Source organism: Pseudoalteromonas sp. SWN166, assembly GCF_015864485.1.
Classification (GTDB): Bacteria; Pseudomonadota; Gammaproteobacteria; order Enterobacterales; family Alteromonadaceae; genus Pseudoalteromonas.
In genome coordinates this window covers 1-42,565 of record NZ_JADYXB010000034.1, presented here as the reverse complement: position 1 = coordinate 42,565, position 42,565 = coordinate 1, and the positions used below count along the sequence as shown (strand labels likewise).

General features: G+C 40.2%; 33 protein-coding genes. 6 read left to right on the top strand and 27 right to left on the bottom strand.

Annotation, left to right across the window (positions count from 1 at the left end):
- Positions 1-153: 153 nt before the first annotated feature.
- From I6F49_RS16360 to I6F49_RS16305, 12 genes are all read right to left on the bottom strand, one after another.
- On the bottom strand, positions 154-1,122 hold the full coding sequence (locus I6F49_RS16360; RefSeq protein WP_197181333.1) for a PstS family phosphate ABC transporter substrate-binding protein: 969 nt from the start codon (positions 1,120-1,122) through the stop codon (positions 154-156).
- A gap of 106 nt (positions 1,123-1,228) precedes the next feature.
- A complete protein-coding gene (gene phoR, locus I6F49_RS16355) occupies positions 1,229-2,545 on the bottom strand; it encodes a phosphate regulon sensor histidine kinase PhoR (protein ID WP_197181332.1) in 1,317 nt (438 codons plus the stop codon).
- A 65-nt stretch (positions 2,546-2,610) separates the two neighbouring features.
- Entirely contained in the window at positions 2,611-3,300 is a 690-nt protein-coding gene (gene phoB, locus I6F49_RS16350; RefSeq protein ID WP_006791869.1) for a phosphate regulon transcriptional regulator PhoB, read from the bottom strand.
- 722 nt (positions 3,301-4,022) lie between these two features.
- Positions 4,023-5,087: a class II fructose-bisphosphate aldolase gene (fba, locus tag I6F49_RS16345; protein WP_197181331.1), complete on the bottom strand. Its 1,065-nt coding sequence runs from the start codon at positions 5,085-5,087 to the stop codon at positions 4,023-4,025.
- Positions 5,088-5,288: 201 nt separating this feature from the next.
- Complete coding sequence (locus I6F49_RS16340; RefSeq protein WP_197176255.1) at positions 5,289-6,464, bottom strand: phosphoglycerate kinase; 1,176 nt, start codon at positions 6,462-6,464, stop codon at positions 5,289-5,291.
- A gap of 64 nt (positions 6,465-6,528) precedes the next feature.
- A complete protein-coding gene (gene epd, locus I6F49_RS16335; protein WP_197176256.1) occupies positions 6,529-7,545 on the bottom strand; it encodes an erythrose-4-phosphate dehydrogenase in 1,017 nt (338 codons plus the stop codon).
- 192 nt (positions 7,546-7,737) lie between these two features.
- Complete coding sequence (locus I6F49_RS16330; protein ID WP_197181330.1) at positions 7,738-8,400, bottom strand: peroxiredoxin-like family protein; 663 nt, start codon at positions 8,398-8,400, stop codon at positions 7,738-7,740.
- A gap of 79 nt (positions 8,401-8,479) precedes the next feature.
- Complete coding sequence (locus tag I6F49_RS16325; protein ID WP_197181329.1) at positions 8,480-9,229, bottom strand: SIMPL domain-containing protein; 750 nt, start codon at positions 9,227-9,229, stop codon at positions 8,480-8,482.
- Positions 9,230-9,673: 444 nt separating this feature from the next.
- Positions 9,674-10,297 (bottom strand): 3'-5' exonuclease, encoded by a 624-nt coding sequence (locus tag I6F49_RS16320; protein WP_197142050.1) that lies wholly within the window; start codon positions 10,295-10,297, stop codon positions 9,674-9,676.
- 15 nt (positions 10,298-10,312) lie between these two features.
- On the bottom strand, positions 10,313-12,151 hold the full coding sequence (locus I6F49_RS16315) for a putative nucleotidyltransferase substrate binding domain-containing protein (RefSeq protein WP_166419253.1): 1,839 nt from the start codon (positions 12,149-12,151) through the stop codon (positions 10,313-10,315).
- Between the two features lie 125 nt (positions 12,152-12,276).
- A complete protein-coding gene (locus I6F49_RS16310) occupies positions 12,277-14,001 on the bottom strand; it encodes a sodium:solute symporter family protein (protein ID WP_007587184.1) in 1,725 nt (574 codons plus the stop codon).
- Positions 14,002-14,011: 10 nt separating this feature from the next.
- Positions 14,012-14,275, bottom strand: coding sequence for a DUF4212 domain-containing protein (locus tag I6F49_RS16305; RefSeq protein WP_007377498.1), 264 nt, complete (start codon positions 14,273-14,275; stop codon positions 14,012-14,014).
- Positions 14,276-14,687: 412 nt separating this feature from the next.
- Between I6F49_RS16305 and I6F49_RS16300 the strand changes: the two genes are divergently transcribed.
- Positions 14,688-18,128 (top strand): PAS domain-containing hybrid sensor histidine kinase/response regulator, encoded by a 3,441-nt coding sequence (locus tag I6F49_RS16300; RefSeq protein WP_166419254.1) that lies wholly within the window; start codon positions 14,688-14,690, stop codon positions 18,126-18,128.
- 103 nt (positions 18,129-18,231) lie between these two features.
- On the opposite strand, the gene I6F49_RS16295 is transcribed toward I6F49_RS16300, so the two are convergent.
- From I6F49_RS16295 to I6F49_RS16280, 4 genes are all read right to left on the bottom strand, one after another.
- Positions 18,232-20,877 carry a DUF2339 domain-containing protein gene (locus I6F49_RS16295; RefSeq protein ID WP_197181328.1) on the bottom strand — a complete coding sequence of 882 codons (2,646 nt, stop codon included), beginning with the start codon at positions 20,875-20,877 and terminating at the stop codon, positions 18,232-18,234.
- A gap of 127 nt (positions 20,878-21,004) precedes the next feature.
- Complete coding sequence (locus tag I6F49_RS16290; RefSeq protein ID WP_197181327.1) at positions 21,005-22,366, bottom strand: hypothetical protein; 1,362 nt, start codon at positions 22,364-22,366, stop codon at positions 21,005-21,007.
- Positions 22,367-22,530: 164 nt separating this feature from the next.
- The gene (locus I6F49_RS16285) at positions 22,531-23,436 is read right to left on the bottom strand and encodes a GGDEF domain-containing protein (RefSeq protein ID WP_197176269.1); all 906 of its coding nucleotides are present in this window, start codon (positions 23,434-23,436) and stop codon (positions 22,531-22,533) included.
- Between the two features lie 97 nt (positions 23,437-23,533).
- Complete coding sequence (locus I6F49_RS16280; RefSeq protein ID WP_197176270.1) at positions 23,534-24,118, bottom strand: YqaA family protein; 585 nt, start codon at positions 24,116-24,118, stop codon at positions 23,534-23,536.
- Positions 24,119-24,313: 195 nt separating this feature from the next.
- Here I6F49_RS16280 and I6F49_RS16275 point away from each other — a divergent pair, with 195 nt between their 5' ends.
- Positions 24,314-25,549, top strand: coding sequence for a TMEM143 family protein (locus I6F49_RS16275; protein ID WP_197181326.1), 1,236 nt, complete (start codon positions 24,314-24,316; stop codon positions 25,547-25,549).
- 86 nt (positions 25,550-25,635) lie between these two features.
- Here I6F49_RS16275 and I6F49_RS16270 read toward each other — a convergent pair whose 3' ends face one another.
- From I6F49_RS16270 to I6F49_RS16250, 5 genes are all read right to left on the bottom strand, one after another.
- Entirely contained in the window at positions 25,636-28,782 is a 3,147-nt protein-coding gene (locus I6F49_RS16270) for an efflux RND transporter permease subunit (RefSeq protein ID WP_197176272.1), read from the bottom strand.
- A gap of 8 nt (positions 28,783-28,790) precedes the next feature.
- Positions 28,791-30,038, bottom strand: coding sequence for an efflux RND transporter periplasmic adaptor subunit (locus I6F49_RS16265; RefSeq protein ID WP_165740915.1), 1,248 nt, complete (start codon positions 30,036-30,038; stop codon positions 28,791-28,793).
- Positions 30,035-31,288 carry a TolC family protein gene (locus I6F49_RS16260; protein WP_166419260.1) on the bottom strand — a complete coding sequence of 418 codons (1,254 nt, stop codon included), beginning with the start codon at positions 31,286-31,288 and terminating at the stop codon, positions 30,035-30,037. Before I6F49_RS16260 ends, I6F49_RS16265 begins: the two co-directional genes overlap by 4 nt.
- A gap of 149 nt (positions 31,289-31,437) precedes the next feature.
- Entirely contained in the window at positions 31,438-31,758 is a 321-nt protein-coding gene (locus I6F49_RS16255; RefSeq protein WP_008135125.1) for a hypothetical protein, read from the bottom strand.
- Positions 31,759-31,838: 80 nt separating this feature from the next.
- Positions 31,839-32,657, bottom strand: coding sequence for an AraC family transcriptional regulator (locus I6F49_RS16250; protein ID WP_197181335.1), 819 nt, complete (start codon positions 32,655-32,657; stop codon positions 31,839-31,841).
- 112 nt (positions 32,658-32,769) lie between these two features.
- Here I6F49_RS16250 and I6F49_RS16245 point away from each other — a divergent pair, with 112 nt between their 5' ends.
- Positions 32,770-35,874 (top strand): beta-galactosidase, encoded by a 3,105-nt coding sequence (locus I6F49_RS16245; RefSeq protein ID WP_197181325.1) that lies wholly within the window; start codon positions 32,770-32,772, stop codon positions 35,872-35,874.
- 56 nt (positions 35,875-35,930) lie between these two features.
- Here I6F49_RS16245 and I6F49_RS16240 read toward each other — a convergent pair whose 3' ends face one another.
- Complete coding sequence (locus I6F49_RS16240; RefSeq protein ID WP_165727290.1) at positions 35,931-36,377, bottom strand: DoxX family protein; 447 nt, start codon at positions 36,375-36,377, stop codon at positions 35,931-35,933.
- Positions 36,378-36,575: 198 nt separating this feature from the next.
- Positions 36,576-37,721, bottom strand: coding sequence for an iron-containing alcohol dehydrogenase (locus tag I6F49_RS16235; RefSeq protein WP_197181324.1), 1,146 nt, complete (start codon positions 37,719-37,721; stop codon positions 36,576-36,578).
- A gap of 184 nt (positions 37,722-37,905) precedes the next feature.
- On the opposite strand from I6F49_RS16235, the gene I6F49_RS16230 reads away from it, so the two are divergent.
- Positions 37,906-38,790, top strand: a complete 885-nt coding sequence (locus tag I6F49_RS16230; RefSeq protein WP_197181323.1) for an AraC family transcriptional regulator — start codon at positions 37,906-37,908, stop codon at positions 38,788-38,790.
- 24 nt (positions 38,791-38,814) lie between these two features.
- Here I6F49_RS16230 and I6F49_RS16225 read toward each other — a convergent pair whose 3' ends face one another.
- Both I6F49_RS16225 and I6F49_RS16220 read right to left on the bottom strand, forming a co-directional pair.
- Positions 38,815-39,633, bottom strand: coding sequence for a hypothetical protein (locus I6F49_RS16225; protein ID WP_197181322.1), 819 nt, complete (start codon positions 39,631-39,633; stop codon positions 38,815-38,817).
- Positions 39,634-39,827: 194 nt separating this feature from the next.
- Entirely contained in the window at positions 39,828-40,247 is a 420-nt protein-coding gene (locus I6F49_RS16220) for a VOC family protein (RefSeq protein WP_197181321.1), read from the bottom strand.
- Positions 40,248-40,457: 210 nt separating this feature from the next.
- Between I6F49_RS16220 and I6F49_RS16215 the strand changes: the two genes are divergently transcribed.
- Both I6F49_RS16215 and I6F49_RS16210 read left to right on the top strand, forming a co-directional pair.
- Positions 40,458-40,826 carry a hypothetical protein gene (locus I6F49_RS16215; protein ID WP_197181320.1) on the top strand — a complete coding sequence of 123 codons (369 nt, stop codon included), beginning with the start codon at positions 40,458-40,460 and terminating at the stop codon, positions 40,824-40,826.
- A complete protein-coding gene (locus I6F49_RS16210) occupies positions 40,823-41,203 on the top strand; it encodes a hypothetical protein (protein WP_010554619.1) in 381 nt (126 codons plus the stop codon). Before I6F49_RS16215 ends, I6F49_RS16210 begins: the two co-directional genes overlap by 4 nt.
- A 1-nt stretch (position 41,204) precedes the next feature.
- Here I6F49_RS16210 and I6F49_RS16205 read toward each other — a convergent pair whose 3' ends face one another.
- Both I6F49_RS16205 and I6F49_RS16200 read right to left on the bottom strand, forming a co-directional pair.
- A complete protein-coding gene (locus I6F49_RS16205) occupies positions 41,205-42,026 on the bottom strand; it encodes a sterol desaturase family protein (RefSeq protein WP_197181319.1) in 822 nt (273 codons plus the stop codon).
- On the bottom strand, positions 42,023-42,478 hold the full coding sequence (locus I6F49_RS16200) for an SRPBCC family protein (RefSeq protein ID WP_197181334.1): 456 nt from the start codon (positions 42,476-42,478) through the stop codon (positions 42,023-42,025). The genes I6F49_RS16205 and I6F49_RS16200 overlap by 4 nt, the downstream gene beginning before the upstream one ends.
- Between the last annotated feature and the right edge of the window lie 87 nt (positions 42,479-42,565).

The following is a 42,565-nucleotide window of genomic DNA, read 5'->3' as shown; positions in this document are numbered from 1 at the left end:
TGGCAGAAAGCCTCATTCTAGAGCCTCGAAGGGAGCGAAGTTTTCCTCGCTCAGTCAAGCCAAGACCGCAGCGGTACGCTAGAAATAAAAAAGCCGCTCACCTTAAGTGAACGGCATTAGCTCAGTGAGCGGTTTTTTATTGCTTATGGTTTATTAGTTCAAACCAAGCTTTTTAAGTTCTGTTTCTACTAGCTTTGCAGAAAGTGGTACATAACCATCTTTCTCTACAATTTGCTGACCATCTTTTGAAAGTACCATTTTTAAGAACTGTGCTTCCATTGGAGACAATGGCTTATTTGGGTGCTTATTTACGTAAACATATAAAAAGCGAGATAACGGGTATTTACCTTGCGCAACGTTATCAAGTGTTGCATCAACAAAGTTATCGCCTTTTTTAGCTAGCGGTACAGTACGTACGCCCGATGTTTTATAACCAATGCCAGAGTAACCAATTGCATTTAATGAAGATGAAATTGACTGTACTACCGACGCTGAACCCGGTTGTTCATTTACGTTATTACGGAAATCACCTTTACACAGTGCTTTCTTTTTAAAGTAACCGTAAGTACCTGATACAGAGTTACGCCCGTATAATTGAACATCTTTAGCTGCCCAGTCACCTGTTAGGCCAACATCGCTCCAACGGTTTACTTGCTCTGGTGCACCACACTTACGAGTAGATGAAAAAATAGCATCTACTTGGTCAATACGAAGACCTTCAATTGGATTATCTTTATGTACATAAACCGCTAGTGCATCAATAGCAACGCGTACTTCAGTTGGTTTATAACCGTAGCGTCTTTCAAACGCTTCGATTTCTTTAGATTTCATTTTACGGCTCATTGGACCAAGGTTAGCAGTACCTTCGGTCAGTGCCGGTGGAGCAGTAGAAGAACCTGCCGCTTGAATTTGAATATTTACATTTGGGTAAATACGTTTGTACTCTTCAGCCCAAAACGTCATCATGTTGGCTAAAGTGTCAGAACCTACTGATGAAAAGTTACCTGAAACACCACTAATTTTTTGATACTCAGGAATATCTTGGTCTAAAGCAACTGCTTGTGCAGATACGAAAGTTGTAACAGCCACACCCATTGCGGCAACTAAATTTTTAAATTTCATGGTGGGTTCTCCAGTTTGTTCGTCCCATTTTCTAACTGCTGCCCACTCTAAAGTGAGTACATGACAGTTACATTACTCTTAAATGACACTTTTATGACTTGACTGATTAGCTTAATTTTTTAGTTAATGGAACTATCTTATCCATTGAAAATTCAAAGGAAAAACACGATCCTTTGTTTACTTCGCTGCTAATATTTAATTTACTATCGTGGCGCGTTAGTACATGTTTTGTAATCGCTAGCCCTAAACCTGAGCCACCCGTTGTTCTGCTACGGGCTTTATCAACGCGGTAAAAACGCTCGGTCAAACGATTAATATGCTCAGGCGCAATACCATCACCATTATCGGTAACACTAAAACATGCTTTATTGTTTTTGCGCTGCCAGCATACTTCTACTTTACCGCCTGGCTTTGTGTAATGAATGGCATTAAATACTAAATTAGAAAACGCACTACGCAGTTCATCCTCAGAGCCTTTAATATCAAGGGATTTATCAATATTAAAAATAAGCTCATGGCCTTTATCTTGATTAATTGAGTTTGCCTCAGTGTGAATATAACCCAATAATTGCGGTACATTTATGGCTTTATCGTTATCTTGACGCCTCGCACCTTCAATACGCGAAAGCGATAGTAATTGGCTGACTAAGCTATCCATGCGCTTGCATTGTTCAAGCATAGTATTTTGCGCTTTGTTCCACATTGCTGGGGGCGGCATCATGTCGCCATCCATCATCTCAAGATACCCTGTAACCACTGTAAGCGGTGTACGCAGCTCATGTGACACATTGGCAACAAAGTCTTTACGCATTTGCTCTAGCTGTTTTAAGCGTGTTACATCACGTACTACAACCATAAGTTGCGTGCTTGCATAAGGCATTACCCTAAACTCAAGTACTTGCTCAATACTGTGGCCGTTATCAAGCTCAAGCGCGTCGTCAAACTCGCCTTTATGCATGTATTTAGCAAACTTAGGTTCGCGAATTAAATTATCAAGGCGCTGACCATGATCGGTTGGCCACTGCAAACCAAGTACCTTAAGCGCAAGTTGATTACACCACACAATACTTAAATCGTTTTGCAATACCACAACCGCATCGGGCACCGCTTCTGCACCATCGCGAAAGCGACGAATTAAATCAGCAAGCTCATTACGTTTTTTACGATTACGGTGCTGTAGATGATAAATACCTTCAAACACTTGCTCCCATGCACCCTCACCTTCTGGTGGATTAAAGCTACGTTGATTAAGTAGCCAATCACTCAAACGATAAAGTTGATGGTAGTGCCAAATAAGGAGGGAAAATGATCCTAAAAATAAAAGTAAAAATGGCGCGCCAACCAGCACACCAATTAATAGTAAGGGTAAAAAATAGATAAACAGGCGCTTTACTAACGCCTGCTTATTAACAACTCGATACATACACTCACTTTACCTTAGAGTAGTAATACATGCGTATTTCATACATTAGCTAAGCTTTAAGCTGATCACAGCTTACTTGAAAAACGATAACCCGCGCCACGTACAGTTTGCACCAAACGGTCATGTCCAAGTGGGCCAATTGCTTTACGCAGACGACGAATGTGCACATCAACCGTGCGATCTTCTACGTAAACGTTAGTTCCCCATACATGATCAAGCAGTTGTTCACGGCTATAAACACGCTCTGGATGGGTCATAAAAAAGTGCAGTAATCTAAATTCGGTTGGCCCCATATCAAGCTCATTACCTTCTGAGGTAACGCGATGCGATATTGGGTCTAAACGTAAGCCATGTACTTCAATAGCTTCTTCTAATGAGGTTGGCGATACACGGCGAATAACCGCTTTAATACGTGCCATAAGCTCTTTAGGAGAAAACGGCTTAGTGACGTAATCGTCAGCACCTACTTCAAGGCCGCGTACTTTGTCTTCTTCTTCACCGCGAGCTGTAAGCATAATAATTGGGATTTGGCGGGTGTGTTCGTTTTGCTTAAACTTTTTAGCAATTTGAATACCGCTTCCACCTGGTAACATCCAATCAAGTAAAACCATATCTGGGTAAGGTTCAACCATAGCTGCAATAGCAGAGTCGTAATCTTCTGCTTCAATTGCTTGAAATCCATTTTGCTCTAAAACAAAAACCAACATCTCCCTGATAGGAGCTTCGTCATCTACGACTAGTACTTTACGTGACATTCCAATTTATCTCTTACGCTATCGAATTAGTTTTCATTATTATGACTAAGTATGACATTTTTATGAAAGTGTAACGTGTAAATTAAAATGGTGGTAAAAAAAACACAAATTAGTGACAAAAAACCTCATTAACGTCATATTTTTAAAACCTTTTTAATATTTAACGTAATAAAAAGAGATTTACGATAAATTTTTAAAATGTCAGATTTTTTAAATTACCTGCTTTTTTGCCCGTATTTAAATTACTACATAATAGCGAATTAGCTGGGATCATTGTTTTACTAACCCATACCTTTTTACAGATCGACGGCTTAAAAGTAACTTTAAAGCCATTTTAAAATCAACTAACCCGCCTGTGTCGCCATTAATACGTTTAAAAATAGATCTAAATTTTACTAAGCCCCAAATAAAGGATCAGATTTTTACCAAGCCGATCCACTCTCAGATCAGAGTTGTACCTAGTCAAAGCCATAAGTTGTTGATTGTTTATACAAATAAATAACGATCAAATTATTTCAAAGGCTAAAATAGCGCCAAAGTGAAGTTGGCTTAGTAAAGTAATGATCCGAAAGTGCTATGTTAGTAAATGGGTGATCCCAAAGTACGGCGTTGATAGTACAGTGATCTGATCAATAAAAGCCGTACCCGTAATATAAAAGCGCAGGCATTAAAAAAGCCAGCAACAAAGTTACTGGCTTAAATGATCAATTATAAACGATCTATTATCTAATTTTAGGGTCTAGTTCGCCGCTTAAGTATTTAAGGTGCATTTCATCAAGTGAAATTGGCTTAATTTTACTAGCCTGACCAGAAGTACCAAACGAGTTGTAGCGTGCTACACAAATCTCTGTCATGGCTTTAGTTGCTTCAGCTAAGTATTTACGTGGATCGAAGTTAGATGGGTTTAATGCCATATGACGACGAATTGCACCAGTAGATGCTAAACGTAAATCGGTATCAATATTTACCTTACGAACACCAAACTTAATGCCTTCAACAATCTGTTCAACTGGCACACCATAAGTTTCTGGAATTTCGCCACCGTACTGATTAATAATTTCTAACCACTCTTGAGGAACAGAAGACGAACCATGCATCACTAAGTGCGTATTAGGAATACGGGCATGAATCGCTTTAATGCGATCAATCGCTAAAATGTCATCTGTTGGTGGGCGAGTAAATTTATAAGCACCGTGCGAAGTACCACAGGCAATTGCAAGTGCATCAACGTGTGTTTTATTTACAAAGTCAGCCGCTTCTTCAGGATCCGTTAGCATTTGCTCAGTGGTCAATATACCTTCTGCGCCAACACCATCTTCTTCGCCAGCTTCACCTGTTTCAAGTGAACCAAGTACACCTAACTCGCCTTCAACCGATACGCCACAAGCATGCGACATAGCAACAGTTTCGCGCGTTACTTCTACATTATATTCGTAGCTCGAAGGGGTTTTACCGTCGCTCATTAACGAGCCATCCATCATTACTGATGAAAAACCAAGCTGAATTGAACGCTGACATACACCTGGCGATGTGCCGTGATCTTGGTGCATAACAACAGGGATATGTGGCCATTCTTCAACGGCTGCTAAAATCATATGACGAATAAATGGAGCACCAGCATAAGCACGTGCGCCAGCTGATCCCTGAACGATTACAGGGCTGTTTGTTTTGTCAGCCGCTTCCATTATTGCGCGCATTTGCTCTTGATTGTTAACGTTAAAAGCAGGTACGCCGTAACCATGCTCAGCGGCATGATCTAAAAGTTGTCGCATACTGATTAAAGCCATTGGGTATTCTCCAATTTATCGACAGTAGTTCCCTACCATCTAGTTTGAACGGATGTGTTAGTTTGGCGTTATAACAACGCCACGAAAAACCACTGCTTTGCAGTAATATTCCGTCTAAATTAACTATTAAATTAGGGTGAGAGGTATTTAATAGTTAATTGTCGGTAAGGGCTATTACCCCCTCACCTTACGCTACTAAAATTACTTAGCGCGCGATTCTAGCATTTCAACTGCTGGAAGTTTTTTGCCTTCTAAAAACTCTAAGAACGCACCACCACCAGTAGAAATATAAGAGACTTTATCGGCAATGCCGTATTTATCAATTGCAGCTAAGGTATCACCGCCGCCGGCAATTGAAAACGCATTTGAGTTAGCAATTGCTTGTGCAATAGCACGTGTACCATTACCAAACTGGTCAAACTCGAACACGCCAACAGGGCCATTCCATACAACAGTGCCCGCATTTGCAATAATTTTTGCAAGCTTGCTCGCTGTATCTGGACCAATATCAAAAATCATATCGTCGCTTGTTACTTCGCTTACGTCTTTAAGCGTAGCTACAGCAGATTCAGAAAACTCATTACCAACAACTACGTCAGTCGGTACAGGGATTTCACCATTATTAGCAATCGCGGCTGCACATAAACGGTTCGCTTCATCCATTAAATCAGGTTCGTAAAGCGATTTACCAACTGGGCTACCTGTTGCAGCAATAAAGGTATTAGCAATACCGCCGCCGGTAACTAATTGGTCAACAATTTTAGAAAGTGAATCTAAAACAGTTAACTTAGTAGATACTTTAGAACCACCAACAATCGCCACTAATGGACGCGCTGGGTTATCAAGTGCTTTGCCTAACGCTTCAAGTTCAGCTGATAATAACGGACCTGCACATGCCACATCTGCAAATAAGCCAACGCCATGGGTAGATGCTTGTGCACGGTGAGCCGTACCAAATGCATCCATTACATATACATCGCACAATGCTGCTAGTTGCTTAGATAACGCTTCGTCGTTTTTCTTCTCGCCTTTGTTAAAGCGCACATTTTCAAAAACAACCACTTCGTTATCAGCAATATCAACACCGTTTAGGTAGTCTTTTTCTAAACGTACAGTTTGCTCAAGGGCATCGTTTAAGTAATCAGCTACAGGTGCAAGCGAAAACTCTTCATCATATTCCCCTTCCGTAGGACGGCCAAGGTGTGACATAACCATTACTTTAGCACCCATCTCAAGCGCTAATTTAATAGTAGGTAGTGCTGCACGAATACGCGCATCTGACGTCACTTTACCTGCTTTAACTGGTACATTTAAATCTTCACGAATTAATACGCGTTTGCCGTTTAAATCTAAATCTGCCATTTTTATGACCGACATGAACATCTCCTTAGTTAACGATACTGAACCTGAAAAATACGTTTAAAATTATTATATTAATAAATTACTTATTCACTGCCATCATAGCACGCGCTGTGTCGAGCATACGATTAGCAAAACCCCATTCGTTATCACACCATACTAATAACTTTATCAGTCGTTTGTGACTAACACGTGTTTGTGTGCCATCAATAATACAAGAATGTGGGTCGTGATTAAAATCAACCGATACAAGCGGCTCTTCGGTATAACTTAAAATACCTTCTAAGCGGTCTTTTGCTTGCGCTTTAAGTGCATTATTTACTGCATTTAAATCTACATCAGTATTAACCGTTACACTTAAATCCATTGCCGTTACATTTATAGTAGGAACACGTACGGCGATGGCTTCAAAACGGCCTTTAAATTTAGGTAAAATACGGTCTATACCACGGGCGAGCTTTGTATCAACTGGAATAATTGATTGGCTTGCAGCGCGAGTACGACGTAAATCATGATGATAACCATCAATCACTTGTTGATCGTTCATCGACGCGTGAATTGTTGTAATAGCGCCCGATTCAATACTAAATGCATCATCAAGTACTTTAATAACCGGCACAACACAGTTAGTTGTACACGACCCGTTAGACACAATTGTGTGTTCGCTTTTAAGCTCATCGTCGTTAATGCCATACACAATCGTAGCATCAACATCGTTATCGGCCGGATGCGAAAACAACACCTTTTTAGCGCCTGCTGTAATATGTAACTGAGCGTGTTCACGCGAGTGATAAACACCCGTACATTCAAGTACAACGTCTACATCGAGCGTTTGCCAAGGTAATTCAATTGGGTTTTCTTCACAAAAAAGTGCAATGGTATCGCCTGCAACACTAATGGTGTCTTCACCAAGCTTTACAGGAAAAGAAAAACGACCATGGGATGTGTCGTATTTTAATAAATGAGCAATAGCTTCAGGATCAGCAAGTTCGTTAATCGCAACAATTTTTATATCGTCGCTCAAACCAGACTCGTATAACGCGCGGACAATATTTCGGCCAATACGACCAAAACCATTAATTGCAAGTTTGATTGCCATGAAATATAAAATCCACTCTTTTAGCGTGCAGATAAAGGCAATACGCCTTTTAGATGGCTGTATTGTAATCGACCTTGAGTATGATTATAAGAGGGTAGCATTAGAAACTTTAAATTAAGAGCAAAGAGCTTAGCCGTTGTAAGCTCTTTAATAGTTCTGGGCTTTTAGATTAAGCCTTGTAAATTAAGCTTTTTAAACTAGTTTTTTTAATGCATTAATTATATCTTCTGGCTCAGAGCGAGTACGGTAATCAACATCAACATAGCGCCAAGTCACTTTACCTTGTTTATCTAAAACAAAGGTGGCAGGAATAGGTAAAATACTGCCATTTCCGTTATTCAGCGACTCTAAATCTAGGCCTCGATCTACTCGCATATGCTCTAGTAAAAATGTAGGTACTTGCCATGCTACGCCGTAGCTTGCTGCAACATCCGCATTTTGATCACTCAGCACTAAAAAATCCATGTTACTTATTTCGTTTTCGCTCATTGAGTCATCGGGTACTTGCGGGCTAATAGCCACCAGCTGCGCACCTAAAGCATGAATTTCAGGTAAACGTGACTGCAGTGCTTTAAGTTGTAAATTACAGTACGGACACCAACTACCACGATAAAAAGTAATAACCACAGGGCCTTGTGCAAGTAGCTCTTCTAATAAAACTTGCTCACCTTGTTGATTCGGCAGCTCAAAGCGTGGGGCACTTTGAGCTAAATTAAGTGCATTTGCACCCTCTTGAAAGGATTTTGCTTGAGCAATACTTTCATCAACACCTTTCATAAAATCAGGATTACCTTTTCGCCCAGCGGCTACTTTTGCCTCGGTTTGTGCTTTTAATGTGTTGCTTTCATCGCTCATAGTATGGCTACCTTCAAATTAATCAAAAACTTAAAGCCAGCTTACATTATGAAAATGTATTTGAAATGAAAATTTTAATTTAATCATTTACTTCTAAATCAAACATCACATTTATTGATGAGGTGATGCTTATTATTGAATTGGTACTTATTGTTTTATCTACATACCGTTTATGTTCAAAGGGGTTTGAATTATTAGTATAGCCCGATAAAACTGAGTGCTTTGCATCGCCTTCATTATCACTGTAATTCGTTCGGTTTGAATTCGAACTAATGCTGTAAACTTTTCCAAGTTTAGTGCCAAATGCTTTAGCAAGCAGGTTCCCTTTAGCTATTGCGTCATCTACTGCAGCTTGTGTTACCTGCGCCTCTAACAACTTTGCTTTTGAAGATACACTCTCGATTGCTATAACATTATTTATTTTTACGCTTTGTGCAAATTCAATAAAACCATCTATTTTTTTAATATCATTTATTGTTACTTTAACCGTTTTTAGCGCTAAGTACTTATCGCCTGAAACAGTCCCCGCTTCTGTACCAATAATATTGTATACATTGCTTTTTAAACCAGATACAAAAACATCGTCTTGCTCAAAGCCGTATTTGTCGACTCCTTCAAGTAAGGAGTTAATCTGGGCATCAATATCTCGTTTAGCCTCAAGCAACGTATCTTTAGTGCTCGTTACTTCAAAAGAAACTTGAGCCATATCAGGTTCAACTAATACCTCCGCAGTGCCCTGTACTGCAATATGGCGGTTATCAGGCAAGCTTGAATTAGCAAAAGTGATGAGTGGAAATAAGGTTAAGAAAATAGTAGTAATGAGTTTCATGTTCGTTCCTTGAAGTGGTTAGTTAAATAGTAATGATTACGTAAGCGTACCTATAATTATACAGGTAATAATAAAAGTAAACTGTCCTTTATTGTAGGTGGGAGTTTACCTCGCGCGGCATAAAGCCGCGCCTACAGCCAACCTACGTCAACTCACCTATTTTTATCTTTTTTACCACGACTACATTATTACTTTAAATAGGGTAACCTGTAGGCGGGAGTTTATCTCTCGCGGCATAAAGCCGCGCCTACAGCCAACCTACGTCAACTCACCTATTTTTATCTTTTTTACCACGACTACATGATTACTTTAAATAGGGTAACCGCCTCTTTATTGTAGGCGGGAGTTTACCTCGCGCGGCATAAAGCCCCGCCTACAGTAACCGCCTCTTTATTGTAGGCGGGAGTTTATCTCGCGCGGCATAAAGCCCCGCCTACAGCCAACCTACGTCAACTCGGCTACTTTTAGCTCTTTACCACGGCTTATTTGATGGCACTGAGCTAGCAGTAACTCGGCGGTCGCTTGTGCGTCAGTGAGGGCATGATGACAATGATAGCTTGGTAACTCATAACGTGTGCGGCAGGCATTTAGGGTTAAATCATCTTGTTTTATTTCAGTTGAATGATGAAGTAAGCGCTTTTGTTCAATATGGAGCGTGTCGATTATGAGTTTAGGACGTATAGTTATATTGGCATTTTTAAGCGCTATTTTTAAAAATCCCCAGTCGAGCATGGCATTATGAAACACTAAAATACAGTCGCTAAAATGGCAGCTCAATTGCGTTAGTATGCTGTTTAGGCTCTGTCCTTTTGTTATAGCATCGTCGCTAATTCCATGAAAAACAGGACTTTGCTCAAGGCTTTTTACGTCTTTGTTTATAAGGTGCTGCGACTCGCTCATTTTTATACATTGGTTATCTATTATCACCCACGCTACCGACACTATTTCGTGCTGTTTTGCATCAAGGCCAGTGAGCTCTAAATCAATCACTAAATAACGCTGTTGTAAGGCATTTTTACCGAGTAATTTACGGCGTTTTAAATACCGAGTGAGCAGTTTTTTTACCATGTTAGTAACCCACCATCATAAACTGCCGCGAGCAAACTTAAACGCGGCGGCTTGCTGCGCTTGTTTAACAAGGTAAAACGCTTCTTTTAGTTGATGGCGCTCCAATGAGTTTAATTTATTAGGATTAATACAGTTGCTTGGTAGGCCCTCTTCGTTTATTTGTGTACTCAAGCGAAGCTGCGTTAAGAACCGCCAGCAGTCTTTTAGGTTGTATATATCTTCTTTGCTGATAAGTTTATGTTTTAGTAGTGCGTCCAACCGCTCTTGCGTGTTGGCGCGCCTAATACCCGCTTTTAGAGCGTACAACCGTACTATGTCATTTATAATTACGACACCGCGCTTTTTTAAATCTATGTATTTATTATTTTGATCTGTTTTTTCGGTTTTAAATTTATTAAATAAACCAATTGGCACGCTGTTACTGCTTATATCGCTTGCCATTGCGGCATAGAATAAATCATTACGTGATATACGAATTAGTTGCTCGCAAAAAGCCGTGTATAAAGTGTTAGAGCCTTCTATAAAGCGCAGATCAAAAAATATTTTACAGTTAAGCATTGCATTGGGTGTCGGACTTTTTATCCATTTAAAAAAGCGCTCGCTCCAGTCGTTTACGCTCATTCGGCACTCATCGCTGCTTGCCATAATATTACCTGGACAGCGCCTAATGCCGCATTCAACTAAGTTTTCACATACAAACTCACCCATGCTTTTAAAGTAAGCGTGTTGTTCGATGGTTAAGTCGTTAGGGAGTAATAAGCCGTTGTCTTGATCTGAATGCAGGGTTTGTTCTTCTCGTGCTTGCGAGCCAAAGCAAATAAAACTAAAGCTAGTTGGCGCTGCGCCATGCTCTTCTTGAAATAAGTGAATAAGGCGCGATGTAAGTGCATCAGTTAAACCACTGAGTAATTTACCAATGAGCGATATGTCGTCAATGTTGTACGAAAAACCACGCAGAAGTTCGGGGATTTCTTTTGCGTAGCGTTTTAAGTCGGTAATCGTATGTGCTTTGTATATGCGCCCAATAAGTTGTACGGGGTCACTTTTTTGTTGGCGCAGTAAATCGGTGCTGGTTATCATTCCTATCGGGTTATGATTTTCGTCAAGTACAGGCAAATGGTGAATGTTGTATTTAAGCATTAAATGTAGCGCCGAAAACACCCGGTTATTTTCAAATATAAACTTGGGTTTAGCGGTCATAATACTGCTTACTGCATCTTGCGGGTCTATCTCGTCGGCAAGTACTCGGTTGCGTAAATCGCGGTCGGTTACCACCCCTACTAAGTGCGCGTGCTGCGTTATCATTATTGACGATACGCCATGCTCTTTCATTTTTTTTGCGCTTTGTCTAATACTTGCATCGGGTGCAAGGGTAATAGCAGTCCGGGTCATTAACTCTGATATTTTACGTTCAGACCAACTGTCGTTTTTACTTTTATAATGCGATGACAACAAGCGGTTTGCATGAGCGCGTACAAAATATTGTTCAAACGATTTATATTCTCGGCGTAAAAAGTCAAAGTCTGTTTGGGAGAGCATATATACTATGCCCTCTTTTTGTACTTCCAACCTATTTTGAATGGCCTCGCCGGTTAACAGCGACGGAAAACCAAAATAATCACCTTGTGCAAGGCGCGTTACCACATCGCCTTTGGCATCAACTAAATCGTATAGACCAGAGCGAATTAAAAATAGTTTGGGGTTTTCACTTTGTAACCACTGCGCTTGGTTTTCGCGTGTAAGGTAAATAACATCGAGGTGATTTACAAAGTACTCGCATGCACTGCTGTTAAGGAGGCTAAAAGGCGCTTGCAAACATACATACTGGGCTATTTCTTGTTGTTCTACACTCATTGTATTCGCTCTTTAAATGGTGATGTACCAATCTAATGTACTTACTTATTAAACAAATAAAAAGCCCGACTAAAGTCGGGCTTTTGGTGCTTTATGATTTTTAAATCTAGCCTATAAATTGTAGCCTAGTGGTCGTGCGCTTCAGCCGACCCTTTAGGGTTACGAATGCTTTCAACCATTTCTTGAATTTCAACCGGTGTAGGTTTAGTAAACTTAAGAACAATTGCAGCAACTGCAAAGTTAATAATCATACCAATTAGACCAATACCTTCAGGCGAAATACCTAAGAACCAGTTTTCAGGGCTGTTAAGCTCAGGGCTAACAAACTTGAAGAAGATAATATACGCAGCGGTAAAGCCAATACCCGTTACCATGCCTGCAATTGCGCCTTCTCGGTTCATTGTTTTAGAGAATATACCCATAATAATTGCTGGGAAGAAACTCGCTGCCGCTAAGCCGAACGCAAATGCCACTACCGATGCCACAAACCCAGGCGGGTTAATACCAAAGTACGCGGAGATAACTATAGCGACCATGGCTGCCAACCTCGCTGCAAGTAACTCTTGCTTGTCGGTAATATCGGGCTTAAGGGTTCGCTTGAGTAAATCGTGCGAAACGGAGGTCGAAATAACCAGTAGTAAACCTGCTGTTGTAGACAGCGCAGCGGCAATACCACCAGCAGCTACCAGTGCGATTACCCATGCTGGTAAGTTAGCAATCTCAGGATTAGCTAATACCATAATGTCGCGGTCTACGTTTACTTCGTTAGCACTATTCGGATCGGTGATTTTACCCGCCGTGTAGAACATTTTGCCATCGCCGTTTTTATCATCAAATGTAATTAAGCCTGTGCGTTCCCAGTTTTTAATCCACCCTGGTGCTTCTGCGTAAGCTGTACCGCTACCGTCTTTACCATTAATGGTATCAACCATGTTTACTCGAGCAAAGGCTGCAACCGCAGGAGCTGTAGTATAAACAATGGCAATGAACACTAACGTCCATGCTGCAGAAATACGCGTGTCTTTTACGCGAGGTACAGTAAAAAAGCGAACAATTACATGTGGTAAACCCGCAGTACCTACCATTAACGCACCAGTAATAGCAAACACGTCAATCATGCTCTTAGAGCCTTCGGTGTATTGTGCAAAACCAAGTTCAGCGCTTAAGCCGTCTAGTTTATCAAGTACGTACACGCCATCGCTGCCAATTAACGTAGCACCAAAACCGGTTTGTGGGAAGAAGTGACCCGTCATCATCATCGAGATAAAAATAGCCGGTACAAGGTATGCAAATACAAGTACACAATACTGCGCTACTTGAGTGTAAGTAATGCCTTTCATGCCGCCAAGTACCGCATAAAAGAATACAATCACCATACCAATGTAAACACCGGTTTCTATTTCTACTTCTAAAAAGCGTGAAAATACCACGCCTACGCCACGCATTTGCCCAGCAATGTAAGTAAAACAAATGAATATGGCACATACAATTGCCACTAAACGCGCGGTGCGTGAATAGTAACGGTCGCCAATAAAGTCAGGCACAGTAAACTTGCCAAATTTACGTAAGTAAGGCGCTAAACACATGGCTAATAGTACATAACCACCTGTCCACCCCATTAAGTAAACGCTGCCATCGTAACCTGCAAACGAAATAATACCCGCCATTGAAATAAACGACGCGGCGCTCATCCAATCGGCTGCTGTTGCCATACCATTAGCAAGAGGAGGTACGCCGCCGCCCGCTACATAAAACTCTTTAGTTGAACCCGCTCGAGCCCAAATTGCAATGCCGATATAAAGCGCAAAGCTTAAACCAACAATTATAAACGTGAGTGTTTGAACATCCATTGCTTAGCTCCTATTCGTCTACGCCGTATTTTTTATCTAACGTATTCATTTTGAAAACGTACACAAAAATCAAAGCAACAAAGGTATAAATCGCGCCTTGCTGGGCGAACCAGAAGCCAAGTTTAAACCCAAAAAAACGTACTTCATTAAGTACATCAACCAGTAATATGCCAAACCCAAAAGACACGATAAACCACACTGCTAAGAGTTTAAATAACAGCGAAATGTTTTCTGCCCAATAAGCTTTTGCTTGTTCTTCATCTTTAAAAGCCATTTTTGTTTTCCCCTTTAAGCACCGCAATATCGCGGTGAGTGGTTTTTTATCTTCGCTTACCAATTTAGCAACGCTGGTTAAATATTGAATTGAGACCATAGTCGTAACAGCTTGTTAACGTTTACGTAAACTGTAGGCTGCGTTTTATTTAAAACATCAAAAACCCTTTAATTACATAAAGTTAATTATTTATGGATATTTAAAACACAGAAAATGTTACAAATTGGTTAATACTGCGACATTAGTCTAATACAATTACATATTTACATTTAAGCCTTTAAATTCATAACCTTAAAAAACAAATGCTATTTAGAAATAAAAATCTGCACGTACACTCACTAGGAGTTCTGGTATTGTGTTAATTCCTCATAGGGTTGAGGAACTATTTAAAATAATAAGGTTTAATAACAACATGACTGCCGTACTCATTATTGTTGCTTTAAGTTATATAGGTGTGCTGTTTTGGCTTGCCAACTGGGGCGATAAAACAACCCCTTTGGCAAAGCGTATTAGCCACCATCCTTTTGTATATTCACTGTCATTAGGCATTTATTGTACGTCGTGGACTTATTACGGCTCGGTAGGTACAGCGGCCACCAGCAGTTGGAGTTATTTGCCCATTTTACTTGGCCCTGCCTTGTTGTTTTTTTTCGGCCAAAGGTTTTTACGTAAACTGGTACTTGTGAGTAAAAAGCAAAACATAACCACTATTGCCGATTTTATTTCAGCTCGCTATGGCAAACGCCAAACCACGGCAATTATGGTTACAGTTATCGCCTTGCTCGCTACTATTCCCTATATTGCACTGCAATTAAAAGCGCTCAGTACCAGCTTTTTACTCCTGCAAAGTAGCACTAAAATATCGGGCGATATGCTGGCGCTTTCGGCTACATTAATTATGGCTTTGTTTGCTATATTTTTTGGTACACGCAAAGTGGATGTAACCGAATATCGTTCGGGGTTAATGCTCGCTGTTGCGTTCGAATCAATGATTAAACTAATTGCCCTTATTGCTGTTGCTGGGCTTGCGGTATTTACACTCTTTAACTTGCCCGAAACTACTGCAAATAAAGTAACCGAATCGATTTGGGATCACTGGACCAACTTTAACTTTTTTAGTTTTAACTTTATTGGTCAGTCCTTAATGGCGGCAGCCGCTATTATATGTTTACCACGTCAGTTTCATGTAACCGTGGTCGACAACCAAAACAAACGCCACTTACTTACCGCTCGCTGGGCTTTTCCGCTGTATTTACTGTTAACTGCGGCAATGATTTTACCTATTGCCACAGCCGCTATTCATCCTGAAATTGGCAGTGGTTATTCACCAGATAGCTTTGTACTTGCCCTACCTTTAATTAACGACAATGCCTTTTTAACCACCTTTGTATTTATAGGCGGTTTATCGGCCGCCACCGCAATGATAGTGGTCGCTACACTGACGCTAAGTACCATGATTTCAAACGATGTTGTGCTGCCACTTATGCTACGTCGCAAATTTAAACGTAACTTAATCACTACCAGTTATAAGTCTCGTATTTTACTTGTAAGACGCTTTGCTATTGCGGGCATTTTAATACTGGCCTACTTTTACCAGCAATGGTTTGGGCACAGTAGTGCGCTGGCGAGTATGGGTTTGGTGGCTTTTTCACTTGTTACGCAATTACTGCCTTCTATTGTGGGCGGATTATATTGGCGAAAAGGCCATGCATATGGCGTTTACGCAGGTTTAGTTGCAGGCTTTATTTGCTGGGTATTATTTTTAATGCTGCCAATACTCGATGCCGGCGCAGCACTTGATAGCGAGCTACAGCAAACACTTATAACGCGCGGAACCTTAATAGCTTTGTTTGCAAATATTGGGTGTTATATTAGTTTTTCACTAGGGGCAGAGGAGCGCCTAATTGATAAAATTCAGGCCGCTGCTTTTGTTAATCCCAAAGATCAGGCTATTTTAGCAAGACGCTTAAACAAAGATGTAAAAGCCACGGTTTACGACTTTAAAATACTACTGCAAACCTTTTTGGGGATTCAGCGCAGCCAGCAGGTATTAGCGCATTACGCTCTTGCCCATCACTTAAGCGATAATAACGCACACCCAGAACCCGAATTTATAGCTTACTGCGAACGCGCATTAACCGGCGTGCTGGGCGCATCTTCCGCACAAGCGTTAATACATACTGTATCATCGGGTAAGCGTATGGCATTTGAAGAAGTTGTAAACTTTTTTGACGAAACCACTCAAGCGCTGCAGTTTAATCAAAATCTGTTATTTACCTCACTCGAAAATTTAAGCCATGGTATATCGGTTGTCGATAAAGATTTAAAGCTGGTGGCATGGAACAAACGCTACAGCGAAATGTTTGGCTATCCTGAAGGGTTTTTAGAAGTAGGCCAACCCATAGAAGACATTATTAGATACAACGCGAACCGTGGTGAATGTGGCCCTGGAGAAATAGAGCGCCAAGTAGAAAAACGCGTGCAGCATTTAAGATATGGCAGCTCGCATCACTTTATTCGCCACCGTCGTAATGGACAAGTGTACGAAATGATTGGTAACCCGCTGCCCGATGGCGGCTTTGTTACCAGCTTTTCGGATATTACAAACCACATAAGTACGCAAAATGCGCTTGAAGAAGTAAACATGGATCTTGAAAACCGCATAGAAGCGCGTACTCAAGAAGTACAAACCATAAATAAAGACCTACAAGCCCAAATAGATAGCCGTGTACAAACCGAGCAAGCACTTACTTTAGCCAAGCGCGAAGCAGAGCAAGCCAACGACAGCAAAACACGCTTTTTAGCATTGGCGAGCCACGATATTTTACAGCCATTAAATGCAGCGCGTTTATACCTTGCCGCCATTGACGAAAAACAGCTCGACAGCACTAACCAAAATAGCTTTGAAAAATTAGGCGACAGTCTCGACTCAACCGTGCATTTGATGTCGGCACTGCTTGAAATAGCTAAGCTAGAACAAGGTGCAATGAGCCCCACCCCGCGCCACTTTTTTATTGAAGATATTTTAGCGCCGCTACAAAGCGAATACGCTATTTTATCGAGCGATAAAGGTCTTAAACTTAGTGTGCGCTCAAGCCATCAAGTAGTGCACAGCGATATAACCTACTTGCGTCGAATTATTCAAAACTTGGTCTCTAATGCAGTTAAATACACCGATAATGGCCGTGTATTAATTGCCTGTAGGAACCGAAAGCACAATTTACGAATAGAAGTATGGGATACAGGCCCAGGTATTAGCGAAGTAGAGCAAGCTAAAATATTTAACGACTTTTACCGTGTTGAGTCGGGCGATAACAAAGGCGTAGGCTTAGGCTTGGGTGTTGTAAAACGTATGGCTGACTTATTAAGTTTACCGCTCGATGTGCATTCTGAGCCTAATAAAGGTAGCCGTTTTAGCATTGAAGTACCTTATGGCGACGAGCAGTTTGTACAACAAAAAAGTACTACAAACAGCCTAATAGAAAACCGTGCAGCAATTAATATTGTTGCCGTTGACGACGACCCAGAAAACCTAGCTGCAATGGCAAGCTTACTTAAAAAGTGGCAAGCTAATTACACGCTATTTGATAATGTAAATAATGTACTGGCGCACGCTAAGCAAAACGGTGCACCCGATGTTATTTTAATGGACTATCAATTAGGTAATGACTGCGATGGCATAACGCTAATTAAAACCCTGCGCGAAATTTGGCAAAGCCAAGTACCTGCTATTTTAATAACCGCAGTGCGCGACACCGAGCTTAAGCAAGAAACTAAAGCCGCTAATATTCATTATTTAAGTAAGCCAATTAAACCAGGCAAACTAAAAGCGTTGCTTAATCACAGTACATAATAAGCCAGTAAAAAGTGATCTAGTTAAAAGCTATCAAGTAAAAGTAGCGTAAAAAAAAGCCCAGTATCTTCACTGGGCTTTACTTTATAAATTTTTCATAAAGTTAAACTGGATTTGCTCGGCTTCTAAGCTTTTGAAACAACCAACTTAGCCCAACCAACGAAAGCCCTAAACCAATAAACGAGAGTGCTTTAAGTAACCCCTCTAAATTAGCCATATCTATTAAAAACACTTTAACAATAACTGCAGCCAGTAAACCTAAGCCTACTTTTTGTATTAATAACTGATTTTTAAGGTGACCAAAAATAACAGTACCGGCCCCTAGTATTAACCAAATAACCGAGTAGCTATAAAGCTCAGCGTTGCTTGCGCCTTTTGATAAGTAAATGTAAGGCCCTTGCCAGTACTGGCGAATAAAGCTGTTTATTGCCAATAATACAAAGCCACCCGCTACAGCTAATATAAATGGCGTCGCTTTTGCATTTATTGGTTTTATAAGTTTGGCTAGCCAAAGTGTTAGTCCTGCAGGCACTAACCATAATAGTAATAACCAGTTAAATATTGGCAGCTCACCTATGTAAAGTGATTCAAATAATGGGTTATCGTCAAGCAAGGTTTTAATAGCAAAAAGTCCTGCTAATCCTGCAAGTGCAAAGCCCGCCAATTGGTATAACTTAGCTAAAGTACCGGCAAGTTTTGATCTGTGTAAATACACACACCCTAATGCAAGCCAGTTACAAGTAAGGAGTATTTGTTCGTAAAAGTTAAGTGAATCAAATTGCGGATAATGCCCTACTAACTGATAACTTGTTTCGGTGGTAATAAAAAGCGCTAAACAATGCAGTGCAGCGCCCTCTAACCATACTTTTAATTGTGATGTTTTAAAGCACCTAGCGGCGGCAAAAAATAACGCAATACATAACGGATAAACCACTATGCTCCAATGCAAGCCAAATACCGTAAGTGCATCGTAACTTGGCGTCCAAGGTGAAAACGTAAGGCGCAGTAATAACGCGGCAACTAATGCTTTAATAGGCCAATGCGGCATAGGCACGTTATGGCGTTTTATAAGTACGCTTATAAGTAATACTTGTACAGCAAGTGCAATGGTTAGGCCGCTGTCACTTAGTAGCATGGTAATTGCTAACGTAGTATTGGCATTAGCGCCTACCCAATAAGTAAAACGCTGAAAAAGCGTTGTATTATGCTGCGCGAGCTTTATTAAAATAGCCGCCACTACAAACAGTACAACAGCCCAAAGTGGATATGCAGTACTTAACGCAGAATTAGGAATAAGCGAATATAAAGTCGCTATCATTACAAATGCGCTAAACGCCCCCGTAACATGAAATGCCAAACGCTTAATCTGTTTTTTACCATAATAAAGCCCAAAACCAGTAAGTAACAATCCGAGTAATAAACCCAAACCGTATTCATTTTTGAATATAAAGAGTGCGTCATCAAATAGGTTTGGCGAAAGATGCGTGCGTTCAGCACTTATAACTAATAGCGTTGCACTTGCTAATGCTACTGCTTGCCAAATATCCCAGCGGCTATTTTTAAGGACTAAAAATAACATTAGTACAATACTTAACACGCCGATTGTTTGCCACTGCATATCAAAGTGACTGATTAACATGGTAAATATTAAGGGCGCTATAAAGGCGAGTAGTAATGCATGATCAGGAAGCACATTAATTAAACGTTTTAAACTGTGCGGGCGGAGCTCTATAACACTCAATTTTAAGCCCAATCGCGGTATAGCAATTAGCCCTATAATACTAAGTAAAGCAAACATTCCCATTAACCAAACGGTATTAGTTTTAAGTAGCGTAAAACCAACTAAATACCAGCCAATGTGCCCAGCCCATAGTAAATACCATAGCCAAATACGCTGTACTTTATGTGCAACTAACGCAGCCGACAGGCTTACAAAGCCAACATACATTAACAACGCAAACAAATTACCACTGCCAGTGCTAACCCATATTGGTACGCTGTAAGCGCCTATAATACCAAGCACGGCTAATAGCGGGCCTAGCCTAAGCGCCATCGCACTTGCACTAATTGCTATAATAGCTAACGCAAAAAATGCCACGGTAGGGCTCAGCATGTCGTAATTGCTGTAAGCTAAAAGCGTTAAAGCAAAACAGGTAATAAACCCGCCACTGGCAAGCGCTGCGGGTATGTAATTATTAAAGCCTTCAAATATAATGCGTTTATGGTGCAAATAAGCTGCAGCTGCAATTAAGCCAAGTCCAAATAAGCCGCCTAAGCTCAGCCTCATTACAGGCGATAGTAAACCCGCCTCTAGGCTATATTTAGCTAAAAATATCCCACCAAAAGCAAGTGCGATAGCGCCTATCCAGGTCATCCAGTTTTGCTCAAACCCTGCGCGTAGTTTATTAAAGAGTAATTCTATGGCTGATGCTTTAGCTGGTTTGGCTTTTTTAGGAGGCGCTGATGGCTGATTTATTACCGGTGGCGACGCGCTTTGGGGCGTTAAGTTTGGCTGTGTTTTATAAGCAATTGGCTCAGACCTTGAAAGCGCTGCCTGAGCAATAGACGCTTCGCTTTGAGGTTCACTTTGCGATATCGGTTTATGTGTTTGTAAGTGTGTTACTTTGGCCCTTAAAACAGCAACCTCTTGTTTTAATCCATTTAACTGCACTAGCGCTATTAAGCCGCAAATAGCACCGGCAACTACAACCAGTATTACTATAACGGCTAACCCAACTAAATCATCCATGGCACACTCTTATTAATTATTATGCCCTGAGTGTACCTAATTATTAATAAGTAGGTAAATTTTGTTCAATAAAAAAGCCTAAGCGCTTGTAGGCGCTTAGGCTTTACACTACTTAAAATATGTAAATTTATTCAACACTATCGGTAATAGTACGCTCTAGAGTCATTTTATAACCTGAGCTTGTTGTTTCATCATGCTCTAAAATCAATATGTAGTTACCCTCTTGTGTAAAGTCCATATCGCTTTGTTGAATAAGCACAATTTGCTGACCGTTATCTTCATATATAGCATAAACAGTGTAGACTTGGTTATCTACAACTTGCTCTTCTTGGTCATACTTATCTAGGCTATCAACTACGTTACTGGTGTCGTCTACTGTTTCGCCGTTAAGAGTAAAGTATACATCAACATCTGAAACCGACTGCCCTGCGTAGCTTTCAATTAGGTTTACAACCGATACCGTATGACTGTAGCTACTTGGTGTTAAGTTTTCTTCAACGCTCATCATGCGTAAGCCGTTATCAACGTCGTTATAAAAAATACCCACCGCGCTTTGCTCGCGCTCTAGCGTCATTAAAAAGTTATCAGCGAGTTTAGTACCTTCTTCGTCATACATAGCAACGCTATAACTATTAGGCGAAAGCTCAACGTAGTCAGTATACGAGTCACTTGCTACTGTATTTGTTGTATTTACAGTTGTACCGCGTGTAGTCGAAAAGCTAACTGGCGAGTAGTCATCAACCGTATTTATAAAGCGTAATTGCCCTAACGCAGATTGGTGTTTAAGTTCAGTTACGTAGTTATTATCGGTTACTACATCAAGCGTAATACCACTGTCTTCTGTTGCATAACTTGGGCGGATAATCGCTACATAACTTGCTTCATCGTATAAATAAACCGATGACGACTCATACATAACATCACTGCTACCAGCTTTAGTTATGTAAATAGTGTAATAACCTTCATCAATACTTTGCAGGTCTAACTCACCTAAATATTGAGCCGATGAAAAAAGTGTCGCGCTTTCAAATACGCCATCATCAGTTGCTAAATAAATATCGTAGTTAGTGTCCTCCCCTGCAATATTATAAAACCCTAAGTTAAACTCACCCGTGTCGCTTGTAATAGGTACGCTAAGCTCTGTAAATGTAGGCTCATCAAAGTTACCACTCATTACTATTAATTGAGTTTTATCGCCTTTAATAGATACTTCTTGGTCGCTAATTGTTATATAGCTGTCGTTAGCATCTAGGTACTCAAAACTTACGTCAAAAGTGCCTGTGCTGTAGTTGTGGCGAGTTGTTACATCGGCAAAATCAGCGCCTGAGCGCTCTGTTTCTTCAACAAATAGACGTGTGTATGGGCTGTTATACGAGCCATTATACATTTGAATGTAGCCTGTTGAGCTTGAGCTATCGTCAGAGCCGCAGCCCGACAAAACAGTAATTAGAGTTAAGGGTAATGCAGCTTTTAAAAGGGAGTTGGTCATTAAGGTTATTCCTTATTATTAATATCCCCATTATGACCCAAACATTCTATTTTAATTTCATGATTTACAAAGCATTACCCTCACTGACACTTACTTACGAAAACGTTAAAAAGTGTTATAAATGTGCAAACAATAAGGACGTGTTTTTATATAATTAAGAATGCTTACGAGGCAACTTCAAAACGATCTCGACCATTCTTTTTAGCTAAATATAAAGCTTGGTCGGCGCGTTTCATTACTTTATCTAAAGGCTCATTAGGCATTTGCATTGCAACACCTATACTCACTGTTAAGTGGCGAATATTTTGAACGTTAATAGTATGCGCAATGGTAATTAATTGCTGTGAAAAATCACAAGCTTGCAACATGTTGCTTATAGGTAAGTAGCCACCAAACTCCTCACCACCTAGGCGAGAAAATTTATTATTATGTACAAAAGCATTGTCATATTTGGTTGCTAATTCTTTAAGTACTAAATCACCGACATCGTGACCAAATTCGTCATTAATAGCTTTAAAGTGGTCTATATCGATAATTAAAATAACGTAAGGCGAGTGCTGAGAATTTTTAGCGTGCTGATAAAAATAGCGTCTGTTATGTACCTTCGTTAAATCGTCAATAATTAGCTCACGTGCTAATCGGTTATTAATGCTTTGTACAAAGCGCATCGTTTTAAATAAACCATAAGAAGTTAAAAGCATGCCGCTGGTTCTACATAAGTCTTCAAAATAAACACTTACCCAGTAAGGCTGAACAACTAACTCATCAAGCACATCAGCTGTCGTTCCAACGCTCCAAAGTAATAAACCAAAACTAGAAAAAATATATGCCTGTTTAGATAGCTCAGAACATTGAACCATCCAAAACAGAAATATAATGACAATTAAATTAATAAAATCGGTAGTAAAACCATACACATTGTTTTGTACATTTAAAGGAGGGAAAGTATCTAACGCGTAAGCTGTAAACGTAACGATATAGATCAATAAAGCTAAACTGAAAACTCTATTGATCAAAGGCATTTTATAAAAGTTAGAAAGTTTAACGGTGAGTTTTACTGTTTCAATCATATTAATAGCTAGGTTTTCAGTACTTCATTTAAAAACTATAGCACAATAATAAAAACCCTCGCGAAGATAAAACCCACGATAACACTCAAAGTTACGCTTAAATCAAGACACTAAGTCCCCATAATCCCAACACTAAAATAGTGATGCCAATTATAGCTTTAGTTTTATGTTTACTAATGATTCGCTCAGCTTCATTACCTGCATAATAAACAATAATAGCTAAGCCAAAGTAACGAATAGAACGCGCAATACCTGAGGCTAATAAAAACAGCCAAATAGAGTATTTCGTTGCACCCGCTGCAAGCATCGCTATTTGAAACGGAATAGGCACAATGCCAAGCGTTATAACAAACCAAAAACCTTGATCTTGCATTTGCTGTTTAACGTTTTCAAATTGCTCTGGGCTCGAAAACGTATTAATGATCCAATCACCAACCGCATCAAATAAATAGTAACCCAATGCATAGCCAAAAAGTGCACCTACAATACAACCTAAAGTCGCCATTAACGCGATAAGCCATAGCTTCTCTCTACGTGCTTGCATTAGCGGCACCAGCACTGCCTCAAGCGGAATGGGCACTATAGTTGATTCTAAAAACGACGCTACGGTAATACCGCTAAGCATATGCTTAGAGTCGATAAAGTTACGTGTTTTTTCTTTTAGCTTTTTTTGAATGGCCATAGTAAATCCTTTTCACTTATCAGTAAGAACAAGAGTATTCAATGAGCTAATAATTACATATTTAGGTTAATACACGCTGAAAACACAGTACTAAATTTATCACGCCCTACTGCATTAACAAATTAGTAATATCCATAAGAATATTTTATTATGTGCCCATGCAGTTAGATTCCCTATCACAGTAGTTATTAATTTATGCAAAGTGCGCGTTTTATTCCCTTTAGAAAGCAAGATATTGTTGATATGTGTAGCGAAGAGCTTAAAAGCAGTACACAAAAAACATCGTTTAAACAATTTTGCGATTTACTAGCAAGCCTTATTCATTACGATTATCACTCAACACTTGAGTCACTTAAAAACAACTACGCCCCTTTTGATCCCAACAGTGACACGCGATCGTTAGCGCCAGTATCGGCGGATCAAAAAGCGCAGTGCCAACATGAGTTTGCTAAAGATTTTGCTAAGGTGCTTAATGCCGCTAATTTTGAAGTGATCACCAATGAAGACTTACAAGATGCATTAAACGAAGAGTCACTATTTAAGGTGCGCCTTGAAGTTGAATTTGACGACTTTGAAGAAGTGGTTTTTTATCGCCGTGGCGAGTCGCAACTCACTGAAACCATTACCAGCTTTTGGGGCCTTCGTAAAAAACCGCTGCACTTTACTAATTACGACCGTGTTGCCGTGTTTATTCGCTTTAAAGACAGCGCTTATTTTAAAGCTAAAAATAAAACGCCAATGGGATTTGAGCCAAGCTCAACCATAGTAAAGCTGTTTCAAAATGTGCCAAAGGCCGATCTCGAAATGCTATTTCCTAATAGCGAAGTACGCATGCGCCCTATTGATAAAGCAATTATTGGCTCATCGGCTTTAGTTGGCGGTGCAGTGGTACTTATAACTAAACTTGGCGCATCAATCGTATTATTGCTTGCTCTGTTTGCTTTTTGGGGTGGTTTTAGAAGTGAAGCTGTAGAAATGACCCAACAACATTTTATTACCTTTGCTATTGGCATGGGAGTATTTGGCAGCTTTATTTTTAAAGAATGGAGTAAGTTTAAAAACCGTAAAATTAAATTTATGAAAGCGCTTAGCGATAACCTCTACTTTAAAAACCTTGATAATAACGCGGGTGTTTTTCACACGCTTATAGACGCCGCCGAAGAAGAAGACATAAAAGAAGCCTTACTTGCTTATACTTTTTTATTAAAATCAGAAAGCGGCTTAACCGCCCAAACGCTTGATGAACAAATAGAGCATTGGTTTAAAAGCAAATACCAGTGCAGTCTTGATTTTGAAATTAGCGACGCACTTGAAAAGCTGGTACGTATGCGTTTGGTAACGTGCACTAGTGATGTGTATAGCGCAATCAATTTAGAACACGCAAAAACGATATTAGATGAGCGTTGGGATAATCTTTTTCAATATAATTAATGTAGTATTTTTGCTAAATAATACCCAAATAAAAAAGCAGCTGTAAGTACAGCTGCTTTTTTTATTACATTATCAGTAGCTAGTATTTAAGCTAATTCAGCTTCTGCTTTTTTAGTAAATTTAGAATGTACTAACTTATAAAGCGCAGGCAATATTAACAGTGTCAGTAAAGTTGATGAAATAATCCCGCCAACCACTACTGTCGCGAGAGGTTTTTGCATTTCAGAACCCGTTCCCGAATTAAGCGCCATAGGTATAAAGCCTAAACTTGCCACCAGCGCCGTCATCAGTACTGGGCGCAAGCGCTGTAATGCACCGCTGTGAATTGCATCAAACAAACTTAAACCATCGCTTCGTAACTGCTTTATAAACGACAGCATAACTACGCCGTTTAATACCGCGACACCACTTAGGGCAATAAAGCCGACACCCGCTGATATTGAAAGCGGCATATCGCGCAGCAATAACGCAAGCACACCACCCGTTAATGCCAGTGGCACACCACTAAATATAATCAATGAATCACGAAGCGATCCAAAGGCGCTATACAGTAAGCCAAATATAAGCAGTAAAGTGACCGGCACAACCAACGACAATCGCTTACTTGCTGATTGTAGCTGCTCAAACGTGCCGCCGTATTCAAGCCAATAGCCACTTGGTAAGTTAAGTGATTCATTCATGCTTGCTTGCGCATCACTTACAAAGCTTGCTAAATCGCGCCCTTCCACATTGGCAGTTACCACTACGTTACGTTTACCGCTTTCGCGGTTTATTTGATTAGGCCCTTTTTCAATGCTAATTGTTGCCACTTCGCCAAGCGGTACAAACGCAAGTTCTGGGTTACTATCTTTAGGTAAAGCAACTGGCAAACGAGCAAGTGCTGATACATCGCTAGACCAACGTTTATCAAGGCGTACTAATAACGAAAAACGTTTATCGCCTTCGTAAATTAGTCCGGTTTGCACACCACCAACAGCGGCGGCAAGTGTCTGTTGAATATCGTTTACGCTTAAACCCAATAACGCCATATGGTCGCGCATTGGTGTTACCGAAAGTGTTGGCAATCCTTCCATTTGCTCCAAACGTACATCGGTAGCACCTGCAATATTACGCATTAGCCCTGTGGCTTTTTCGCCAAACTCTTTAAGTACGCTTAAGTCGTCACCATAAATACGCAGTGCCACATCGGCGCGCACGCCAGCAATTAACTCATTAAAGCGCATTTCTATTGGTTGTGTAAATTCGTAATTATTACCAGGGACATCGTTAACACGGGTACGAATTTGCTGAACCAATTCTGCTTTAGTAAGTGCTGGATTAGGCCACTCATCTTGCGGTTTGAGTATTAAAAAAGTATCGGCAACATTGGGCGGCATAGGATCGCTTGCTACATCGGCAGTACCAATTTTTGAAAATACGTTAGCAACCTCAGGCTGATCTAATATGGCTTGCTCAAGCTCTTTTTGCATTTGCACAGATTGCTCAATACCGGTGCCAGTAATGCGCAGCGCGTGCATAGCAATATCCCCCTCATCAAGTTTCGGTAAAAATTCTGCGCCCATGTTTTTAACTTTAAAACCAAGCACTAATACTAATGCAGTGGCAATACCCACCATCAGCCACGGTAATTTAAGCGATATACCAAGTAATGGCTTATACACTTTTTTAACGCCGCGCATGACTGCGTTTTCGGTTTCATCAACCTTACCGCGAACAAACACTGCAATAGCAGCGGGTACAAAGGTAACGCCAAATATAAGCGCGCCAATTAACGCCGCAACTACAGTAAATGCCATTGGCTGAAACATTTTGCCTTCAACGCCACTTAGTGCAAATAAAGGTAAGTAAACCAGCATAATAATAACAATGCCAAATACAGCCGGTGTAAATACTTCTTTGGTGGCTTCGGTCACTACATTTAAACGCTCGTTTAAGGTAAGTAGCCTGCCATGTTTATGCTGAGCTACACCGAGTTGGCGCAGGCAGTTTTCAACAACAATTACAGCGCCATCAACAATTAAACCAAAGTCGATTGCGCCTAGGCTCATTAGGTTACCCGATACGCGATTACCCACCATTCCTGTAACGGCAAACAACATACTCAACGGAATAACCATTGCCGTAATAAGCGCGCCCGTTACATTACCCAGCAGTAATAGCAAAATTACTATCACTAAAACGGCACCTTCAAATAAGTTGGTTTGCACGGTTGCTATGGTTTTATCAACAAGAGTTGTGCGGTCGTAAACCGCTTCAACAATAACGCCAGCGGGTAAGCTTTTTTGCACATCAACTAACTTATCAGCCATGGCTTTTGCCACTACGCGGCTGTTTTCGCCAATTAGCATCATGGCGGTGCCGAGCACGGTTTCTTCGCCGTTATAAGTGGCCGCGCCGGTTCTAAGCTCTTTGCCTAAAAGCACGTTAGCCACATCTTTAATGCGTACAGGCGCATCGTCGCGCTTAGCTATAACGGTATTGGCTATGTCTTCTAGTGTTTTAAGCTGCCCAGGCGAGCGTACTAAATATTGCCCGTCAAAGCGCTCAATATAGCCTGCGCCTCGGTTACTGTTATTAACCTCAAGTGCACTAATTACATCGCTAATAGTAAGCTTATAGGCAATGAGTTTTTCGGGCACTGGCGCTACTTGGTATTGGCGCTCAAAACCACCTTGGCTGTTTATTTCGGTAACGCCTTTTACTTTTAAAAGCTGCGGGCGAATAACCCAATCTTGTAAAGTACGTAAGTCTTCGGCGTTGTAGGCGGTGCCATCTTCTTTTAACGCATTAGGCGTGGCGTGCACACTATAAGTAAATATTTCGCCTAAACCACTGGCAATAGGACCCAAGTTTGGCTCTACGTTATTAGGTAAGTCGGAGCGAATACTTTGAATGCGCTCACCAATTTGCTGACGCGCCCAATAAATATCGGTGCCTTCATTAAAAATAACCGTTACTTGCGAAAGCCCATAACGCGAAAGCGAACGGGTATAATCAAGCTTAGGTATGCCCGCCATGGCGGTTTCTACCAAATAGGTAATGCGTTGCTCTACCTCTAATGGCGTAAAACCCTGCGCTTTGGTATTAATTTGCACTTGTACGTTAGTTATATCGGGTACTGCGTCTACTGCTAAATTTTGAATGTTGTATACACCAAATCCAGCAAATAAAAATGTAAGCGCAAGCACCAGCATGCGGCGTTTAACCGCAAAAGAAACTATCCAATTAATCATGGTGCCTCCTAGTGAGCGTGGCTTGCGCCGCTTTTTAAAATATCGGCTTTAATGACATAACTATTGTCTGTTACGTATTCGCTACCTGCGTTTAAGCCTGTAAGTACTTCTACCCACTCGCTATTTTTTGCACCTAAGGTAACGGGACGCACTTCAAATACATTGTTTTTACGAACAAACACACTGAATTGACCGTTAAACTCTTGAATTGCTTGTGGCTTTACACGCACGCTGGCATTTATTTTAGCCACACTTACATCGCTATTTATATGCATGCCTGGGCGCCAATGCCCGTCTGGGTTATTAAGCTCTATACGGGCGCGCGCTATGTGCCCGCCAGTCATCATTGGAGCTATAAAAAACACTTTTCCTTGCGTATTTAAATGATGATGTAGGTCGTACACTTTAGCGCTTTGACCAATGGCGAGTTTTTCAATGTTTTCAGGAAAAGCCGATAACTCAACCCATACTTTATCAAGGTTAACTACCTGCATAAGTGCGCTGGTGCTTGCAAGCTCGCCACGCTTTAAGTATTGCTCGGTTACAACGCCGCTAATTGGGCTTTTAATGGGGTAATTTTGCAGTGTTTCGCGGTTGGTTACATTGGCAAGTACTTCGCCTTTTTTAACGTTTTGACCAATGCTTACAAAAATATCACTGATCAATCCGGCATACGGCGCCATTACTTCTACCGTGCCGTGTTGTGTTGGAGCAATAACACCAAAAAGCGTATCGGTAATATCTACTTCACCACTTTGCGCTATCTCGGTTTTAATGCCTGCGCGCTCAATAGCTCGCTCTGTTAACGTGGTTTGCCCTTCGTGTTGATCGTACTCATAGCTAATGCTCTCACTGTTATAATTAGCAGTAACGGTAAGTGCAAACGAATGCGGTTCGTTAATTGATTGCGTGCTCACAAGGTAGTCGCCCTCAGCTGTAAACTGTATATTTTGCGGGGCTTCAACTAAACGTTTTAAACTCATTGTTATGTTTAAGTCGTTTATATTAATTGGCTGATTTTGTTTATAGCCATATACACGTAGCTCAACATTACCTGCAAATTCTTGCAATTTAAGCTCAAGTGTTAATTTAGGGTCAGTTAATAAAAAGCCGCCGTGTGGACCTTGCTTTTGCTCGTGTTGCTCAGTTTCTTTATGACCTGACTCGCCATGCTCAGCAGAGGCAAATGCATGTGTACTTACAAAGCTGCTGGCAAACGAAAGTGATACTAGTAATGCGATTATATTTTTATTCATGATTGATGAGTCTCAATTAAAGATTGGCCTGTTAAACGCTCAAGAGTAAGTAGCACTTGGTACAGCTCTGCGTGAGTTGTAATAAGTGTGCGTTTAGAATCAAAAAGTGCTTGTTGAGCATCAAGCAATTGCAACACCGAAATTTGTCCGCGTTGATAACTTTTTAAGCTTTGCTCAATCAATGTTTGTGCCTGAGGAATAATTTGATCAGATAATAGCTTTGCCTGATTAGCTCGACCTTGATAATAAGCGTACAAAGTACGTACTTGCTGGCGTAGCTGGATGCGCAATTGCCCTTGCTGCTCATTTAAAAGCATGAGCTGACTATTTGCAGCTGCAATATTGCCGCTATTAGAATTGCTTAATTGCAGTGGCATAGAAAACGAAAACACTAACGAGCTGGAGTCATTTTGCTGGTTATAGCGCACGCCTCCCCCTACGTTAATATCGGTTTGTCCGTTTGCTTTTTGTAGTGTTAAGTTGGCTGTTTGCTGTAAATATTGCTGCTGTAATAATGCAAATTCAGGAGCTTGGTTAACCGCATCTAAAAGTGCTTGTGCTGATTTAAGCGCAGTAATTACATTAATATTGCCAGCAAAAGTATCGTAGGGTTGCTCCTCACTCCACAGCTCGTTAAGCGATAAACTTGCTCGCTCAAATTCACTATTAAGCATGGCTTTATCAAGCTCTACTTGGCTAAGTGCATAACGCATGCGCGTTACATCAGCTTGCGACGCAGCACCCGCATTGGCTCTTTGTTCAATCGCTTTAAGCGCCTGGGTAACTACCTGTTTACGTTCACTATTTAAACTTAATAATGTTTGAAATTTAAGCCCTTGATAGTATCGCTCAGCAGTGGTTGCCAATAACGCTAAACGGGTATTTTGATACTGTATTGCTTGGGCTTTAATATTGGCGGTTGCGTAATTAATACGGCTTTGGCGCTTATCGCCCAGCTCTATTAGTTGGCTAAGCCCAAGTGTTATTTCAGCGCCTTGAATGCCACGCGCCTTGTTTGTGCCCAGTAAGTTTTCAGCTTCAATATTCAATACAGGATTAGGCGAAAGAGCAGCTTGAGATTTAAGCGCACTCAATATTTTTTGATGATAAGGGTAGCGTTTTAATACCAGATTTTGTTGTTCGGTATTACTCAGTGCCTGCTTAAGGGTTAATGTTTTAACATTCGCCAAAGTACTAAAAGCAGGTAGCGCGCACATTAGCGCCACCAGCATAATTGGTTTTTTATTCATATAGCGTGTCCGTTTTTTAACAAACAGAGTTAACTTAATCACTACGCCTATTTTAAAAACAAGCGCGATCAAGCAACCTAAATATGTAAATAACTAGCCTAATAGCGCACAAGCGCAGGCAGTTTTTACAAAGTATTTAAAATTAAAAGCTAGCTATAAAAATTTGGTGGCGGTACATCTGGCGGGTAATTTAACCCGTTATAGCACGCAGGCGAAGTTGCTTTACTTTGCTCTGGGCTTATTGAATGGCTAGAGGTGCTGTTGTAGCCACAATGGCAATGTTGGTGGGCATGAATCTCGGTAGTTGATGTTTTATCGCTTTGGTTATCATCGGCTGTGGAGTCGCCTTGCGATAACGAACTGGTTACGTGATCAACGTCTTCTTGCAAATGATACGCAGCACCATCACAGCTAATAAAGCTGTGTACAAGCACTAATAATATCACTATTAAAAAACGGTTTGAGCGCATTACCTACCTAAAACTCTAAAATGCAATTTAAGAAATCGCACAATACCTTAAATTTATTCAAATGTAGAGAGCCGCTAACGTTATTTTCTAAATTCGCTTGGCGACACACCTACCGACTTCTTAAAACGTTTGGAAAAATTAAAAATATTAGAGTACCCCACATAACTTGCCACATGCGAAATTGGCCAAGCCGTGTTTAACAATAAGTTTTTAGCCCGTTCAATGCGTAAATAAATAAGTTGTTGTATTGGACTTTTACCAAATTGCGCTTGGCATAAACGATGCAAATGCGGCGATGAGTAATGCACATGTTCGCACATTACCTCTATTGTCCAATCAAACTGCAAGCGCTTATCTACCTCTTCAAACAGACTAATTAAACGATTATGCGCCGCACCCTGTGAATTATTTTGCAGCGTAGCATTTAAGTAATGACTTAAAATAGGCGTTACGCTTTCGCGTAAATTAACATTGGGCTCGCTGTATAAAAGCTCCATAGCAAGGTGTAACGGTTCAAGTTTTTGCTCGGTTAATACCAATGCTTGCGCTAAGTTTAAATGCTGCCAACGTTTAGTATTTGCAAGGTTTAACCAAATAACATCCCAATGTTCAGCATCAATTTTCACTTCAAAGCTTTGCTTTGCTGGTAGCACAATAAGTGTATTGGCATTAAGTGTGTACTGCTCATTTTGTGTTGTTAATTTACCCTGCCCTGCAAGTGTATAAAAAAGTGTATGTTCTAGCGGTGCTGAGCGTGCTACGCAATAACGACCCGATAGGTTTGAGCAACCCGCAAGTGCTATTTCAAGGTTTGGCATTTGCGCGAGCGTTTGTGAATCAATAAAGCGTTCTATACAACGCGGACCAATATCAAGTATGTCTTTAATGTTATAGCGCATAATTAAAATGATAGTTTTGGACAAATAAAGGAGAGCTTTAAGCATAACCCCTGCGATTATTTTTAGCTATATTTAGCGCATTATAATTGCCCGCTTATGCAATAGGATAAACATGACCTCTTTACAGCACATAATTAATCGCCGAGATTGGGAAAACCCAATTTCAGTACAAGTTAATCAAGTAAAAGCGCACTGCCCACTTAATGGCTTTAAAACAGTTGAAGACGCTCGTGCAAATACACAATCGCAAAAGCAAAGCTTAAACGGCCAGTGGGATTTTAAATTATTTGATAAGCCCGAAGCGGTCGATGAGTCACTGCTAAGTGAAACACTAGGCAGCGATTGGCAAAGTATTACTGTGCCTTCTAACTGGCAACTACACGGTTTTGATAAACCTATTTATTGTAATGTTAAATACCCGTTTGCAGTGAACCCGCCATTTGTACCAAGCGACAACCCTACTGGTTGTTACCGCACTGAATTTACTATCACACCCGAGCAGTTAGCGCAGCGTAATCATATAATTTTTGAAGGCGTTAACTCGGCTTTTCATCTTTGGTGTAACGGGCAATGGGTGGGTTATTCACAAGATAGCCGCTTACCCAGCGAATTTGATTTAAGCGAACTTTTAGTTGCGGGCACTAACCGTATTGCGGTTATGGTAATTCGTTGGAGCGATGGCAGTTATTTAGAAGATCAGGACATGTGGTGGCTAAGCGGTATTTTTCGCGATGTTAACTTACTTACAAAACCACAAAGTCAAATTAGTGATGTATTTATAACGCCGGATTTAGACGCATGCTACCGCGATGCCACGTTAGCAATTAAAACTACAATTGATATACCCAATCGTAATGACACTGCTAATGACTATAAAGTTGCCATACAAGTATTTGATGGCGAAACACCGTTATGTGAGCCGCAAATTCAAAGCACTAATAATAAACGTGCTGATGAAAAAGGCAGCTGGGCTGATGTGGTTTTTCATAACGTAGCAATAACAAGCCCTAAAAAATGGACCGCTGAAACCCCGTACTTATACCGCTGCGTAGTAAGCCTACTTGATGAGCAAGGCGAGACTATAGATGTTGAAGCCTACAACATTGGTTTTAGAAAAGTAGAAATGCTTAACGGGCAACTGTGTGTAAATGGCAAACCGTTGCTTATTCGCGGAGTTAACCGCCACGAACATCACCCAAAAAACGGTCATGCAGTAAGTACCGCCGATATGATTGAAGATATTAAGCTGATGAAGCAAAATAACTTTAACGCTGTGCGTACTGCTCATTATCCTAATCACCCTCGTTTTTACGAGCTATGTGACGAGCTAGGTTTATACGTAGTAGATGAAGCCAACATAGAAACCCATGGCATGTTTCCTATGGGGCGTTTAGCGAGCGATCCGCAGTGGGCTGGCGCATTTATGTCGCGTTATACACAAATGGTTGAACGCGATAAAAACCACCCCTCTATTATTATTTGGTCACTAGGTAACGAATGCGGGCACGGCGCAAACCACGATGCCATGTACGGCTGGTCAAAAAGCTTTGACCCCTCTCGCCCAGTGCAATACGAAGGCGGCGGAGCAAATACAACGGCTACCGACATTATTTGCCCAATGTATGCCCGTGTAGATACGCATATTGCCGACGACGCCGTACCAAAGCATTCAATTAAAAAATGGTTGAGTTTGCCAGGCGAAACTCGCCCGCTTATTTTATGTGAGTACGCGCACGCTATGGGTAACAGCCTAGGTAGCTTTGACGATTACTGGCAAGCATTTAGAGAATACCCACGCCTACAAGGTGGCTTTATTTGGGATTGGGTAGACCAAGGTTTATCTAAAACAGACGAAAATGGCGAGCATTACTGGGCTTACGGTGGCGACTTTGGTGATGAACTAAATGACCGTCAATTTTGTATAAACGGTTTATTATTCCCTGACCGTACACCGCACCCAAGCCTATTTGAAGCTAAATACAGCCAGCAACATTTACAATTTACACTGCGTGAGCAAAATAAAAATCAATACAGTATTGATGTATTTAGCGATTACGTATTTAGGGCAACAGATAACGAAAAACTCGTTTGGCAATTAATGCAAAATGGCATATGCGTTGAGCAAGGCGAGCAAGTACTTAATATAGCGCCGCAAAGTACGCACACTTTAACTATTAAAACTAAAACAACGTTTGAGCAAGGCGCACAGTATCACTTAAATTTAGAGTGTGTGCTAATTAACGACTCGCACTTTGCAAACGCTAATCACGTTATGGATACCGCGCAGTTTAAGCTTATAAACAGCAAGAGCTTAAGCAGTAATGTGTTTGCATCAGCTACAGAGCAAAGCGCTATAAGTGTTAATGAAACAGACTCTCACCTAAGTATTGAAGGCGATAAGTTTAAACTTATTTTTAGTAAGCAATCAGGGCTTATAGAGCAGTGGTTACAAAACGATACTCAGGTTATTAGTAGCCCATTAGTTGATAATTTTTATCGTGCACCACTTGATAACGATATTGGTGTAAGCGAGGTAGACAACCTAGATCCTAATGCATGGGAAGCTCGTTGGTTGCGCGCAGGTATTGGGCAATGGCAGCGCACTTGTAGCTCAATTAATGCAGTGCAATCAAGCGTTGATGTACGTATTACTTGTGTATTTAATTACGAGTTTAATGGCGTGCTACAGGCTCAAACACAGTGGTTATATACCCTCAATAATACCGGCAATATTAGCTTAAATGTTGATGTGAACTTAAACGACACCCTACCGTCAATGCCGCGAATAGGATTAAGTACAACGCTTAACAAGCAAAGCGATACACAAGTAAATTGGCTAGGGTTAGGTCCTTTTGAAAACTACCCAGATCGCAAAGCCGCTGCTCGTTTAGGTTATTATAGCTTGAGCTTAAATGATCTACATACACCGTATATATTTCCAACTGATAACGGCCTGCGTAGCGATTGCCAATTACTGAGCATTAATAACTTAACCGTAACTGGCGCGTTTTTATTTGTCGCCAGTGAGTATTCGCAAAGCATGTTAACTCAGGCAAAGCACACTAATGAACTAATTGCTGATGATTGCGTGCATGTGCATATTGATCATCAACATATGGGCGTGGGTGGCGATGACTCGTGGAGCCCAAGCACCCATAAAGAATATTTACTTGAGCAAAAGCAGTATAGTTATTCTTTAACTTTTTCAGCTAAATAGGTTATTTAAACAAAAACAGCGGCCAAATTGGCCGCTGTTTTTTAAATTTATAAACGTTATTTATTAGCTAGTTTTTTAGCTAATACGTTATCAAGCGAAAAACTTCCTGCCCCTTGAATAACAAGTACAGCCATTACAACAAGTAACGTTAAAGCATATTCGTAGCCATTGTTTGCCATAAACAAACCATTACTAATATGCACGCTAAAAATAGCAATCAACATTGTAAAGCCGGCAACAACCGCTGCTGGGCGTGTTAATAAACCAATTACCAAGGCAATACCACCAAAAAACTCTGCACTACCGGCCATCATTGCTAACCAATAACCTGGCTCTAAGCCAATACTTGCCATCCATTGCCCTGTGCCTTCCAGGCCATAACCGCCAAACCAAGCAAATAATTTTTGTGCACCATGCGCCGCTAAAATAAGGCCAACTGGCACTCGTAAAATTAATGCTGCTACGCCTGCTTTTGAGCTTAATAATGTGTTTAACAATTTCATGAGTTTTAGTCCCGTTTAATTTATTTGAGCGTTAGGTTTTTCCTAACCGTTGAGCACAGTTTACTATCATCATTTACAAACATTAATATCGGTATTATTGGTTAATTATCAATGCAGTGTTTTTAATATATTTTATGCACAAAAAAGCCGCTAACTTTAAACGTTAGCGGCTTTTAGTTTTAAGTTACTTAAAAGTGATTAAGCAACAGCTTGCTCTAAAATTTCACGGCTTTCTTTAAGCGTAATTGCTTGGTTTTCACCAAGTGCTAGCATGCCGTGCGCTTCAAGTTTACCAATAATATTGTCAATAGCCGCGGCTTTATCATCGCCATGTTCAGTAAGCACAGTTGCTACGTCAAGGCTGTGGTAAAACGCTTCAATTGCTGCAATTGTTTTCTCAGCTAAGTCGTCAGATTGCTCAAGACCAAATACGTTTTTACCCATTTGCTCTAGTTTTGCTTTTTTAACTGCAAATTGGTTGCGCAGTAAAGAAGGCTGAACAATAGCAAGTGAACGTGCATGGTCAACACCGTAAGCGGCTGTAAGCTCGTGGCCAATCATGTGCGTAGCCCAATCTTGCGATACACCAGAACCAATTAAACCATTAAGTGCTTGGTTTGCTGCCCACATAAGGTTTGCGCGCCATGCATCGTCTTGGTTTTCAAAGTTATCGCCTAATGATTTAAGTGCTTTTAATAGCGCTTCAGCGTAACCATCTTGTACAAGTGCACCGGCAGGGAATGTTAGGTACTGCTCACACGTATGAACCCATGCATCTACTAAACCATTTACAAGTTGGCGCTGTGGTAATGTTTTCATTACATCAGGGTCCATAATTGCAAACTTAGGTTGTACCGCAGGAGACATAAACGGAAGTTTTTGTTTAGTCGCAGCTTTGCTCACAACAGAACCTTGGTTAGACTCAGAACCTGTAGCTGGAAGCGTAAGTACTGCCCCAATAGGTAATGCGCTAGTTACTTTATGCTTACCAGTAGGAATATCCCAACCTTCGCCATCATAAACGGCAGATGCTGCAATGTATTTAACGCCGTCGATTACTGAACCGCCGCCTACACCTAGTACAAAGTCTATATCTTGTTCTTTACAAATTTTTACTGCTTGGTCTAACACTTCAATTGTTGGGTTAGCGCCAACGCCCGAAAACTCAACCCAATCAAAGCCTTCAAGTGCTGCTGCAACTTGATCGTACACGCCGTTCTTTTTAATTGAACCGCCGCCGTACACTACTAATACTTTTTGATCTTTTGCGATCAAATCAGTTAGTGAGGCAATTTGTTCTTGGCCGAACTGGATAAGTGTTGGATTTACGTAGCTAAATTTCATTATTTTGCTCCTAGGTGACGGTTAAATACTAAATAGAATGCTTAGTTACTAACTAAGCCAAACTTCAATGAGTGCATATTAGTGGCAAAACAAACATTAAAAAAGCCCAATAACTCGCAAAAGCTTGCCTAAAACTGTCAACATTGATATTTTACGCAAAATTCGTACGATAGTAGATGCTTTAATGTCCTCAATAGCCAACATGATGCAAAAATTTGCAGAGCATAATAATTTACTCAACTTTGAAGGCAACATGGAAACCATTATTCCAGATGTGTATTTTCATCGCGCAAGTAAAAGCTCGCCACGCCAGCCTCTCATATATAACTCAGGTATTATTATTGTTGGCCAAGGACATAAAATAATTCATTTCCCTGAACATCAAATAAAGTATGGCGAAGGTGACTACCTTGTTTTAGGTGTACCCGTACCACTTGAGTGCGAAGCTTTTACCGATAACAACCTGCCTGTAATGGGCATAGTTATAGATATAAACCCGGTAATGTTACACAAACTAGTAAACCAAATTGGTACACATAAACCATTCACTTCAGGGCAAATGGGTGGCGTTCAATCGGCTAAAATAGATGGCGCAATGGAGCAAGTAACCCACCGCTTACTTAGCGTGCTTAATAACCCTATTGAGGCTGACATTTTTGGCGAAGATATCGTAAAAGAATTAGTATACCGCGTGCTTTGCGGCCCACAAGGCGACACGTTAATAGGCCTTGCTATGCACGACGGGCATTATGCGCGTATAGCACGTACGCTCTCTACAATGCACAGTAGTTATGCCAATCAAATTACGGTTGAAGGGTTAGCTGAAGATGTAAATATGAGTGTGTCGTCGTTTCATCGTGCTTTTAGGCAAGTAACGTTTGAGTCACCATTACAATATTTAAAAAAAGTACGCTTAGCTAAAGCCAAAGAGCTTATAACCAGCAGTGGAAGCAAGGCAAACGAAGCCGCATTAAAAGTTGGCTATACCAGTCCATCGCAATTTAGCCGCGAATTTAAGCGTCACTTTAATAAAACGCCAAGTGAAATGTTAACTCAATTGCATAGCTAAAGATTATGCCTTTAGAGATATAAATTAACCGAGCGAGTCAATTTTAAGCACTGCTTTTTTGGTGTTTAGCATAGCTCGCTTACTAAATTGGCGATTAATAAATTGGCTAAAAATAATAGTAAATAACGTTGAGCAAATAGCTGCTGTTGCGTATACCTGCCAAGTCATAAAGTGATGCTTTAACATAAACGCAATTACTGCAAAAAATACACAGCCACCTAATGAACCAATAATACCGCCATTAAGAATTTTAAACGTTGAGGCTTGTTTGTCACTAAAGTGAGCAACACTGCCCATCACCGCTAAAATAACCGGAAAGGTAGATATTAATCCGCTCCAAGCAGACCCTATATGTTGTGATATAAACGTAACAAGCACAATAAAACTTGTTACGAGTACCATTTTTACTGGCAGCTCCCAGCGAGCATTTAATGGTTTTGCATCAACTGATATATTTAGCTTTGTAGAGATAACAGTTAAACCGAGTAAAATACACAGCGAAACCACACTCGCCACAATAATATCCACAGGCAAAAATAAAGTAATAATGCTAAATACACACCAAATGCTTAACGCTGTAAAAAGCGACTTAAACACACCAAATCTTCGTGATACAACCAAGTAACTAAAACAAAATAAACCTATACCACTCATACCGTATAAAGATGCCACAGCAGAGTTTGCAGCAAATAGCTTACCTTGCTCCAGCGCTATAAAATAAGATATTGGCCCCGAGGTGATAGGCAATCCAGGAATAATCCCACTAACAAAACTACCAAAGCGCTTTTGGGCATATGTTATCAGTAAAATAAGCAAAGGTGCGATTGTGAGTTTAAGTAGCATAAATAACAATAAAGTATGAGAGTTAAGATTAAGTCTACGCGGCTGTTACTATATTGTAGAGTGAATAAAAATCACTCATATAGTGTGATTTTTTTCACCTATAAATATTAAGTCATTTATCAAAAAACACTGATTAACAGTTATAAAAAAGCCACTAATTAAAGTGGCTATAAGCTTTACTAATACAACTGCATTTATACTTTTTTAAACAAAACCTCTGGGTTTACCATGGTTTTCATTTCAAGCACATTGCCATTTTGATCTTCAATAAAAAACGTTTCTTGCTCAAACTCATCACCAATAAAACGACGGTATGGTTTATCTAGGTATTCAATACCCGCATCTTCAATACGTTTTTTTAATCCATTAAATTCATCTTCAGATAAGTGAATCCCAAAGTGAGGTACTGCAACTGCGCCCATATCTACGTCGTGGCGAACTGTCGGTAAGCGCTCAACGCTTTGGTGCAAGGTAAGTTCATTACCCCAAAAATCTATATCTACCCAGCGACCTTCTTCACTATTACCCGTTTTGCAGCCTAGTACGTCACAATAAAACGCTTTAGCCACTTTTAAATCGCCAGCTGGAATAGCCAGATGCAAACAGTTAGACATAAATTACCCTTGGTTAACTCTTTAATATATTAAATTATCGCTATTATACATAACTTGTGATTTATAGAACATTAACAACGATACTATTAAGCATATTTAATACCTAAAATTTGTTTGAAAAACACTCTTTTTAGGTTTGTAATTACTTATAACATTTATTTGTTAGAGAGTATTAGAAAGCGCTAAAGGATTAGTTTAAAATGCGCCGCTATGATTAAATTCCTACTTTTAAAATTCATCACTTTCTTTTTAGGCTTTGTAGCTTGCTTTGCGATGCACACTACTTTTGACTTGCCTTTAGTGATTTCTGCAGCGCTAACGGGACTTATTGGCTCGTTTATTCCTTTTCCTGAGCGTTATAAAAACCATCCGTATGCTGCAATTTATGCTGGGAGCTTTGCGGGCATGTGCTCAACACATTTAATTACCAGTTACTGGGAGATTGCTATTATTTCGCTTATTGGCTCAAGTTTATATGTGCTCACTATGAACATGTTTACAGGTTTTGGTGGCAAGCTTGGTAGTGTTGCTTTTGCAAGTGTGGCACTTTTTGTATTAGCTAAAGGAATTGTATTATGAGTATTGAATACCCTTTACTGGTACTGCTTGGTGCTTTTTTAACATTTTATTTGGCTAAACATAGCCGCTTTGATGGTGTAAGAGCATCATCTTCACTGTCTATTATTGCTTATTTAATTTTTAGCGCCTTAAATTTAAACCCCGATTTATACGCAATTGTATTTTTTGGCGGCACATTCATAGGTATGAGCGCCCCACATCGATTTGGTATTTATACTGTAGCAAGCTCATCTATTTTGTTTTCAATCTTATTTGAATTCCTTGTACCAAAACTTGACGGCTATGGCGGTGCATTGGGTATTAGTGCATTTTTATCTGTATGCATTTGCCATACTTGTATTTTATTGGGTGCGCCAAGAAGTAAAAAGCCACAATAACTTACTTACGTTTAATACTAGTTGTAGGGTAGCCAAATAGTACTCTACATTTAGCTTTTATTCCCGATGCCTTATAAACACTTTTAAATAAGTGCTCCCACTGATGAAACGTAATAACGAATGGATTATTACTATTAAGCTGCCCTATAATTCCGTATTTACAAGGCTTTGATTTATCTTCTTCTACAAAGGTGCCAAATAACTTATCCCAAATAATAAGTACACCTGCAAAGTTTTTATCAAGGTAACCTGCATTTATTGCGTGATGAACTCGGTGATGCGAAGGCGTATTAAATACTTTTTCAAACCAGCCTAACTTACCTACTATTTGAGTATGTACAAAAAATTGATACGCCAAATTTAATGCAACCACGCTAAATACTGTTAGCGGTTCAAATCCAATTAAAATCATAGGTAGCCAAAACACCCACATACCGGCTACGGGGTACATTAAGCTTTGCCTAAATGCGGTGGTGAAATTCATTTTAGTTGAGCTATGGTGCACCAAATGTGCAGCCCACAACCAATGAATATGATGCGATGCTTTATGAAACCAATAATACAAAAAATCTTGCAGTAAAAATGCAAATGCAATACTTAATACACTCACTTCAATATCAAACAATCTATAGTCATACAACCAATTAAATAAAGGCATTAACAGCAGTAACGCAATAGCATCTGCGCCTTGGTGTAATAGCGCTAACACTGTATTTGCTAGGCTATCTTTTATGTCGTAATAGCGCTTAAACTTAATAAACTCAGAGCAAACAAATATCAAAAATAATGGGCTCAGAGCGAGTAAAATAATTTCTGAGTTCATACTTTACCCGCCAAAAAATAATTATTTAAATTGTTTAACGCTTGGGTTATATCTTTTGTAATAACATATTTAAGTAATGCATTTGGCATCCACCATGGAGCTGAGCAGCTTATGCAATAGTTAAGTTCGGTAACTAAAGTATTGATGTCTTTATTTGCAGTGAGGTATATATCGCCTCGATGATTAGCTACTGGTTTATCGCCTACTATTTGGTAACTGATCTGATTTTGATCGGCACTAATTATTTGCTCTGAAAAAGTTATTTTACCTATTTTCACTTGCCTAACAGATCCTTTTCCGCCTTCTATTTGCCCTTCGTCTTGTGCTTGTAGCAGCGTAAATTTGGCATTAAAAAATCGATGCAACTGTTGATGATCCAATAGTGTGCTTATTATTTGTTTTGGCTGTGCATTAAGCGTTCCTAAATTCGGATAATAAGTGCAATTTCTCAGATTAGATGGCCAGCTGTTATAATTCGGCCATTTTCTCGCCAAAGGAAATTGCTTTAATGAAATATAAACAGCTGACACAAGAAGAAA

Coding starts and splice junctions, on each gene's coding strand:
- I6F49_RS16230 (WP_197181323.1), top strand. CDS start 37,906: ATGTCCTCAATAGCCAACATGATGCAAAAATTTGCAGAGCATAATAAT.
- I6F49_RS16265 (WP_165740915.1), bottom strand. CDS start 30,038: ATGAATAAAAATATAATCGCATTACTAGTATCACTTTCGTTTGCCAGC.
- I6F49_RS16305 (WP_007377498.1), bottom strand. CDS start 14,275: ATGGCTTTTAAAGATGAAGAACAAGCAAAAGCTTATTGGGCAGAAAAC.
- phoB (WP_006791869.1), bottom strand. CDS start 3,300: ATGTCACGTAAAGTACTAGTCGTAGATGACGAAGCTCCTATCAGGGAG.
- I6F49_RS16255 (WP_008135125.1), bottom strand. CDS start 31,758: ATGCGCTCAAACCGTTTTTTAATAGTGATATTATTAGTGCTTGTACAC.
- epd (WP_197176256.1), bottom strand. CDS start 7,545: ATGGCAATCAAACTTGCAATTAATGGTTTTGGTCGTATTGGCCGAAAT.
- I6F49_RS16310 (WP_007587184.1), bottom strand. CDS start 14,001: ATGGATGTTCAAACACTCACGTTTATAATTGTTGGTTTAAGCTTTGCG.
- I6F49_RS16290 (WP_197181327.1), bottom strand. CDS start 22,366: ATGACCAACTCCCTTTTAAAAGCTGCATTACCCTTAACTCTAATTACT.
- phoR (WP_197181332.1), bottom strand. CDS start 2,545: ATGTATCGAGTTGTTAATAAGCAGGCGTTAGTAAAGCGCCTGTTTATC.
- I6F49_RS16240 (WP_165727290.1), bottom strand. CDS start 36,377: ATGAAATTGTTAAACACATTATTAAGCTCAAAAGCAGGCGTAGCAGCA.
- I6F49_RS16250 (WP_197181335.1), bottom strand. CDS start 32,657: ATGCGCTATAACATTAAAGACATACTTGATATTGGTCCGCGTTGTATA.
- I6F49_RS16360 (WP_197181333.1), bottom strand. CDS start 1,122: ATGAAATTTAAAAATTTAGTTGCCGCAATGGGTGTGGCTGTTACAACT.
- I6F49_RS16340 (WP_197176255.1), bottom strand. CDS start 6,464: ATGTCGGTCATAAAAATGGCAGATTTAGATTTAAACGGCAAACGCGTA.
- I6F49_RS16285 (WP_197176269.1), bottom strand. CDS start 23,436: ATGATTGAAACAGTAAAACTCACCGTTAAACTTTCTAACTTTTATAAA.
- I6F49_RS16260 (WP_166419260.1), bottom strand. CDS start 31,288: ATGAATAAAAAACCAATTATGCTGGTGGCGCTAATGTGCGCGCTACCT.
- I6F49_RS16215 (WP_197181320.1), top strand. CDS start 40,458: ATGATTAAATTCCTACTTTTAAAATTCATCACTTTCTTTTTAGGCTTT.
- I6F49_RS16295 (WP_197181328.1), bottom strand. CDS start 20,877: ATGGATGATTTAGTTGGGTTAGCCGTTATAGTAATACTGGTTGTAGTT.
- I6F49_RS16235 (WP_197181324.1), bottom strand. CDS start 37,721: ATGAAATTTAGCTACGTAAATCCAACACTTATCCAGTTCGGCCAAGAA.
- I6F49_RS16270 (WP_197176272.1), bottom strand. CDS start 28,782: ATGATTAATTGGATAGTTTCTTTTGCGGTTAAACGCCGCATGCTGGTG.
- fba (WP_197181331.1), bottom strand. CDS start 5,087: ATGGCTTTAATCAGTATGCGACAACTTTTAGATCATGCCGCTGAGCAT.
- I6F49_RS16315 (WP_166419253.1), bottom strand. CDS start 12,151: ATGAGTGTAGAACAACAAGAAATAGCCCAGTATGTATGTTTGCAAGCG.
- I6F49_RS16300 (WP_166419254.1), top strand. CDS start 14,688: ATGACTGCCGTACTCATTATTGTTGCTTTAAGTTATATAGGTGTGCTG.
- I6F49_RS16320 (WP_197142050.1), bottom strand. CDS start 10,297: ATGGTAAAAAAACTGCTCACTCGGTATTTAAAACGCCGTAAATTACTC.
- I6F49_RS16225 (WP_197181322.1), bottom strand. CDS start 39,633: ATGCTACTTAAACTCACAATCGCACCTTTGCTTATTTTACTGATAACA.
- I6F49_RS16245 (WP_197181325.1), top strand. CDS start 32,770: ATGACCTCTTTACAGCACATAATTAATCGCCGAGATTGGGAAAACCCA.
- I6F49_RS16330 (WP_197181330.1), bottom strand. CDS start 8,400: ATGAGCGATGAAAGCAACACATTAAAAGCACAAACCGAGGCAAAAGTA.
- I6F49_RS16220 (WP_197181321.1), bottom strand. CDS start 40,247: ATGTCTAACTGTTTGCATCTGGCTATTCCAGCTGGCGATTTAAAAGTG.
- I6F49_RS16280 (WP_197176270.1), bottom strand. CDS start 24,118: ATGGCCATTCAAAAAAAGCTAAAAGAAAAAACACGTAACTTTATCGAC.
- I6F49_RS16210 (WP_010554619.1), top strand. CDS start 40,823: ATGAGTATTGAATACCCTTTACTGGTACTGCTTGGTGCTTTTTTAACA.
- I6F49_RS16205 (WP_197181319.1), bottom strand. CDS start 42,026: ATGAACTCAGAAATTATTTTACTCGCTCTGAGCCCATTATTTTTGATA.
- I6F49_RS16325 (WP_197181329.1), bottom strand. CDS start 9,229: ATGAAACTCATTACTACTATTTTCTTAACCTTATTTCCACTCATCACT.
- I6F49_RS16275 (WP_197181326.1), top strand. CDS start 24,314: ATGCAAAGTGCGCGTTTTATTCCCTTTAGAAAGCAAGATATTGTTGAT.